49 protein-coding genes and 3 pseudogenes (1 of these 52 cut by a window edge) are annotated in these 57,671 nt (G+C 42.3%); 20 read left to right on the forward strand and 32 right to left on the reverse strand.

Features of this window, described 5'->3' with window-relative positions; all coding sequences use genetic code 11:
* Positions 1 to 224 precede the first annotated feature (224 nt).
* From Q0465_RS07660 to rimP, 9 genes are all read right to left on the reverse strand, one after another.
* Positions 225 to 1,403: a TolC family protein gene (locus Q0465_RS07660; protein WP_298614694.1), complete on the reverse strand. Its 1,179-nt coding sequence runs from the start codon at positions 1,401 to 1,403 to the stop codon at positions 225 to 227.
* A 269-nt stretch (positions 1,404 to 1,672) separates the two neighbouring features.
* A complete protein-coding gene (locus Q0465_RS07665) occupies positions 1,673 to 4,768 on the reverse strand; it encodes an efflux RND transporter permease subunit (protein ID WP_298614696.1) in 3,096 nt (1,031 codons plus the stop codon).
* 70 nt (positions 4,769 to 4,838) lie between these two features.
* A complete protein-coding gene (locus Q0465_RS07670; RefSeq protein ID WP_298614698.1) occupies positions 4,839 to 6,068 on the reverse strand; it encodes an efflux RND transporter periplasmic adaptor subunit in 1,230 nt (409 codons plus the stop codon).
* Positions 6,069 to 6,162: 94 nt separating this feature from the next.
* Positions 6,163 to 6,567, reverse strand: a complete 405-nt coding sequence (locus tag Q0465_RS07675; protein WP_298614700.1) for a DUF6769 family protein — start codon at positions 6,565 to 6,567, stop codon at positions 6,163 to 6,165.
* Between the two features lie 105 nt (positions 6,568 to 6,672).
* Positions 6,673 to 7,056: a methylglyoxal synthase gene (locus Q0465_RS07680; protein ID WP_298614702.1), complete on the reverse strand. Its 384-nt coding sequence runs from the start codon at positions 7,054 to 7,056 to the stop codon at positions 6,673 to 6,675.
* Positions 7,057 to 7,167: 111 nt separating this feature from the next.
* Positions 7,168 to 7,893: a DUF4396 domain-containing protein gene (locus tag Q0465_RS07685; protein WP_298614704.1), complete on the reverse strand. Its 726-nt coding sequence runs from the start codon at positions 7,891 to 7,893 to the stop codon at positions 7,168 to 7,170.
* A 212-nt stretch (positions 7,894 to 8,105) separates the two neighbouring features.
* Positions 8,106 to 10,898 (reverse strand): translation initiation factor IF-2, encoded by a 2,793-nt coding sequence (infB, locus tag Q0465_RS07690; RefSeq protein WP_298614707.1) that lies wholly within the window; start codon positions 10,896 to 10,898, stop codon positions 8,106 to 8,108.
* 38 nt (positions 10,899 to 10,936) lie between these two features.
* On the reverse strand, positions 10,937 to 12,178 hold the full coding sequence (nusA, locus tag Q0465_RS07695) for a transcription termination factor NusA (RefSeq protein WP_298614710.1): 1,242 nt from the start codon (positions 12,176 to 12,178) through the stop codon (positions 10,937 to 10,939).
* A 44-nt stretch (positions 12,179 to 12,222) separates the two neighbouring features.
* Entirely contained in the window at positions 12,223 to 12,687 is a 465-nt protein-coding gene (gene rimP, locus Q0465_RS07700; protein ID WP_298614712.1) for a ribosome assembly cofactor RimP, read from the reverse strand.
* Between the two features lie 499 nt (positions 12,688 to 13,186).
* Here rimP and lpxD point away from each other — a divergent pair, with 499 nt between their 5' ends.
* The 3 genes from lpxD to lpxA all read left to right on the forward strand — a co-directional run bounded on the left by lpxD (position 13,187) and on the right by lpxA (position 16,462).
* Positions 13,187 to 14,221 carry a UDP-3-O-(3-hydroxymyristoyl)glucosamine N-acyltransferase gene (gene lpxD / locus Q0465_RS07705; RefSeq protein ID WP_298614714.1) on the forward strand — a complete coding sequence of 345 codons (1,035 nt, stop codon included), beginning with the start codon at positions 13,187 to 13,189 and terminating at the stop codon, positions 14,219 to 14,221.
* Entirely contained in the window at positions 14,221 to 15,618 is a 1,398-nt protein-coding gene (locus Q0465_RS07710; RefSeq protein ID WP_298614716.1) for a bifunctional UDP-3-O-[3-hydroxymyristoyl] N-acetylglucosamine deacetylase/3-hydroxyacyl-ACP dehydratase, read from the forward strand. Before lpxD ends, Q0465_RS07710 begins: the two co-directional genes overlap by 1 nt.
* Positions 15,619 to 15,682: 64 nt before the next feature.
* Complete coding sequence (gene lpxA / locus Q0465_RS07715; RefSeq protein WP_298614718.1) at positions 15,683 to 16,462, forward strand: acyl-ACP--UDP-N-acetylglucosamine O-acyltransferase; 780 nt, start codon at positions 15,683 to 15,685, stop codon at positions 16,460 to 16,462.
* Positions 16,463 to 16,925: 463 nt separating this feature from the next.
* Here the strand turns inward: lpxA and pckA are convergent, their stop codons facing one another.
* Positions 16,926 to 18,533, reverse strand: coding sequence for a phosphoenolpyruvate carboxykinase (ATP) (gene pckA / locus Q0465_RS07720; RefSeq protein WP_298614720.1), 1,608 nt, complete (start codon positions 18,531 to 18,533; stop codon positions 16,926 to 16,928).
* A 152-nt stretch (positions 18,534 to 18,685) separates the two neighbouring features.
* On the reverse strand, positions 18,686 to 19,234 hold the full coding sequence (locus Q0465_RS07725) for a DNA alkylation repair protein (RefSeq protein ID WP_298614722.1): 549 nt from the start codon (positions 19,232 to 19,234) through the stop codon (positions 18,686 to 18,688).
* A gap of 189 nt (positions 19,235 to 19,423) precedes the next feature.
* Between Q0465_RS07725 and Q0465_RS07730 the strand changes: the two genes are divergently transcribed.
* On the forward strand, positions 19,424 to 21,730 hold the full coding sequence (locus Q0465_RS07730) for a DPP IV N-terminal domain-containing protein (RefSeq protein WP_298614725.1): 2,307 nt from the start codon (positions 19,424 to 19,426) through the stop codon (positions 21,728 to 21,730).
* A 206-nt stretch (positions 21,731 to 21,936) separates the two neighbouring features.
* Here Q0465_RS07730 and crcB read toward each other — a convergent pair whose 3' ends face one another.
* Positions 21,937 to 22,311, reverse strand: coding sequence for a fluoride efflux transporter CrcB (gene crcB, locus Q0465_RS07735; RefSeq protein WP_298614727.1), 375 nt, complete (start codon positions 22,309 to 22,311; stop codon positions 21,937 to 21,939).
* 147 nt (positions 22,312 to 22,458) lie between these two features.
* On the opposite strand from crcB, the gene Q0465_RS07740 reads away from it, so the two are divergent.
* Positions 22,459 to 22,947, forward strand: a complete 489-nt coding sequence (locus Q0465_RS07740) for a Dps family protein (RefSeq protein ID WP_298614729.1) — start codon at positions 22,459 to 22,461, stop codon at positions 22,945 to 22,947.
* Positions 22,948 to 23,209: 262 nt separating this feature from the next.
* On the opposite strand, the gene rlmD is transcribed toward Q0465_RS07740, so the two are convergent.
* Together rlmD and Q0465_RS07750 are read right to left on the reverse strand one after the other, a co-directional pair.
* Positions 23,210 to 24,622, reverse strand: a complete 1,413-nt coding sequence (gene rlmD, locus Q0465_RS07745) for a 23S rRNA (uracil(1939)-C(5))-methyltransferase RlmD (protein WP_298614731.1) — start codon at positions 24,620 to 24,622, stop codon at positions 23,210 to 23,212.
* A 32-nt stretch (positions 24,623 to 24,654) separates the two neighbouring features.
* The gene (locus tag Q0465_RS07750; RefSeq protein WP_298614733.1) at positions 24,655 to 25,347 is read right to left on the reverse strand and encodes an NAD-dependent deacylase; all 693 of its coding nucleotides are present in this window, start codon (positions 25,345 to 25,347) and stop codon (positions 24,655 to 24,657) included.
* A gap of 125 nt (positions 25,348 to 25,472) precedes the next feature.
* On the opposite strand from Q0465_RS07750, the gene Q0465_RS07755 reads away from it, so the two are divergent.
* Both Q0465_RS07755 and Q0465_RS07760 read left to right on the forward strand, forming a co-directional pair.
* On the forward strand, positions 25,473 to 25,634 hold the full coding sequence (locus tag Q0465_RS07755; RefSeq protein ID WP_298614735.1) for a hypothetical protein: 162 nt from the start codon (positions 25,473 to 25,475) through the stop codon (positions 25,632 to 25,634).
* Positions 25,635 to 25,977: 343 nt separating this feature from the next.
* Positions 25,978 to 28,455: a TonB-dependent receptor gene (locus Q0465_RS07760; RefSeq protein ID WP_298614737.1), complete on the forward strand. Its 2,478-nt coding sequence runs from the start codon at positions 25,978 to 25,980 to the stop codon at positions 28,453 to 28,455.
* A gap of 586 nt (positions 28,456 to 29,041) precedes the next feature.
* Here the strand turns inward: Q0465_RS07760 and Q0465_RS07765 are convergent.
* The 8 genes from Q0465_RS07765 to Q0465_RS07800 all read right to left on the reverse strand — a co-directional run bounded on the left by Q0465_RS07765 (position 29,042) and on the right by Q0465_RS07800 (position 39,622).
* The gene (locus tag Q0465_RS07765; RefSeq protein ID WP_298614739.1) at positions 29,042 to 32,182 is read right to left on the reverse strand and encodes an ATP-binding protein; all 3,141 of its coding nucleotides are present in this window, start codon (positions 32,180 to 32,182) and stop codon (positions 29,042 to 29,044) included.
* 872 nt (positions 32,183 to 33,054) lie between these two features.
* Positions 33,055 to 34,224, reverse strand: a complete 1,170-nt coding sequence (locus Q0465_RS07770; protein WP_298614741.1) for a MalY/PatB family protein — start codon at positions 34,222 to 34,224, stop codon at positions 33,055 to 33,057.
* An 11-nt stretch (positions 34,225 to 34,235) separates the two neighbouring features.
* The gene (locus Q0465_RS07775) at positions 34,236 to 35,102 is read right to left on the reverse strand and encodes a DUF3737 family protein (RefSeq protein ID WP_298614744.1); all 867 of its coding nucleotides are present in this window, start codon (positions 35,100 to 35,102) and stop codon (positions 34,236 to 34,238) included.
* Between the two features lie 20 nt (positions 35,103 to 35,122).
* A complete protein-coding gene (locus Q0465_RS07780; RefSeq protein ID WP_298614745.1) occupies positions 35,123 to 35,818 on the reverse strand; it encodes a flavodoxin family protein in 696 nt (231 codons plus the stop codon).
* A 12-nt stretch (positions 35,819 to 35,830) separates the two neighbouring features.
* Positions 35,831 to 36,283, reverse strand: a complete 453-nt coding sequence (locus tag Q0465_RS07785) for a cyclophilin-like fold protein (protein WP_298614748.1) — start codon at positions 36,281 to 36,283, stop codon at positions 35,831 to 35,833.
* A 121-nt stretch (positions 36,284 to 36,404) separates the two neighbouring features.
* On the reverse strand, positions 36,405 to 37,826 hold the full coding sequence (locus tag Q0465_RS07790) for an MATE family efflux transporter (RefSeq protein WP_298614751.1): 1,422 nt from the start codon (positions 37,824 to 37,826) through the stop codon (positions 36,405 to 36,407).
* The gene (locus Q0465_RS07795) at positions 37,823 to 39,076 is read right to left on the reverse strand and encodes a DUF418 domain-containing protein (protein ID WP_298614753.1); all 1,254 of its coding nucleotides are present in this window, start codon (positions 39,074 to 39,076) and stop codon (positions 37,823 to 37,825) included. The genes Q0465_RS07790 and Q0465_RS07795 overlap by 4 nt, the downstream gene beginning before the upstream one ends.
* Before the next feature lie 6 nt (positions 39,077 to 39,082).
* Complete coding sequence (locus tag Q0465_RS07800) at positions 39,083 to 39,622, reverse strand: flavodoxin family protein (protein ID WP_298614755.1); 540 nt, start codon at positions 39,620 to 39,622, stop codon at positions 39,083 to 39,085.
* A gap of 466 nt (positions 39,623 to 40,088) precedes the next feature.
* On the opposite strand from Q0465_RS07800, the gene Q0465_RS07805 reads away from it, so the two are divergent.
* The 6 genes and pseudogenes from Q0465_RS07805 (at position 40,089) to Q0465_RS07830 (ending at position 43,550) form a co-directional block, all read left to right on the forward strand.
* Entirely contained in the window at positions 40,089 to 40,895 is an 807-nt protein-coding gene (locus Q0465_RS07805; protein ID WP_298614756.1) for a KilA-N domain-containing protein, read from the forward strand.
* 12 nt (positions 40,896 to 40,907) lie between these two features.
* Positions 40,908 to 41,123 (forward strand): hypothetical protein, encoded by a 216-nt coding sequence (locus Q0465_RS07810; RefSeq protein ID WP_298614758.1) that lies wholly within the window; start codon positions 40,908 to 40,910, stop codon positions 41,121 to 41,123.
* A 420-nt stretch (positions 41,124 to 41,543) separates the two neighbouring features.
* Positions 41,544 to 42,194: a FadR/GntR family transcriptional regulator gene (locus Q0465_RS07815; RefSeq protein WP_298614760.1), complete on the forward strand. Its 651-nt coding sequence runs from the start codon at positions 41,544 to 41,546 to the stop codon at positions 42,192 to 42,194.
* A gap of 29 nt (positions 42,195 to 42,223) precedes the next feature.
* Entirely contained in the window at positions 42,224 to 42,622 is a 399-nt protein-coding gene (locus Q0465_RS07820) for an antibiotic biosynthesis monooxygenase (RefSeq protein WP_298614762.1), read from the forward strand.
* A gap of 172 nt (positions 42,623 to 42,794) precedes the next feature.
* Positions 42,795 to 42,932 (forward strand): annotated as a pseudogene (locus Q0465_RS07825) (Ada metal-binding domain-containing protein); the annotation flags it as partial.
* Positions 42,933 to 43,022: 90 nt separating this feature from the next.
* Positions 43,023 to 43,550, forward strand: a complete 528-nt coding sequence (locus tag Q0465_RS07830) for a methylated-DNA--[protein]-cysteine S-methyltransferase (protein ID WP_298614861.1) — start codon at positions 43,023 to 43,025, stop codon at positions 43,548 to 43,550.
* Positions 43,551 to 43,890: 340 nt separating this feature from the next.
* Here the strand turns inward: Q0465_RS07830 and Q0465_RS07835 are convergent, their stop codons facing one another.
* From Q0465_RS07835 to Q0465_RS07850, 4 genes are all read right to left on the reverse strand, one after another.
* Positions 43,891 to 45,480: an ATP-binding protein gene (locus Q0465_RS07835; protein WP_298614765.1), complete on the reverse strand. Its 1,590-nt coding sequence runs from the start codon at positions 45,478 to 45,480 to the stop codon at positions 43,891 to 43,893.
* 216 nt (positions 45,481 to 45,696) lie between these two features.
* A complete protein-coding gene (locus tag Q0465_RS07840) occupies positions 45,697 to 45,849 on the reverse strand; it encodes a hypothetical protein (protein ID WP_298614766.1) in 153 nt (50 codons plus the stop codon).
* Complete coding sequence (locus tag Q0465_RS07845; protein ID WP_298614768.1) at positions 45,846 to 46,142, reverse strand: aldo/keto reductase; 297 nt, start codon at positions 46,140 to 46,142, stop codon at positions 45,846 to 45,848. Before Q0465_RS07845 ends, Q0465_RS07840 begins: the two co-directional genes overlap by 4 nt.
* Positions 46,143 to 46,218: 76 nt before the next feature.
* The gene (locus tag Q0465_RS07850) at positions 46,219 to 47,244 is read right to left on the reverse strand and encodes a cyclophilin-like fold protein (protein WP_298614770.1); all 1,026 of its coding nucleotides are present in this window, start codon (positions 47,242 to 47,244) and stop codon (positions 46,219 to 46,221) included.
* A 307-nt stretch (positions 47,245 to 47,551) separates the two neighbouring features.
* On the opposite strand from Q0465_RS07850, the gene Q0465_RS07855 reads away from it, so the two are divergent.
* The gene (locus Q0465_RS07855; RefSeq protein WP_298614773.1) at positions 47,552 to 48,457 is read left to right on the forward strand and encodes an AraC family transcriptional regulator; all 906 of its coding nucleotides are present in this window, start codon (positions 47,552 to 47,554) and stop codon (positions 48,455 to 48,457) included.
* Positions 48,458 to 48,475: 18 nt separating this feature from the next.
* Positions 48,476 to 49,378, forward strand: a complete 903-nt coding sequence (locus Q0465_RS07860; protein WP_298614776.1) for an AraC family transcriptional regulator — start codon at positions 48,476 to 48,478, stop codon at positions 49,376 to 49,378.
* On the opposite strand, the gene Q0465_RS07865 is transcribed toward Q0465_RS07860, so the two are convergent.
* Positions 49,375 to 49,587: a hypothetical protein gene (locus Q0465_RS07865; RefSeq protein ID WP_298614779.1), complete on the reverse strand. Its 213-nt coding sequence runs from the start codon at positions 49,585 to 49,587 to the stop codon at positions 49,375 to 49,377. The genes Q0465_RS07860 and Q0465_RS07865 overlap by 4 nt on opposite strands.
* Before the next feature lie 457 nt (positions 49,588 to 50,044).
* On the opposite strand from Q0465_RS07865, the gene Q0465_RS07870 reads away from it, so the two are divergent.
* From Q0465_RS07870 to Q0465_RS07890, 5 genes are all read left to right on the forward strand, one after another.
* Positions 50,045 to 50,215, forward strand: coding sequence for a hypothetical protein (locus Q0465_RS07870; RefSeq protein WP_298614782.1), 171 nt, complete (start codon positions 50,045 to 50,047; stop codon positions 50,213 to 50,215).
* Complete coding sequence (locus tag Q0465_RS07875) at positions 50,203 to 50,553, forward strand: phage integrase SAM-like domain-containing protein (RefSeq protein ID WP_298614785.1); 351 nt, start codon at positions 50,203 to 50,205, stop codon at positions 50,551 to 50,553. Before Q0465_RS07870 ends, Q0465_RS07875 begins: the two co-directional genes overlap by 13 nt.
* Before the next feature lie 79 nt (positions 50,554 to 50,632).
* Positions 50,633 to 51,184, forward strand: a complete 552-nt coding sequence (locus tag Q0465_RS07880) for a site-specific integrase (RefSeq protein WP_298614863.1) — start codon at positions 50,633 to 50,635, stop codon at positions 51,182 to 51,184.
* A 105-nt stretch (positions 51,185 to 51,289) separates the two neighbouring features.
* On the forward strand, positions 51,290 to 54,265 hold the full coding sequence (locus Q0465_RS07885) for a DNA methyltransferase (RefSeq protein ID WP_298614788.1): 2,976 nt from the start codon (positions 51,290 to 51,292) through the stop codon (positions 54,263 to 54,265).
* The gene (locus Q0465_RS07890; protein ID WP_298614791.1) at positions 54,266 to 55,015 is read left to right on the forward strand and encodes a hypothetical protein; all 750 of its coding nucleotides are present in this window, start codon (positions 54,266 to 54,268) and stop codon (positions 55,013 to 55,015) included.
* A gap of 304 nt (positions 55,016 to 55,319) precedes the next feature.
* Here Q0465_RS07890 and Q0465_RS13685 read toward each other — a convergent pair.
* The 5 genes and pseudogenes from Q0465_RS13685 to Q0465_RS07910 all read right to left on the reverse strand — a co-directional run.
* Positions 55,320 to 55,597: pseudogene (locus Q0465_RS13685) on the reverse strand (DUF3876 domain-containing protein).
* A gap of 56 nt (positions 55,598 to 55,653) precedes the next feature.
* Positions 55,654 to 55,883: pseudogene (locus Q0465_RS07895) on the reverse strand (hypothetical protein).
* A 129-nt stretch (positions 55,884 to 56,012) separates the two neighbouring features.
* Entirely contained in the window at positions 56,013 to 56,402 is a 390-nt protein-coding gene (locus Q0465_RS07900; RefSeq protein ID WP_298614793.1) for an RteC domain-containing protein, read from the reverse strand.
* Positions 56,399 to 56,632 carry a hypothetical protein gene (locus Q0465_RS07905; protein WP_298614795.1) on the reverse strand — a complete coding sequence of 78 codons (234 nt, stop codon included), beginning with the start codon at positions 56,630 to 56,632 and terminating at the stop codon, positions 56,399 to 56,401. Before Q0465_RS07905 ends, Q0465_RS07900 begins: the two co-directional genes overlap by 4 nt.
* A 19-nt stretch (positions 56,633 to 56,651) precedes the next feature.
* Positions 56,652 to 57,671 carry the 3' portion of an MATE family efflux transporter gene (locus Q0465_RS07910; protein WP_298614798.1) on the reverse strand. The gene runs 300 nt beyond the window's last position, so the window shows 1,020 of its 1,320 coding nt (coding positions 301-1,320); the start codon falls outside the window, past its right edge; the stop codon is at positions 56,652 to 56,654.

Here is a 57,671-nt window from a genome sequence, read left to right on the forward strand (position 1 = left end):
GTGAAATAAAAATCTCTGTCGTTTCCGGATCAATGAAATAATTCTCCTGATTTGTTTCCGGATCAATTTCACTGCTGAATGAAACCGGAATCCCGGGTGAAATCTTTTACCGGAACTGGAGTTTCATTCAGCAGCGAAACATTTATTTGCTTTTAAACGGAACTGACGATCCGTAAGCTGAAAAAGTAAATTTTTAGATTAGCCTTTCTTATGTTTGTTTCTTTTTATAATTTATACTGAAGTAGTTGGCTGATTGTGTCGTAATAATCCCGTTCTACCGTCAGGTAATTTTCCTGACTGTCGTATAAAGTGGTTATTTCTGCAAAATAATCGATCATTGAAATTTGTCCGGCTGCAAGTGCTTTGTTTAGAAGTTCAACACTGTGTTGTCCGGACAGAATTGTCGCGTATTCTTTACAGGAAATGTCCAATGCTAAGGCCTTTTCATAAAGTTGTTGCAGGCCCGATTTCAGGTTTTGGGTATTGTCTTCTAAAAGGGCACTGGAATATTCGAATTGGGCTTTGGCTTTCCGGACGGTATTTTTGTTTTCGAAGAGGGGGATAGAAAGACCGATGACAAAACCGTTTAAGGTCTCATCACTGCCTCCGTTTCTTCGGTAACCCAAATCGAATTTAGGAAGTGACTGGGCCCGGCTCAGGCGAATTTCCCGTCCTGCAATTTCAGCTTGGCCGGTTAAATTTTTTAAATTCGGATCAATGGCCAGGTATTCAGCTTCTAGCTGCGGATAAGCAGGTAAAAGCCAGTTGGGATAGGTGGTATCCTGAAATTCAAGCGGCAGACCTCCGTTTAGGATCTGGAGCTGTTCGAGTTTGGCTTTTAAAGCAGTTTTATTGAGACGGGAACTGTTTTGGATGTTCAAAAGTTCCAAACGGATCTTGTTAATATCCAATTGATTTGCATCTCCTTCTTCCAGACGCTTTTGATATAAACCGGATAATCTTTGTACATTCTCTACTCTTTCATTCAGTAATTTTTGTTGTTTCCGTAAATAGATAATTTCCAGACAGGTTTGTTGAGCTGTGAGTAAAATTTGTTGGCGTCCTGTTGCATACTGTAAATCGTAAGTAGCTGATTTTAAGTGAGCCAGTTTATTTTTATGTGCATATACACTCGGAAAATCAAAAGATTGTACGACAGCCATCTCATTGATATTACCCTTTGTATTTTTATCTCCCCACAATTGATTGAATTCAATGGTCGGGTTAGCTAAATATTTTCCTGTATTAGCTTCCAGTTTCTGAGCCTCCATCAGATGACTTCCCGCCTTCAGGGTTTTATTGTTGAGGGCAATGCTTTCCAGTATCTGATTCAGATCTGATTGCGCACATACCGGATAAATATTCAGAACAAGTAACATACCTCCGTATAAATACTTTTTCATATAATTTCTTTTCATAATTGATAATTTTTGTGTTAATGAGACATTTTGCCCGAAAGGTTTCTTTTCCTGTTTGATTATTTTTGTATATTTTTAACTCTTGCTTCTTTCCCTTTTTTGATAAGCGAAGAATTGAAGTGAAATATACTGAATGCCGGTTTTAAGCAGGTTCTGTTGTAGGACCGGACCCCTGCCGGATAAATATCAAAAGAAGGAAGATGTCTTCATTTTTATAGTTTTAATCCATGTTTTTCTCTGTTTTTCTCCCTGTTTTATTCCCGGACGATTTCTTTTTTCCGGTTTAATAGCTGGTACACGACCGGTATAACAAAGCCATTCAGTAGGGTGGAACTGAGAAGTCCGCCTAAGATCACCTGTGCCATCGGACTTTGTATTTCATTGCCCGGTAAATTCCCTCCTACGGCAAGGGGAATCAGGGCGAGGGCAGAAGTCAGAGCCGTCATGAGGATCGGATTTAAACGGTCCAGGGACCCTTGAAGGATGCTTTCTTTTAGGGATAAACCTTCTGAACGTAACTGATTATAATGGGATACCAATAATATTCCATTCCGGGTTGCTATACCGAATAAAGAGATAAAACCGATAATAGCCGGAATACTGATGACCCCGGAAGTGATCCAGATACTGATAATCCCTCCGATGATAGCTAGCGGTAAATTCAGCATGATGATACCGGATAGAGAGAGATTCCGGAATTCATGGTACAGAATAAGGAAAATAATCAATAAAGAGATTAAAGAGGTTAGAAAGAGGATACGGGAAGCTGCCTGTTCGCTTTCAAACTGACCTCCGTATTCGATATGATATCCTTCCGGAAGGATTATCTTTTCTCCGATTTCTTTTTGAATATCATTGACGACACCTTTTAAATCCCTGCCGGCCACGTTGGCTGATACGACAATTTTCCGCTGTACATTTTCCCGGCTGATCGTATTGGGACCACTCAGCGGCAGGATTTCAGCTACATAGTGAAGGGGAATATTTTTGCCATTGGCATTCAGCATCAGATTTCCGATTGCTTCCATATTCTCCCGGTTGACATCGTTGATTTTAACCGTTAGATCGAATACTTTCCCCCCTTCATTGACTTGGGAGACAACTTGTCCGGAAAGAGCTACATTGATGAACTCCGAAAACTGCGGCAGTGTGATACCGTATTTTGCCAATATGTCCCGTTTGGGCGTGATTTGCAGCTGAGGACGTTCAATTTGTTGTTCCACATTTAAGTCGGCAACCCCGTCAATATTTTGAATCGCTTGTTTTATTTGAGTACCGATATTGAATAATTTATTCAGATCGTTCCCGAATAATTTAATGGCAATATTAGCTTTTGTTCCGGATAGCATGGCATCGATCCGGTGGGAAATCGGTTGTCCGATTTCTACATTTACTCCTTTCAATGTCCCCAGTTGCTGCCGCACATCTGCCAGAAACTCGTCCCGGTTTCTTTTATCCAGGACAAAAGGGGCTTCAATTTCGGAAACATTCACTCCTAAAGCATGTTCATCCAGTTCGGCTCTTCCTGTTTTCCGGGCAACGGTCTGAATTTCCGGGATATCCATCAATATTTTTTCAGTTATTGCTCCCATGCGGTCTGATTCTTCCAGTGAGATGCCCGGCATTGTACTGATATTGATCGTGAGAGAACCTTCGTTGAACGGCGGTAAGAAGCTCCGCCCCAGGCCCAACATAACGATCAGTGAAAAAATAAATAAGCCCCCTGTAATTCCCAGAATCGTTTTTTTGTGGGTTAGTGCTTTGGATAAGGCACTTTTGTACCCTTTTTTGAGTATACGGGATACATAAGGTTCCTTTTCGCTTTTTTTCAACGCTTTTTTGGTGGTCAGCATATAGCTGCTCATTACCGGAGTCAGGGTTAAAGCAACGATTGTGGAGGCAAAAAGAGCTACGATAAAAGCAATACCCAGTGGGATTAGCATACGTCCTTCCATGCCTGAAAGGAAGAAGAGCGGTAAGAAACAAGCAATGATAATGAGAGTCGAATTGAGTATCGGCATCCGTACTTCTTTGGAAGCTTCGAAAACAACTTCCAGTGTTGCCTTCCGTTGTTCCGCGGGAAGTAGGTGGTTTTCCCGTAGCCGTTTATAGACGTTTTCTACATCTACGATGGCATCGTCTACAAGCGATCCGATGGCAATAGCCAGTCCCCCCAGGCTCATCGTGTTAATGGTTAGTCCCAGAGCGTGCAATACGAGTATGGCAACCAGTAAAGATAGGGGCAGGGCCACCAGCGAGATAATGGTTGTCCGGAAGTTCATCAGGAAAAAGAACAGGACGATAATGACGAATATGGCTCCTTCAAATAGGGCTTTCTGTATATTATCGATGGAACTGCTGATAAAACGGGATTGACGGAAAATGTCGGTAGAAATATGTACATCTGCAGGTAGTGTCTTTTGCAGTTCCTGTAAAGATAGGTCTAATTTATCGGTCAATTCCAGGGTATTGGTAGAAGGTTGTTTCGTGACGGTTACCAATACGGCAGGTTTCCCTTTTTCAGAAGCTACTCCCAGTTTCGGCGTTTTAGCACCGATTTGTACGGTAGCTATGTCTGAAATGAGAATGGGTACATCGTTGACCGTTTTGACAACGGCTTTGCCCAATTCTTCCAAATGAGTTGTGGCCAGTATCCCCTGAATAATGTATTCGTTTCCATATTCGTATAGGATGCCTCCTGTCGAATTCTGGTTCATATTTTCAAGCACAGGCAGGATTTCATCCAGGGCGATGTTGTAGTGTTTCATACGGGCAGGATCAAGCAAAATTTGATATTCTTTGATATCTCCTCCGATTACTGCCACCTGAGCAACTCCTCCTGTGGAAAGGAGGCGGGGACGGATGGTCCAGTCCGCAATGGTCCGCAAGTCTTGAAGAGAGGTGGAATCGGCTGTCAGACTGATAATCATCATCTCTCCCAGAATGGAAGATTGGGGGCCCAGGGTGGGTTGGCCGACATTGGAAGGCAGGGCGTCTCCCAGAGTAGCTAATTTTTCGGATACAATTTGCCGGGCCGTATAGATATTTGTACCCCAGTCAAATTCCACCCATACTACCGAGAACCCTGTGGTAGAGGAGGAGCGGACACGACGGACGTCCGTAGCTCCGTTTACAGCTGTTTCTACCGGGAAAGTTACCAGACGTTCGACTTCTTCAGGTGCCATTCCCTGGGCTTCTGTCATAACTACTACTGTAGGGGCATTCAAATCCGGAAATACGTCTACTTCCATACGGGAAGCGGTATAGCTCCCCCAGAGAAGAAGCGTTACGGCTGCGATAATAATCAGTAGCCGGTTGTGTAAAGAATATTGTATGATTTTATTCAGCATAATTCATTCGATAAAAAGTATAGGTATAAAAATGAGATCGGTTTTCCGCTTTAAAAAGAGTTTTTCTCCGTTAATGTTCATGACTGTGGCCGTGGGGAATCGTTCCGGAAGCGGATGCCATCTTTACCTGATAAGCTCCTTTGGTCACTACTCTTTCTCCCGGATGCAGGCCTTTTAAAATCTGCACTTGTTTCCCATCGTTCATTCCCAAACTGACTTCCTGCTTGCGATAGCCTTCTTCGTCCAGTTGCACGTAGACGTAAAACAAACCCATTTCATTGGTCAGGGCGGAAAGCGGTAGGGTAATTGCATCCTCTATGGGAGCCGAAATGAGGTAGATTTCGGCGAACGAACCGGGAATGACTTCTCCTTTGTTATCAAATTCAAAGCTGACGGGGATATGGAAGGCATCATTGGCAGAAGCTTTACCGATGGAAAGTAATTTCCCGTTTAAATCGGATAAAACATATACTTTGTTATCGTAAGGCGTTTTAAAATTAGCACTCCGGATGCTGTTTAACCTGTTGTAGTATTTTTCGGATACTTCAGCTTTTAAAATCAGTTTTTTATTTTGGGATACGGTGGCAAGGGGTTGTCCTATAGTGATATACTCTCCTTCTTTCACCAGAATATTTTTCAAATGTCCGTTTAGAGGAGAGGTAACTCCTATACCATTGACCGTTTGTTTATCGGAAATGGCTTCGAAAGCAATTTTTGCATTTTCGTAATCCAGGCGACTTGCTTCATATTCCCGTTGGGATATAATTTTGTCTTTTACCAAAGACCGGGCCCGTTCGTATTCGGATTTTGCTTTTTCATAGTTGGCTTTTACCTTCGAATAATAATCTCCTTCTCCCAAATGTTTGGAAGAAATGTGGAAAAGGGTTTGATTTTTATTTACAGCGGTTCCTTCTGTGATTTTGCGATTGTATGTAACAATACCGTTTGCTGTGGCTACGATTACGGATTCATCTCCCGGGGCCGGCAGGATCTGGCCGCTGGTTTTGATTACGCCGTGAAAGGTGGCCGGTTGTATTTCTTTCACTTCAAATTCCGTTTTTGCAGCCTGGGCTTTTGTGAAAATGATTTCGTCCGCATGCTTGTCCTTGTCTGAAAGGTTGTGGTCGTGATCGTGTTCTTCCCCTTCTGCTTCATGGTCGTGATCTTCCGCTTCATGATCGTGGCGTGCGTGCTCTTCTGCACTTTCTTGCCGGTGATCTTTTGCGGAATGGGGGGTATGGTTCTTACAGCCGTATAAAAATAAGGATAAGGAAATAAGGAAAAATAAAATTGTTCTCATATTCAATAATGTTAAGTAAATAGATCGGTAATAAACATCCTTCCGCCTGTATTCGGACGGACGGAGATTCGGCCAAGGCCGGATCAGGATTTACTTAACAAACGGGAGGGGCCCGGCTGGTTTTTGAGGAAGTAAAAAAGAGCAGAGGCAGGACTTCGTCGGGAGCTTCCGGAAAAGGACAGACTTCTGTTTTAAAAATACTCAGATAAATATTTTCAGCTATAATTCCCCAAATATGGAAAGAAGGCAGACTGTTCCCTTCGTCCATTTGCTGGCGGGAAGATTCTGTCGGTTGTGTTTGTAATAATTGTGTGACGCAACCTGCATTATGGGTATGCGGAACGGAAGAGCTTCTCTCTTCCGTATGTGCTGAAATATTACAATGCTGTGTGCTGAAACAGATAAAATTATCGTGATGGTGGTGAGGGAAAACAACGAATACCAGCAGAATGGAGCAAGCCAGATAAAGGGGTAATATGTTGGTTAATTTTTTCCTCATGTCTTCCAAAGAATATGCAAATATAACTAATCCTGGAATATATGCAAAGGTTTCCATTTGAAATCAATGTTACAGAGCCTGAAGGCTTTGTAACAGTTTGCCGTTTTACTGGGGTGAATGACAGTCTAAAAAACCCTGAATCATCATTTCGGCAGTAGCGGGGTTGGTTGCTATGGGGATGTTGTGTACATCGCAAACCCGCATTAGCATTTGTACATCCGGTTCGTGCGGGTGTTTTCCCAGGGGATCACGGAAAAAGATTACCATCTGTACTTTGTGCTCTGCTACCAGGGCAGCAATCTGCGCGTCTCCTCCCAGAGGGCCGGATAATAGCCTTTCTACTTCTAAACCTGCGTCCTGGGCGTGCTTACCGGTTGTTCCGGTGGCTACGATTTCCGTTCCTACAGATTTCAGAAAATCCATATGCCTGTTCAGGAAAGCGACCATTTCTGCTTTTTTCCCATCGTGGGCAATAACAGCAATTTTCATAATTCGAATAAGTTTTATGGTTTATAAATCAGGAAACGAAAGTACGAAAAAAATCAGTATAGTAAAACGGTTGACAAGAAAACAAACTGTAGATAAAGGGAAAATATAAGCTTACATACCGTGCTTAATGCCTTTTCTGATGAGGAACCGGTTTACCGGAAAGGAGGTCAGAAAACCGGCGCACATGGCAATTTGCATCATAAACCAGTATTCAAAAGTAGTTTTCTGAAAAGGAGCGGCTGAAAAAATGCCGAACATGACGATTGCCATCCAGCCGTACATTCCGGCTTGCCAGGCCGTCAAAGAAAGAAAATCAGCTTTTAGGGCTTTTTGTATGGTTTGTTTTACAGAGAGAGGTTCCATGGAACGGATAGCAGCGTATTGGAAAAATATGCCGAAGAAAAGAGCGAGTATATAATCGAGTACCCATTGCCCGGCCAGTGTACTTCCTCCTATAAAAATAGGGATAAAAAAAGTGAATCCTTCTCCGACAAGATCAGCCAGTGTACAACCGGCTCCGCAATGGAGAGTAGAAAGCGTAACCTGTTGCCAGTCCGGATGTGAATGATCCGGCATCTGCATCGGAGTCGTTCCGGCTTGACTATCTGTATGCCTGTTGCTTTTCATCGGGCCGTCCATCTGCATTACAGCTTGAGTCCTGCCTAAACGATAATAAGCCCAAAGTACCAGCCAGCTTCCCCAAAGCCCGGAGAGAGGCCATACGGCTTCCATAATTTTCATCGGTTGCCTGTGCTTCCGGATGTCAAGATAAATAATAAGGGCTATAATGATACCGGAAATAACAAAAAACAGAGAAATGAGTTTGAATAGTATCATCTTTTTTGTTTTTGTAACGGGATCGGAAGGAAAAAGTTCGGGAGAAAAACTTTGTGAAGGGCGCTGAGAGGATAAATACGGACAAAAAACGAGCGTCCGGAAAAACGGCATGGAATAAAGGTATTTTGTAACCTGGCTTCTCTTGGGAAGCATCGGTTCCTGACTCCAATAACAGTTTTCCCGGACGCTGCTTTTTAGCTTTTCTATAAAATTTAAAGTGTTTTCTTCACTTCTACTTCTTCATAAGCTTCAACCATATCACCGATCCGGAGGTCGTTGTAGTTCGCAATATTCAGGCCGCATTCAAAACCTTTGGAGACTTCTTTTACGTCGTCTTTAAAGCGTTTTAGAGAACCTAATTCGCCGGAATAGACAACAATTCCATCCCGGATTACCCGTATTTTAGAAGAACGGGAAATCTTGCCTTCCCGGACGACACAGCCCGCAATGGTACCGACTTTCGAAATTTTGAATGTTTCCAGTACTTCCACCGTAGCTACGATCTCTTCTTTAATTTCCGGAGATAACATACCTTCCATGGCTGCTTTTATCTCTTCTATAGCGGTGTAAATAATAGAATACAGGCGGATATCGATCTGCTCTTTTTCTGCCAGTTTACGGGCTCCCATAGAAGGACGTACCTGGAAACCGACGATAATAGCATTGGAAGCTGCTGCCAGCATGACGTCGCCTTCTGAAATCTGACCTACAGCTTTGTGTATGACGTTTACCTGGATTTCATCCGTAGAAAGCTTAATCAACGAATCGGATAAAGCTTCAATTGAACCGTCTACATCGCCTTTGACAATGATATTGAGTTCCTGGAAGTTTCCGATGGCAATGCGTCTTCCGATTTCATCCAATGTAATGTGTTTCTGGGTCCTTAAACCTTGTTCCCGTTGTAATTGTTCCCGTTTATTGGCCAGCAAACGGGCTTCTTTTTCGTTGCTCATTACATTGAATTTATCGCCTGCCTGAGGAGCTCCGTTTAATCCCAGAATCAGGGCAGGCTCAGAAGGCCCGGCTTTTTCCAGTTTTATACCCCTTTCATTGAACATGGCTTTCACGTGTCCGTAATACTGACCCGCTAAAACGACATCTCCCACTTTTAAAGTACCGGATTGTACCAGTACAGTGGCGACATATCCTCTTCCTTTATCCAGGGAAGACTCAATAATAGAGCCGATAGCCTTTTTATGCGGATTGGCTTTCAGGTCCAGCAATTCTGCTTCAAGTAACACTTTTTCCAACAATTCGTCTATGTGTAATCCTTTTTTAGCTGCAATTTCCTGACATTGGTATTTTCCTCCCCATTCTTCTACCAGATAATTCATATTGGCGAGTTCTTCCCGGATTTTATCGGGATTTGCTCCGGGTTTATCGATTTTATTGATGGCAAAAACAATCGGTACACCGGCTGCGCTGGCATGGTTGATTGCTTCTATCGTCTGCGGCATGACATTATCGTCTGCAGCAATGATGATGATCGCAATGTCCGTTACCTGTGCACCGCGGGCTCGCATGGCGGTAAAGGCTTCATGTCCGGGAGTATCCAGGAAAGTTACGGCCCGTCCATCCGCCAGTTTTACATTGTATGCCCCGATATGTTGGGTGATCCCTCCTGCTTCTCCGGCGATGACGTTTGTATTACGAATGTGGTCCAGTAAAGAAGTCTTTCCATGGTCCACATGTCCCATTACAGTAACAATAGGCGGACGGGGCAACAAATTCTCTTCCGAATCGGTCTCATCTTCTATGGCTTCCTGAATATCCACGCTTACAAATTCCACTGAAAATCCGAATTCATCTGCTACTAAATTGATGGTTTCGGCGTCCAGACGTTGATTGATGGAAACAAAGAGCCCTAAACTCATACAAGCTGAAATAATATCCGTTACCGGAGTATTCATCATGGTCGCCAATTCTGCAACTGTGACAAATTCGGTCAATTTCAGGATATTTTTCTCTTTCTCTTCCTGTTCTATCTCCGCTTGCATTTTTTGTTGTACGGCATCCCGTTTGTCCCGACGGTGTTTAGATGTCGTGGACTTCCCTTTATTTCCCAGGCGGGCGAAAGTATCCTTTATTTGTTTTTCAACATCTTCATCTGTTATCTCAGACTTTTCCTGTTTCCGCTTCTTCAGCTTTTTCAGTTTTTTCTTATTTTCTTCAATTTTAGCATTTTTGTCTACAGGAGCGACTTGTACTTTTTCCTCCGGACGGTGTATTCTTTTCCGCTTTTTCCGTACATCCGATTCATCTTCTACGGTATCTTTCGGTTCGGTATCGTTGTTTTCTTTTACAGGTAAAGCAGGCCGGTTATTTTTTCTGAATTCTTTCCGGTCTCTTTCTTTTTCCTGTTTGCTTTTCTTTGGCGGACGGGTACGTTGATTGATGGAATCCAGGTCAATAGAACCCACCACTTTTACATCCTTTACGGCCGGCTGGACAATTTTAAATGTTTTTTCCGTTTCTTTTTTTTCTTCCTGGGCGGCAGGAGGAGTGAGTATCTCTGCCTTCTTTACAGGTTCTTCCGGAAGTTTGGATTGCGGAAGAGGGGTTTGTTTTTCTTCTTCCACTTCTTTTACTTTTTCTTTTTCCTTTATGGGTTGGGGTTGAGCCTGAGGTTGTACTTCTTTAACCGCTTTATTGGGATGATTCAGGTCAATACGGTCAATGACCTTGATATTAATGTTATTTTCCAGTTTAACTTCGTCTTTTACAGAAATAAATTCGTCCTCCTCATTTTTTTCCTGTATGTTTCCCATATTGTCTATCGACACGGTTTCTTTCTTCTTTCTGGTATTTTTTAAATCCACCATAGTGGATTCTTTTTTTACCTCACTATCAGAAGAAAATTCTTTGGCCACCAGGGCGTAATCTTCTTCAGAGAGTTTGGCGTTGGGGTCAGAAGAGATCTTAATCCCTTTTTGATGCAGGAATTCTACAATGGTAGAAAGTCCTACGTTAAATTCTCTGGCTATTTTACTTAATCTTACTGGCATATAGAGATTTTAATTTTTACAGTTTGTTGCTTTCCGGTTTATTCAAATTCTGCTTTTAAGATGCTCAAAACTTCCCGGATCGTTTCAATTTCGAGATCTGTTCTCTTTTCAAGTTCTGTTTCACTTAATTCAAGAACACTTTTTGCCGTATCGCATCCTACCCGTTTTAATTCGTCTATGATCCACGGTTCGATTTCGTCTTCGAATTCATCCAGATTTACATCTTCTTCTGTCTCCGATGCAGCGAATTCTCTATAGACATCAATTTCATACCCTGTTAACTGACTGGCTAATTTGATATTTAAACCGCCTTTACCAATAGCAAGGGATACTTCTTCGGGATTCAGGTATACGTTTGCCTTTTTATTTTTCTCATCAATTTCAATATTCTTAATCTTAGCCGGATTCAGTGCCCGGGTGATATAGAGCTGAATATTATTGGTATAATTGATGACATCTATATTTTCATTGCGTAATTCCCGGACAATCCCATGAATGCGGGAGCCTTTCATTCCAACGCAAGCTCCTACCGGGTCAATCCGGTCGTCATAGGATTCCACAGCTACTTTTGCCCTTTCTCCGGGAGCCCTTACTACATTTTTAATAGTGATAAGTCCGTCGAAAATTTCAGGTACTTCGTTTTCAAACAATCTTTCCAGAAAAACCGGAGAAGTCCTCGAAAGAATAATATAAGGATTGGCATTTCTCATTTCTACCCGGATGACCACGGCTTTAATGGTATCTCCTTTCTTGAAAAAATCTGTCGGAATCTGTTCCTGTTTCGGAAGTATCAGTTCATTGCCTTCGTCGTCTAATACCAACATTTCCTTTTTCCATACCTGATATACTTCTCCTAAAATAATCTGACCTACCCGGTCTTTATAATTGTTGTAAACATTGTCTTTTTCCAATTCCAGAATCCGGGCGGATAAATTCTGACGTAAAGCCAATACGGAACGCCTCCCGAAATCCTTCAATTTTACTTCATCCGTCACTTCTTCTCCAATTTCGTAATCTGCGTCGATTTTTTTAGCTTCACTTAAAGCAATTTCTGTGTTGGGGTTCTGTAAATTACTGTCTTCGACTACGGTTCTGTTTCTCCAGATTTCTAAATCCCCTTTATCAATATTGATGATGATATCAAAGTTTTCGTCCGTGCCATATCTTTTCAAAAGCATATTCCTGAAAATATCTTCCAGTACGCTCATCAATGTTGCCCTATCGATATTTTTGAATTCTTTAAATTCAGCAAATGATTCAACTAAATTAATATTTTCCATTTGAACTTTTCAGTTTTATATTTTTACCTAATTTCTTTATCATCTTAAAAGCTTACAATATCTTTTATTTCCTTAATGTCCTCTGTCTGAATTTGTTTTTTTACTTTTACGGTTTCCTTTTTCTTTTTGCCTTCTATAGAACGCTTTTCTTCACATTCCAGTATAATTTCCGAGGGCGTATAAGATTGCAATATTCCTTCTATACGGGAAGAATCTGTCAATTTTACGCTTACCTTTTTGCCAATGTTCTTTATATATTGGCCCGGCACTTTGAATGGATAACCGATTCCTGCGCTGGATACAGTCAATTCAAAATCTTCTTCTTCCCGGTTTAAACAAGTTTCCAATTCCCGGCTTATTCGGCTACAGGTACTGATGTCTACCCCTTGGGGAGAATCAATAAACAGTTCTATCACATTGTTTTTCGAGAGGTGGAGATCTACGAAAAATAAATCCGTTCCTTCCAGTAAATTTTCTACAATATTTTTAATTTCTTCTGCCGTTTTCATGTTTCCTTTCCTTTATGGCCGATGCACACGGGTCCGAATAAGTTCATAAGAAAAGGGGACGCCTTCGTCCCCTCCCTTAGTATTACTAATTCGGTCACAAAGATAATACTAAATATTGAAAAACAAAATATTAACTCCCTAAAAAAGGATTTTTGTGATACTATTTTTTGAAAAAGCTCAAAAGTAAGAAAATAGAAACCGGTAGAAACGTTTTAAATGGAAAGTGGAACATGATTATTTTTTCTTTTGGAACAGGAAAACAGTTGATTGTTTTTGAATTTTACTTTCTTGAATTTTTCTTGAATTCCTTTTTGCTTCGGAAGAATTTTGGCAGGAGATGGCCTTTTATTAATGATTGTTTTAAGAAGATCGGAAAAAAAGATAAATTATTGAAAAATAATTCATTATAGTTGGAGGGTTCAGATAAAAAAGAAACATATTTGTAATAAACTTATTGAGTTACGAATAAAATTTGTAAGTTTGCCGAAATTTTAATTTTATGGAATTTAAAGCAAAAGATATTGCGGTTTTACTGAATGGTGTTGTGGAAGGAAATCCGGAAGTAACGGTGAATAATGTTTCAAAAATTGAAGAAGGGAAACCGCATACATTGGCTTTTTTAGCTAATCCGAAATACGAACATTTTATATATACGACAGAAGCGTCTGTCGTTTTAGTTAACCGGGATTTTATACCGGTAAAGCCTCTATCCTGTACATTGATTCGGGTGGATTCGGCTTATGACGCGATAGCTATATTGTTAAAAATGTATGAGAATATGCGTCCGCAGCCGGTTGGAATTGAACAGCCTTCATATATTTCTGAAAACGCCGTTATAGGAGAGAAACCTTATATCGGCGCTTTTGCATATATAGGGAAAAATGTAAAAATCGGAAACAATGTCAGGATTTATCCCCATGTCTATATCGGAGATGGCGTAAGTATCGGGGACAATACGGTTTTATACATGGGAGTAAAGGTCTATTACGGTTGTATTATCGGTAGAAATTGCACTATTCATGCCGGGAGTGTTATCGGAGCTGACGGATTTGGATTTGCACCTTCGACGGATGGTTACCATAAGATTTCTCAAATTGGAAATGTCGTCATTGAGGATAATGTAGAGATTGGGGCGAACGTGTGTATCGACCGGGCTACGATGGGGTCTACCCGGATTAAGACGGGCGTAAAGCTCGATAACCTGATTCAGATAGCACACAATGTTATTGTCGGGGAAAATACGGTGATTGCTGCGCAAACCGGAATAGCCGGGACGGCGAAAGTCGGCAGTAATTGTATGTTGGGAGGACAAGTCGGAATAGCCGGGCATCTGGAGGTTGGAAATGGAGTGCGGGTAGCAGCGCAGACTGGTATTATCAGTTCTGTAACTGACGGAGTAGTCATTATGGGGGCGCCGGCTTTTGAGGCAGGCAGGTATCAGAAATGTTACGTTCTGTTCAAAAAATTACCTGAATTGTATGGACAACTACGGGAGATGGAAAAAGATATTCAAACATTAAAGTCAAAACAATAATGTCAGTAAAGCAAAATACATTAAAAGCAGCATTTTCTTTAAGGGGAAAAGGTTTGCATACCGGAAGAGAGGTATGTGTTACATTTAAACCGGCTGGGGAAAATTGTGGTTACAGGATCATCAGAACAGATTTGGAGGGGAGACCGGTGATACCAGCCTTAGCAGCCTATGTGCAGTTTGTGGACCGGGCTAGTTGCCTTGAAAAAGAAGGCGTGAAGATTTTCACAATGGAACATGCCATGGCAGCTCTTTATGGTTGTGGAGTAGATAATTGTGATATAGAAGTAGATGGAGAAGAATTTCCCATATTGGACGGAAGTTCCCGTTTTTATGTGGAATCTATTGAAAAGGTGGGCTTGCAGGAGCAGGAAGCAGACCGCCGCTATTTCGAGGTAACTGAAAAGATGGAATTTGCTTGTGAAGCTACTCAAAGTAAGATCACTTTATTGCCGGATTCGACATACAGTATAAATTTGGTGGTAGCTTATGATTCGCCTTATCTGTCCATGCAATATGCTACTTATGATTCTCATACAGATTTTGTAAAGGAGATTGCACCTTGCCGTACCTTTGTTTTTTTACGGGAAGTGGAAGCTCTTTTTGCCAATAATCTGATAAAGGGAGGAGATTTGCAGAATGCTATCGTAATTGTCGATAAAGAAATTTCCGAGGAAGAAGTCAGACGCCTTTCTGCTCAGTTCGGGTACGAGGGGATTGAAGTAAAGCAGGGCATACTGAATAATCTGGATTTGTATTTTGATAATGAGCCAGCTCGTCATAAATTGTTGGATGTGATCGGAGATTTGGCTTTGTGTAGACGTTTTATAAAGGGAAAGATTATAGCAGAACGTCCGGGACATAAAGTAAATGCCGCTATGGCGCAGAAAATTTATAAAGCGGTAATGAATGCTGAAAAAGAAGATGCTTATCCGGCAGATGTGGATATTATGGCAGAGCCTTTAATGGATATTAATAAGATCCGTACTTTATTACCGCATCGTCCTCCTTTTCTGTTGATTGATAAAATTTATAAGGTAACTCATAATATGGTGGTAGGGTGTAAAAATGTTACCATGAATGAACCTTTTTTTGTCGGACATTTCCCGGAGGAACCGGTTATGCCGGGGGTACTTATCGTCGAAGCGATGTCTCAGTGCGGAGGCATCCTGGTATTGAATCAGGTGCCCGATCCTGAAAATTATTCTACTTATTTTATGAAAATAGACGGAGTTAAATTCCGGAAAAAAGTGGTACCCGGAGATACTCTTGTATTTAAATTAATCACATTGGCACCGGTAAAACGGGGAATTGTGACAATGAAAGGATATGCTTATGTGGGGAAAAAATTGGTTTGTGAAGGAGAATTTATGGCTCAGGTCGCAAAAACCAAGAACTAATATTATATTTGCAGGCTAAAGTAATAAATAGCAGACTAAATAGTAATCATTAAATAATAAACGAATGAAACAACCGTTAGCTTACGTTCATCCGGAAGCTCAGATTGCAGACAATGTGGTGATTGAACCTTTTGTGACTATAGATAAGAATGTTGTAATCGAAGAGGGTACACGTATCGGTTCGAATGTTACAATTCTGGAAGGAGCCCATATCGGTAAGAATTGTAAAATATTTCCGGGAGCTGTGATCGCAGCTGTCCCCCAAGATTTAAAATTCAGAGGAGAAAAATCCATTGTACGTATAGGTGATAACACCACTATCAGGGAATGTGTGACCGTGAACCGGGGTACTGCTGCCAAAGGTATTACCCAGGTTGGGAATAATTGCCTGATTATGGCTTATGCACATATTGCTCATGATTGTACTATAGGCGATAATTGTATTATTACAAATGCCTGTCAATTGGCAGGAGAAGTGGTCATAGACGAATATGCTATTTTGGGAGGAATGACAGCTGTACATCAGTTTGTGCATATCGGAAAGCATGTTATGATACAGGGAGGATCGCTTATTGGAAAAGATGTGCCGCCTTATGTCAAAGCCGGACGTCTGCCTTTGTCGTATGCCGGCGTTAACTCTATCGGATTGCGCCGCCGGGAGTTTACAAATGAAAAAATCAATGAAATTCAGGATATTTACCGTATTCTTTATCAATCCGGTCTGAATAATTCCGATGCTGTAGAGAGAATTGAAGCGGAAATGCCTGCTTCCAAAGAAAGGGATGAAATTATCATGTTTGTACGAAATAGCAAACGGGGAATTATGAAAGGATATCTCGGATAGAAAAAAAAGCATTTATAAAAACGTCAGAATGGAAATTCTGACGTTTTTTTATGTTTAAATGTTCAAGTGCTTAAATGTTTATTTGTTCAGGAGTTTAAACGGGAAGAAATTCAAGTGTTTAAAGGTAAAAATGTAAAAAGGTCCGGGTGTTTGGAGGGAGGGAGGGGGAGATGATACTTTTGACGGATTGCCGGTTACCCTACCGGTCTGCTGATTCATGAATGTAGTTTGGTTAGAGGATTATCCTGAACTTTGGAAGCTGAAAATAAATCTTTTTTCATTTTTGTTCCGCCAGAAAAACTTTCTCTCCTTGTTTTTTTACTTTTCTACTTTTCCACATTTAAACAATTTTGCCTTTTCACTTTTTCATACTTCAACAATTAAACATTTTTACATTTAAACCTAAAAAAGGCATCTGTTTCCAGACGCCTTTTTTAATATTTCAGCCGAAACTGTTTGAAGATTATAATTTCGGACCTGCCTCAACCAATGCTTTCCCAATTTCGTTGCCTTCGAACTTCTTGAAGTTTTTGATAAAACGTTCTGAAAGATCTTTGGCTTTTTCTTCCCATTTGCAAGCACATTCGTAGGTGTCGCGAGGATCCAATATTTTCGGATCAACACCCGGAAGTTCTGTCGGTACGAGGAAGTTAAAATAAGGAATGGTTTTGGTCGGTGCTTTATCAATGGAACCGTTCAATATGGCGTCGATAATACCACGGGTATCTTTGATAGAGATACGTTTACCGCTACCGTTCCAGCCTGTATTTACCAGGTAAGCTTTGGCTCCGGATTTTTCCATTTTCTTTACCAGTTCTTCTGCATATTTGGTTGGATGCAATGACAAGAATGCTGCACCGAAACAAGCAGAGAAGGTAGGAGTCGGTTCTGTAATACCGCGTTCAGTACCTGCCAGTTTAGCTGTAAATCCGGACAGGAAGTAATATTTCGTCTGTTCAGAAGTCAGGATAGATACAGGAGGCAATACCCCGAAAGCATCAGCAGACAGGAAAATTACCTGTTGAGCAGCCGGACCTTTGGAAACCGGTTTTACGATATTTTTGATGTGGTAGATCGGGTAAGAAACACGGGTATTTTCAGTAACGGATTTATCATTGAAATCGATCTTACCGTTTGCATCTACAGTTACATTTTCCAGCAATGCGTCCCGCTTGATTGCGTTGTAAATATCCGGTTCAGCTTCTTTACTCAAATTGATAACTTTAGCATAGCAACCGCCTTCGTAGTTAAATACTCCTTCGTCATCCCAGCCGTGTTCGTCATCACCGATCAGCAGCCGTTTCGGGTCTGTGGACAATGTCGTTTTACCAGTGCCGGATAAACCGAAGAAAATAGCTGTATTCTTGCCTTCCATATCGGTGTTGGCTGAACAGTGCATAGAAGCAATCCCTTTTAACGGATTCAGGTAATTCATAATAGAGAAGATACCTTTCTTCATTTCCCCTCCATACCAGGTATTCAGGATAACCTGTTCTTTTGTCTTCAGGTTGAATACGGTTGCCGTTTCTGAATTCAGACCCAATTCTTTGAAGTTTTCCACTTTTGCTTTGGCTGCGTTGAAGGAAACAAAATCCGGTTCACCATAGTTTTCCAGTTCTTCAGCTGTCGGACGGATAAACATATTGGTTACGAAATGAGCCTGCCAGGCTACTTCCATGATAAAACGTACTTTCAGACGGGTATTTTCATTTGCTCCGCAGAATGTATCAACTACGTATAATTTTTTATTGGAAAGTTGCTTTACAGCCAGATCTTTCAATACAGACCAGGTCGCTTCAGAAGTCGGTTTGTTGTCATTTTTGTATTCTTCGGAAGTCCACCATACAGAGTCTTCACTGGCTTCATTTTTAACAAAGAATTTATCTTTAGGAGAACGTCCGGTGTAAATTCCGGTCATTACATTGACAGCTCCTAATTCTGTTACTTGTCCTTTTTCGTAACCCGTCAACGAAGGATCGGTTTCGGCTTTGAACAATTCATCATAAGAAGGATTGTGGAAGATTTCTTTTACTCCGGTAATCCCATAAATGCTTAAATCTAATTTTGCCATAATTGCAATTTATATTAAATGATTAATTAATACTTTTTTTCCGTAATAACCGTACAAATGTAACAAAGATTTCTCATTTGCTGGAGGCAAATCTAAATTAAAAGGGCTGGTTTAACATTAATTAATATTAACAGTTCGCCGGTTTAACTCTTTTAACGGTACCGTTGGGCGACTAATTGAACATATTTATCTTTATAGTTGTTGGATATCATGCTGTTAAAGAATTCCTTTGAAATTACAGTCCGGGATTTATTTAAAATCAGATGTCTGGCGCATGCCGTAAGAACAGCGATTTGCATAAAAGGATTTGGAGAATTTATCCATTTCGTGGCAATTTCTGACAGATTTTCAAAATCGTATAAGAAAAATGACCCGAAATATTCTGCAATTTCAAAATTGCAACAACTCTGTATTAATTGTGTAATTTTTTCTTTATTTATTTTTTTAGGAAGTAGCAGACAGGCTACTATTTGTTCTTCCCGTCTTTGTGTATTCCATAGCAAACAGGCTATTTGTTCGTTAGGAAAATAGCCGGAAGCCAGTTTTTTCAAAGATACGAAACTGGCCCCGACTTGGTTGCCGGGATTGATACCCAAATGCTTTAAACTATCGATGCTTCCCCAGTTTTGGAGCCGGCGGATTCTTTTTTGTATTTCCCGGAAAGTTTTCAGGGTGTCGGAGGATAATACGGCATATTCCATAAAGACAATATTTCAAAAATGCTGGTATTTGTTTAAAAACTGCTAATTTTTGTTTGCAAAAATAATGATTTTACGTTGTTTTTGTCTATAATTGTACGCTAAGTTGTGAAAAGACAGGGAATAGGATAAAAACTATTCGTCAAATCAGTATGTAGTAGAAAAATAGAGTTTAAATAATTGGATTAAAAGATGCGTACTTGGAAATTAATCGTAAGTTTTGCAATTTGCTGTTCTATCGGAAGTGTACAGGCACAGCAGGCTAATTTTGTACAGGCTGAAAAATTCAGACAAATAGATGCGGAAGTGGGTTCTTTAAAGGTCATACCTCATTTTTTAAAAGACAGTGATAAGTTTTGGTATACCTATAAAACAGGAGAAGGGACAAAATATTATTTTGTGGATCCGGCTAAAAAAGAAAAAAGGTTTTTATTCGAAAATGAGTATCTGGCGGAAGAACTGACGAAAATGACTAGCGAACCTTACAATTACCGACAGTTACCGGTCAAAGACCTTCAATTTAAAGAAGATGAGAAAACCCTTCAGTTTAAAACGGGAGATTTTAATTATGAGTACGACATTTATACGCAGAAGCTGGTCCGGAAAGACTCTGTAAAAAAAGAGAAAGAAAACGAATGGATGTCATTTTCTCCCGACAGTACCTATATTGTCTTTGCCCGGAAGCATAATCTGTATGTGATGAAGAAGGGGGATAAGGATTCGGTGGAGATCCAGTTGACTACCGACGGCCAGCCTTTCTTTTCTTATGCATACGATCAGCGGGATACCAGTAATAAAAGGCAATGGGCGCGTGCCGGTTGGTTTGAAGATTCAAAAAAATTATATGTAATACGTTCGGATGAACGGAAGGTGAAAGATTTATGGGTGATCGATGTATTGGCAGAACGGCCTAAACTGGAAGAATACCGTTATGCTATGGCTGGGGATAAAGAAGTGCCTCAATATGATTTGACTGTGATTGATATTGCTACGAGAAAGCAAATTAAAATCCAGACTGAAAAATGGAAGGACCAGTCTTTGCGGGTTGTACAGGCCGGTAAGGAATCCGACCGCATTTATTTTGAGCGGCGTCGCCGGACCTGTGATGAACTTGATGTTTGTAAAGCCAGTACAGAAACAGGGGAATCTCAGGTATTGATTAATGAAAAATCCAAACCTTATTTTAACGATCAGATGTATCAGCTCTCTTTTTTGAACGAAGGGAAAGATATTATCTGGTGGTCAGAACGTACCGGTTGGGGGCATTTTTATCATTATGATGCTGAAGGGAATTTGAAAAATCCCATTACTTCAGGAAGATGGGTAGCCGGGAAGGTGGTCGGTATCGACACCCTGGGGCGTACTCTTTATTTTGAGGGATATGGACGGGAAAAGGATAGAAATCCTTATTATTCTTTTATATACAAGGCTGATATAGATGCTAACGGGGTAACTTTACTTACGGCTGAAGATGCTAACCATAAAACAGCTATGCCCAAATCCTGCCGTTATATTGTAGACAATTATTCCCGGGTAGATTTGGAGCCCCGTTCTGTTTTAAGGGATAATAAAGGAAAAGTGATAGTGGAGTTGGCTCGTCCGGATTTAAAAAGGTTGTATGAAATGGGTTGGAAAATGCCGGAACGTTTTACGGTAAAGGCAAAGGATGGAGTGACGGATTTATACGGGGTCCTGTGGAAACCGGCGGATTTTGATTCGACCCGTCGCTATCCTGTTATTTCTTATGTTTATCCCGGACCTCAGACAGAAGCCCAGATTTTGGATTTCAGTCCTTCAGGGGTATATAATAATGCCCTCGCCCAGGTAGGATTTATTGTTGTCAATTTCGGGCACAGGGGGGGAAGTCCGCAAAGGGATAAGTGGTATCATACGTATGGATACGATAATCTCAGGGATTATGCGTTGGCAGATGATAAATATGGTATAGAACAACTGGCCGACCGTTATCCTTTTATTGATATAAAGAAAGTCGGCATTTTCGGTCATTCCGGAGGAGGTTTTATGTCGACGGCAGCCCTTTGTACTTATCCTGATTTTTATACGGCGGCTGTTTCTTCCGCGGGAAATCATGATAATAACATTTATAATAAATGGTGGGGAGAAACCCATCATGGGGTAAAGGAAATAAAAAAGACGGTGAAAGATAGTGTGGCAGGAGAAAAGGAAGAAATCGGTTTCCGGACAAAAGTACCTACTAACCAGGAATTGGCGAAGAATTTTAAGGGGTATCTTTTATTGGTTACCGGGGATTTTGATAATAATGTGCATCCCGGGAATACATTCCGTATGGCGGATGCGTTGATCCGGGCCGGAAAGAATTTTGATCTGGTGGTATTGCCCGGACAAAGACACGGATTCCGCGGTGTACAACGGGATTTTTATCAAAGAAAGATGTGGTTTCATTTTGCGAAATATTTATTGGGAGATAGCCGGGCGGATGCTTATTACCAGATTGATGGTTTTAACCGGAGAAATTGACCCTGTAATAGAGGATTGTTTCCTGACCGGTCCCTTTTTCCGGTGGATGGCATTCTGTTGGACGGGAAGCTGTTTGTCAATTTGCTGATATGCGAAAAAGGAGCTGATTATAAACTAAACGGAGATTCCGCTTTCCTCTGTCAGCTAAGGGGTAATCAGCTTCCGGAAGAAGCGTTTGTCTATTCCTTCCAAGAGAAAGGCCGGTTTTACTTTTTTCCCAGCAGGTAGCCACCCCAGGTAGCGGTTAAACCGAGGAATATGCTGAGGAGAATATTGAAAGAAAAAAGCAGGTAAGCCTTAGCTGTGAGTAATTCCAGATTATCCAGTGAGAACGTGGAAAAAGTGGTAAAGCTGCCGCAAAATCCTACAGCAAATAAGAGCCGGTGATGAGTTGTAAACTGAGAGGAAGAGGGGAGAAGTCCGCTTAGGAAGCCGATGATAAAACAGCCGATAAGGTTAACCGTGAAAGTTCCGAAGGGAAACATTCCCGGGAAAAGCTGTTTGACCCAACCGGACAACAGGTAGCGGGCAATTCCCCCGAACATGGAACCTAGTCCGACGAGCAGGATATTGATCAGCATAGTTGATGATTTTAAACACAGGTAAATTTAATTAAAAATTATATTATCTTTTCTTTCTCTTTTCATTTCTATGGGTTTTTGCAACAAAAGCTGTCCGGATTCGTTTATAGTCATAATCAAAAGTGTTTAATTATTAAATAAATTATTATGGCAGCAAATATTGGATTGGAACCGAAGGCTGTAAAAGCCAGTAAGACGGTTTTAAATAATTTGTTGGCAGACCATTTTGTGCTGTTGACAAAAACCTGGAATTACCATTGGAATGTGAAGGGAGTAAGTTTTCATTCTTATCACATTTTTATGGAAGAACTGTATAACGGATTAATTGAAGATATTGACGATATAGCTGAACGGATCCGTTCGTTGGATGAACGTCCGATCGGATCTTTACAAGGTTACCTGGAGCACAATCGGATTAAAGAACATTGCGATTCAGAGCCTTTGCCCGAAGCAAAAGAAATGTTAGCTATTTTGAGTCAGGACAATGATACCTTGATCCGGGAAATCCGTAAGGATATTGAGCAGTTGGAAAAGGAGGAGGAAACAGATGATGCCGGAACGACTAATTTCCTGGAAGATATGATTGAGAAAAAAGAGAAGACGGCTTGGATGATCCGGGCCTATTTAGAAAAATAAAGGTGTAGAAAGATTATCCTTTTTGTAAAATGAAGAAGGGCCGGGTGTTTGTTTTCCGATAAGGCAATTGATAGGAATGGTATTTCAGACGGACAGGCAGCTGCTAAATGGGACCCCCGTTTTGATTTGCGGAGGTCATTCAGAGGTTTACATTCATTGCCCCGAAAATTCTGCAGAAATTCTGTAAGGAAATACCCGGATTGTTGTCCGAAAACACATATTTCGGCTCCTCTCGTTTTATTAATTTTTTTGGACACAGGATTTACTCCTCTTTTCTTTTTTCGAGTAAAACGATGTTTTCTACGTGGTGGGTGTGAGGGAACATGTCAACAGGTTGTACGGCTTTTACTTCATAATAAGGAGCCATTATTTGTATATCCCGGGCTTGTGTTGCAGAATTGCAGCTGACGTATACAATCCGTACGGGGTCTGCCTGGAGGATAGTACGGATTACGTCCGGGTGCATACCGGCCCGGGGAGGATCGGTAATTACGACATCCGGCCGGCCGTGACGGGCAATAAATTCTGCATTCAGGACATCTTTCATGTCTCCCGCATAAAACGTTGTATTGGAAATCTGATTAAGGGCAGAATTGATTTTTGCGTCTTCAATGGCTTCCGGGATATATTCAATACCGATAACCCGGGCAGCCTGTTGTGCGACAAAATTGGCAATCGTCCCCGTCCCCGTATATAAATCATATACAACTTCTTTTCCTGTCAGTCCTGACAGTTCGCGAGTACGTTTATAGAGCTGATAAGCTTGTGCAGAGTTGGTTTGATAAAAAGATTTCGGTCCGATTTTAAACTTTAACCCTTCCATTTCTTCAAAAATGTGATCTTTCCCGCTATAACAGATAATTTCCTGGTCGGTTAAAGTATCATTGGCTTTTCCGTTGATAACGTACATCAGGGAGGTGATCTGGGGAAATTCCCGGATTAAGGCATTTAATAAATTCTCCCTTTTTTCCCGTTCTTCGTAAAAGAAAGCTAAAATGACCATGATTTCTCCAGTGGAAGCTGTACGGATGATTAAATTCCGCAGTAATCCGTTTTGGTTACGTAAGTCGAAAAATGAAAGGCCGTTTTCCAATGCATATTGCCGGATAAAATTCCGGATTTCATTGGAAGGGTATCCCTGTAAATGACAATTTTCTATGTCTACGACTTTATCAAATAGGCCGGGGACATGGAATCCTATCGCAGGAGTACGCTCAATCGAAATATCTTCTCCGATTTCTTCCCGGGTCAGAAAACGTTTGTTACTGAAAGTAAATTCCAGTTTGTTGCGGTATTCCCGGGTTTTTTCAGAACCGATAATGGGATAAATGTTTTGTAATTGTACTTTCCCGATCCGTTGTAAATTATCAATTATTTCCTGTTGTTTAAATTCGGTTTGTTTTTCATAGGGTAAATTCTGCCATTTACATCCTCCGCAGACTCCAAAATGTGAACAGAATGGCGGGGTTCTCCATTCCGATAACTTATGGGTTTTTACGATAAAACCTTCGAGGAAGCTTTTGCGTTTCCGGGTTACTTGTACGTCTACAATATCGCCTGGGACAGTATTGGGGACAAATAAGACTTTTTCATCTATATAAGCAATGGATTTGCCTTCTGCTGCAATTTTCCGGATTTCTACGTTTTCCAGTAATGGTTTTTTCCCTCTTCCCATGAAACAATGATAAAATTTTAATATTGTGGTATTCAGAACGTTTCAGCTAATAAAATTCTCTGTAATTCAGCGACGCCCTCAGAAGCTCCTTTTTCAATTAAATGAAATTTATAATTCCTTGCTTGTTGCGGTATTTTAGGGTCGATTACGAAAATAGGAATATTTTCCGGAGCATAATTCAAAAGGCTGGCTGCTGGATAGACAGCAAGAGAAGTCCCGATAATAACAAATACATCTGCTTGTTTTACAAGTTGTATGGCAGGTTCGATATGGGGGACGGCTTCTCCGAAAAATACTACGTGCGGGCGTAAAAGAGAACCGTCTTCACCCCGACTGCCCGGTTTTAATTCCCAGCCTTCCAGGTCGTATATCAGATCCGGGTTTTTGCTGCTTCTTACTTTTTTTAGTTCCCCATGCAAATGCAATACTTTACTGCTACCGGCTCTTTCGTGTAAATCGTCAATATTCTGAGTAATAATTCGGATATCGAAGTATTTTTCCAGTTCTGCCAATCCCGTATGTCCTTTATTGGGCTGTGCGGCATAGAGCTGTTTTCTTCTTTCGTTGTAGAATTGATTTACCAATTCCGGATTTCTTTCCAATGCTTCCGGGGTACAGACATCTTCGATTCGGTAGTTTTCCCATAAACCATCGCTGTCCCGGAAAGTCTTAATACCACTTTCTGCACTCATGCCGGCTCCGGTTAAAATAATCAGTTTCATCATAATTCTTACCTTTAGACCCTACAAAATTAGTAAAAATAAAGGATATTCCTAGGAGGATAGTGAAATTGAAAGGGTGACATAACTTCTCTCTTCTTTTTACGTAAAATGTTGGGAAAAAGAATTTTATGAGGAAAATTGTCCATATCGGAGCCAGTGGATTTGCCGGGTCAGCTCTGTTGAAAGAAGCATGGGAAAGAGGATATAGACGAAGGATAGGGACGGAGGGCCATTATCCGGTATTCCGGGAAAATACAAAAGGCATACCGTTTGGAAAGGATCCGGGATAACGTAAACCAAAAAAAGAGGTCAAACGATTGATGGCAGGTACGGAAGCTGTTATCCGCGCTTATAATTCGTGCTGGAAAGAGACGAATGTTTATGAAGATATTTTAAAAGGATAACCGGAATAAGAATTGCTTGTGATTTAATTTAATCTCTGAAGAATAGGTTATCTTTGCCGTTTCAGATAAAGGAATACTGCTGGAAAGCATTAAGAAAAAATTAACCGAATTTTAATAAAAGAAAACTCCTGAAGAACTAAACCTTTGGAGATAAAAAGAGTCATAGGAATGGTTCTGTTGAAATGTAGGAGAATCTCCCGAAAGGGAAGATAATAAGTAAAAGAGTAAAATGAGAAATTTAGTTTTAGTTGTTTTGTTTTTATCCTTAGCGATGCCTGGTTTTGCTGTATCGGGGCAATTGGAAACGGTTAAAGGAAAAGTAATCGATGCCAGGACAAGAGAAGCGATGCAGTTTGTAAATGTGAGTGTCAGAAAAGACGGGTCTACAGTGCCTTTAACAGGAGCTGTGACAGATAATCAGGGCGTTTTTCAATTGGGTAAATTAGAAGCGGGCGACTATGTACTTAGTATCTCTTTTATCGGTTACCGGACGTTTGAGAAGAACTTTACCATTGCTTCTCCCGATCAGAATGTCAATTTCCGGATTATTCCTTTGGAGGAAGATTCTCAGATGCTGGGAGAAGTAAAAGTGACGGGTCAACGCTCGCAGATGAAGTTTGAGATCGATAAAAAAGTTTTTAATGTAGATGAGAATATTTCTTCTACCGGAGGGACGGCAAGCGATGTACTGAGTAATATCCCTTCTGTAGATGTTGACAATGACGGAGAAGTTTCTCTGAGGGGAAGTTCCAGTGTGACGGTATGGATTAATGGAAAAGCTTCCGGTTTGTCTGCCGACAACCGGGCTCAGATCTTGGAGCAGATGCCGGCGGAAAGTATTGAACGCATTGAAGTAATTACGAACCCTTCTGCAAAATACAGCCCGGAAGGAACTTCCGGTATCATCAATATCGTTTTAAAAGAAAACCGGAAAGCCGGTTATTACGGAAGTGTACAAGCAGGGGTGGACACCCGGGGGGGATGGAATACGAGCGGAAATATAAATTACAATAGCGGCAAAGTGGATGCTTATTTTAATCTGGGATACCGGAAGAGAATATCAGATGGAGGCGGTATTTCAAATCGGACAAACCTGGACGAAACAGGTAATCCGGTGTCTTATTTGAATCAGACGTCGGATAATGACGGACATGGGGGACCGGTATTTCTGAGGGCAGGGGGCACTTACCACCTCACCTCCCGGGATCATTTAAATCTGGCCGCTTTCGGGATATTTGGGAACCGGAAACAGAAAGGACTGATCGATTACGAAAGTAATATACCGGGTTCATTTATAACCAGTCTGAGGGCTTCGGATTCTGAAAACAAAATGCGGGGGGGAAACCTGGAGTTAGGATATAAACATGATTTCAGTAAAACGAGTAATCTGGATATAACAGCTTCCTGGAATCCCTGGAATATGGACGGGAATAGTATTTATTCCCAGACTTCCCTTTATGAAAATGACCGGGAAGTTCGTTCCTATCAACGTCAGGAAAGCGATGTACGGTCGACTAGCTGGGAATTGCAGGCTGATTATGTGAATGCTTTTAGTGAAAGCAATAAACTGGAAGCGGGTTATAAAGCCACATTTTCTCATCAGAACAGTCCTGTAGAAACGTATTCCGGAGAGACAGCAGAAGAGGCTGGTCCGGATAAAGCACTATTCAACCGTTTTTATTATGATCAGGATATTCAGGCAGCTTATGTCAATTATGCGGGCCGGATCAATAAGTTCGGATTTCAGGCGGGTATACGGGGAGAATATTCTCATACCAATACCAAATCGCTTGGGTATGAACAGAAAAAAGAAGATGTTCCGGCTTATAAAGATGATTATTTCAGTCTTTTCCCAAGTGTGTTTTTGTCCTATGAGTTGCCGGCCGGGCATGAATTGCAGGTCAATTATACACGTAGGATTTCCCGTCCTTGGGGACATCAGCTGAATCCTTTTGTTAATATTACCGATTCAACGAATATTTCTTTTGGAAATCCCCGTCTGGATCCGGAATTTTCCAATGCTTTTGAAATTAATTATATCAAAAACTGGGATAACCATACGTTATCGGTATCTGCTTATTACCGCAATACGAATGATGTAATACAGCGAATTCGTTATCTGGAAGGGGAAGTAATGAAATCCACTTTTGAGAACGTCTCCAAGTCTCAATCCGCCGGAGCAGAGTTTGTGGCTAAAAATAATTTCTCACGGATACTGGACCTGACGACTACAATAAATCTTTATTACAATAAATTGGATGGCTTTTCCTACCTTCCCCTGGGAGCTGATAAACCGGTTACCGGAGAAACCAATGAAGATTTTTCCTGGAATGCAAAGATGATTGCCAATTTTTCACTTCCGGCTTCTTTTTCCTTACAATTGACGGGAAGTTATGATTCTAAACAGTTGATTGCTCAGGGATACCGGAAAGCGAATTACCGTTTGGATGCCGGAATCCGGAAAGCTTTCTTAGACCGGAAGTTGAGTTTGAGCATCAGTGGGCGGGATATCCTGGATTCCCGGAAATGGAAGACGGAAACTTCCGGAGACGGTTTCAGGCAGTATGCAGAAAATTGGCGTACCGGACGCACTGTTAATTTTACGCTGACATATAGCTTCGGAAATATGAAACTTTCCCGGAATCGGAATCAGCAACGAACACGGGAAGATAGCAATATGATGAATCAGATGGAGGATAGTTTTTAATCGCCTCTGGCGGACGGACCTCGTTTTAGGTGATTCTGAATTTGTCTCTGACACTTTTCAACAGAGAGTTTCAGGTAAATAGTAAGCAGGCCGGAAGTGCATGACTTTGAAATAAGGGTATAAAATATTGTGTTTTGTTCTCTGTTTTTGGAGGATTTTAGCGGAAGAACCTTTGTTAAAACAATTAAATAAAGGAGAAAGTAAGGTAAAGGTGTGAAAATAATCCTTCTCTTTGCCTAAGAGAGAAAATTTCGCGTATTTATTTGAATAACACATTTTTATATGGATTGGGAAAGTTGTTCGTAACGATTTGGTGACAACTTAGCTGCAGGGGACTCTGTGTTTTGTAAATCATCAAATAGCCTATGTGAATGTAATATTGGGGACTTAAAATCAAAAATACATTATTGATATTTAATTTTCTGTTTCAACGCATTTTTGCTGTAATTTTAGATTCTTTTTCTCTGTTTCCTCCTTTAATCAATAGTAAATTACAAAATTAGAAGCTGATAATTTACCCTTAGTGTATAAATATACCATCTGAATTTGACGAATAAAAGAATATATTCCCGACAATCTGGCCTGCTTACAGCAGTATCAACTTTTTGCTGAGTAATTCGACGATCTTCGATCGCAGTATAGTAGGGTTAATCGGTTTGGCAGTGTATCCGTCGAATCCTTTGCTGAGAATCCGCTGTTCGTCCGAGGCATAGGCATAGGCTGTAACCGCGAGGATAGGAACGTCGGCCGAAATCTTGCGGATTTCCTCCGTTGCTTCATATCCGTCCATAACAGGCATATTTACATCCATCAACACGATATGCGGATTATGGGTCTTAAATAATTCCACGGCTTCCTCTCCGTTCCACGCGTGAAGGATATGGTAATCCTTTCTGAGGATCGTTTCGAAGAGTTTGAAGTTGCTGACGTTGTCTTCAGCGATAAGAATCGTTACTTGGTCTTTTGTTACCGCTTGAAGCGTATATTCCTTAATCTGTTTTTTATCGAGTTTGACTGGCTCATTGCAGACCGTGAACCAGAAAGTTGATCCTTTGCTCGGCTCGGATTCCACGCCAATTTCGCCTCCCATTCGGTTTACGATGGTTTTGCAAATTGATAAACCGAGTCCTGTTCCCTGTGCGAAATTGTCCAATTTGACAAAACGCATGAAAATATCGGCCTGTTTGTCCGGTGCGATACCGCATCCTGTATCCGTTACGTAAAAACGAAGCAGACCGTTTTTCTCCGACGTATAGCCGACCGTGATACTCCCTTTCTTGGTAAATTTAATTGAATTGGTTATCAGATTGATCAGTACCTGATTCAGTCGGTTATGGTCTGTGAGAATGGAACATTCGGGCAGCCGGTCCTTGAAGGTGATTGAGAGCCCCTTGGATTCGGCCCGTAGTTGCAACGATCTGACGGTTTCCTCAATCAATGCGTTTACATCAACGGGGGTCTTTGTAAATTCCAGCGTGCCGGCTTCAATTTTCGACAGGTCGAGTATGTCTCCGATAAGCTGAAGCAGCAATTCGTTATTATTCTCGATGATTTTAACATATTCTTCCCGTTCTTCCGTATGATCTGCCGAATTGAGCAGTCCTGAAAATCCGACGATAGCATTCAGAGGTGTGCGTATTTCATGGCTCATGTTGGCGAGGAACGCAGATTTAAGACGGTTCGATTCTTCGGCCTTGTCGCGCGCATCGATCAGCTCCTGTTCCATCCTTTTCCGTTGGGTGATCACCAGAGAAGAACCGACCAAAGTAAGCGGCTTACCGTCGGCATCACGCTTTTCTACTGTAGCTTTCGCTTCAACCCAATCGAGCTTGTATCCGGTCTCATCGTGTGTTACGACCCGGTATTCCTCGCACACTTTGTCCATACGGCCTTCGATCAGATCACTATAAGCCCGTTCTACCCGCTTGCGGTCTTCCTTATGAATTTTGGAAAAATACTGTGTGTCCGGAACCGATAATTTTTCTGCATCCACTTGATGGCCCGCATCGCTCAGTTCAATCGGGCGGTTTACGTCGCAAAGAATCTTGTGCTCGCGTAAATTCCAGTTCCAGGGTACAATATTGGCAACATCGAGTGCCATTGCCAGTTTGTGATTTATATTGTCGAGTTTCTGCTGGGCGTTATGCAATTCCGTCACATCGACATAATATACATCTACATACCCTTCTTGTGTAGCAGGGGTTATCACGATGTTCTGAAAGAAGTCCTGTTTGGAAAAATATTGGGTATAGGTGACAGCTCTCTTTTCTGAGTCCGCCATATCTGCCAAACGCAGTGCAAGGTGCAGATCCGCGCCGAAAATATCGTTTGCCCGGTAATCATCCGGTTTTACCTCACCAACGAAATTCGCAGTAAAGCGGTTATTTGTCAGGTGGATTTCCATATCGGCAATCTCTCCGGAAGCATCGCGTAGCAGTTTTGCCTTCATGTAACTGACGGGCATATTGTCAAAGAGGTTCGCTAATTCACGGCTTATTGCCATTTGCTGTTGCTGTGCTTCATTGAGGATTTTCAGCGTCCGGATGCGTTGGTACAGGAATATAAAAATTATCAGTACTGTTACCAGAATAGCTATAATTAAGCCTTTATACTGTTGGTAGAAAGACTGTGGCCTGTCAACGAAGAGACTGCCCGGAGGGCATTTATCCACAGAGATTCCCTTTAGCAACAGCGAAGGGTAATTGAAGGTAGGAATGGCTTCCGAGGGTATGAAAAAAGGAATTTCCCGGGGGGAAGTATTTGCTAGGACTGATAAAACAGTCTGTTTTAAATGGTTTTCGAAAATGCTGTTGTCGTAAAAACAACCTCCGACCATACCACTGTTATCCATAACGGCATTTTTCAGGGCGAAGACCGGTACATCAAGGTTGGCGATTACACGAAATGAATTTGCATTGAGTACGGGAATTCCGGCTATATCCGATTTTTGGAACCACGAGGAAAAAAGTACTCCGGTCGAAGTAGTATCGGTCTTTCTCAGTAAAGTCATCAATTCCTCCAAAGATATATCTGCAGCTGACAGGAAACGGTATGTAAGTTCCGGATATTCCTGCTTTATCATGCGCCTTGTGTCGTAATCCAATTGTTGGTTTACATAACGTCCGTCTCCGATAAGCAACACCTCTTTCAATCCGGGAATCATTCGTTTTAGCAGTTCCACATTTTCCCGTGGAAACATTTTTGTCTGCAAGACTGTCATGTTGTAACTGTCTGCGAGTGCGGTGAGTGGCACGCGTTCTTCCTCAGGTATCGCATGCCGGTTGATATAATACGAATCGGGGCCGAAAAAATCCTCTTCCGCACAGAGAATTAACGGTATATCACCCCAATGGGCGCGGATCTTGTCTCTCAGCGGTAAGACAGCGTTTCCGAGCAATAGCACGCTTTTCGGAGCCCTCTCTGCATATTTACCGAAAAGCGAGTCTGTCACCATATTGAATTCTGCGGTATCGTTTATAAACAGCATATTGAGATGTTCTACGAAAACGGCTACATCGCGCTTGACAGAGACCCATCTCTGGATGGGTTCTATCAGGGCATTGCTCCATGGGGCATCCGCAATATAAGTATTGATGACCAACAGATAATCGTTTTGGAGATTAAACGTCTGATCGTCCTGGGCTTGAATCGTCCTGACGAACATAATACTCACAATCAGAAATAAAATCCGCAGACGCAGGGCGGAGTTTCGTAATATGAATCTCATTAATTAATGTTTTGAATACAGCAGCATTACAAAAATATAAATAATTCCATAATCCAGTTTGCTTTTATCTGAAATTTAATCTTTTGAATCTTCAACGGCAATATTAATTTATTTTAATTGTTAAGAATGATATTTACAGTGATATTAATGCGCATTATATCAAGACGGGCTTGGAAGATGACTGCTTTTGTCAGAGTAAAACTTTTAAATACGCTTGTAACGTAAGGAGAGTAAAATTTATTGAAAAACGGCTTTACCGTCTCTCCTTGCAGCAGACTTACGTATCTTGTATTATCTTTTCATTGGATAAGAAACTTTCGTGTATCTGTCTGAATGACAGTGTGAAGTTGAGAGAAAGAAAGTTGCCGGTAACGATTGGGCAACTGTGTAACTGCGTTGAGCTGCTGCGCTTTGCATCTCGTCGAACAACTCTATGCAAGTGTAGTAATTTTCTTGGAAATAGCAAAATCGACAATTGAGTTTATGCAAAATGCGGACAGAATTTTCTATCCGCATTATTTAATCAGCGTCGCCGCTCCTGCTCTTTTTCATCGTCGCGTTGCATCCGCAGGTTCAGGCCCTCGCGCATTTTTTCGAGGAAATGGGTGGTTGTCGCCCTTGCGTCGCTCGATGTCCTCTCCACCAATTCGATAACTACTCCCGTCTAACGTTGTTTGCTCGTAAAGAGCTTCGACGGACAAGAAGCGCCGTAATGTCCCACTCCGCGTCGATATATCCTATGACGATATGCAAAAACCGAATTGGGGGCGCAACTTTCCGGCATTTCCTCTTTCGGGATATATTCGCATAAGACATGCAGGCAGATACGTACATAACGCGGAATGCGGAAAACGGCTTTGCGGTCGTTCTCTTCATTGCAGAAGGAGCAGAGCGTGTTGTCGAAACCGCTCCAGCCCGTCTAACAGTCTTGCACGGGGACAGGCAATATTCCAACGCATGAATCCTTCACCTTCCACTCCGTACATCGATCCTGCATTCAGGTGTAGCGCGGCTTCTTCAATCAACACTTTCTCCAATTCTTCCGAAGTTCTTTTCAGTTTACGACAGTCCATCCATACCAGATAAGTACCTTCCAACCTCGTAATCAGAAAATCCGGCAAATATTCCCGGCAGAAATCCCGCATACGGATATAATTTTCATACAGGTATTCCAGCAGTTGCCTTAACCATTCCTCTCCCTCGTTATATGCTGCTATCGTGGCTATGACACCAAAAGGATTCACATCGCACACCTCGTTAATGTTGATAGCCTTATCTATCTTTCTACGCATTTCTTCGTCTGCACAGACCATGTTGGCAATCTGCAAACCTGCAATATTGAAGGCTTTACTCGGTGAAATGCAAGTTACAGAATGTTGTAAAAACCCGTCCGACAATGATGCGAAAGGCGTATAGATATATCCGGGAAATACCAACTCGCCATGTATTTCATCCGACACGACCGTTACACCATGCCGTAAGCAAATATCTCCGACACGCATCAGCTCTTCTCTCGTCCATACACGTCCCGCAGGATTGTGAGGATTACAGAGCAGCATCACTTTAGCCTTTTCATCAGCCGCCTTTTGTTCCAAATCGTCGTAATCTATTCTGTATGTATCGCCCGTTTTCAACAGAGGGCTGCTTACGATTTCACATCCGTTATTGCGGATGGACGAAAAGAAACAGTTATACACAGGGGTTTGTACCAACACTTTGTCGCCCGGTGTGGTTAATGCTTTAATGATTGCCGATACGGCTGGTACTACCCCAGAGGTATAAATAATCCATTCACGGTCAATTGTCCAATTGTGACGACGTGCGAACCAGTCCGTAACAGCTTCGTAGTAACTGTCGGGTACACGGGTATAGCCGAAGATACCATGCTCCACCCGGCGGCGCAGGGTATCGACGATTGCGGGGGCTGTATGGAAATCCATATCAGCCACCCACATCGGCAATACTTCCTCGTTCTTTGCGCTGTCCCATTTATAAGAATCGGTCCCTCGCCGTGAAATTAGTTTATCAAAGTTGTATTTCATGCCTTTTCGCTTTAATCACTGAAACAGGTACACTCATCCCTGAGACGAATTTCGCAATCGGCAGGAGCCTTGATGTTCTCGTCAATCGTCACCGAACCGAACTCGTCCGCTACAATACGTCCCGACATCGGATTCTTGATATTCGTAATCGTCCCACGTATATCGGCTTGCAACGTACTGTATTCGAATGCCCGGTCGCATTTGGGATCGAAGGTACAGTTTTCCAGCACAAGGTCGTGTGCATAGCAGAGGGGCTGCTCGCCGGTGATGTGACAGTTCACCAGACGCAGGTTATGAGAGTGCCAGCCGAGGTACTCGCCGTTGAGCTCGGAATCGTAGATGGTGACATTCTCCACCTCCCAGAAAGCATCCTTTGTCGTAATCCTGGCGTTATGAATCTCCACATTCTTTACATACTGGAATACATACTTGCTGTCGCTTTCCAGCCCATCCACATAGATGTCGTTGCTGAACATGAAAGGATAGGTACCTCCGTGTAATTTGAGATTCTTGATGCGGATACCGTTGCAACGCCAGAATACCTCATCGGCATCGTTCATCGTTACGTTCTCGATGTCGATTTCGCTCATCTCACGGAACATTTTCGGTGCATCAATTATCGTGTCGGTCATCTTCAGGTGGTCGCAATACCACAAAGCCGAGCGACCTCCGACATCGAAATAACAACGGTCTATTTTGAAGCCATGTACATGCCAGAAAGGATAATTACCCTCAAAGCGACACTCGGACGCTTCTATGTTGCTACACTCTTTGATAGCCGATTCACCGGTCCGGATAATCACATTCTCCAAACGGAGATCGTGGGACCCGAACAAAGGACGTTCACCTCCAAATTCTTTGTTTTTAATCTGTTGCATATTATTTATCAAATAAATTATTATAAATTCAATCCCATTTGGTACACATTATCAAGATGTTCAGGCGCAATGTTGCGTGCCGTCTTCTCACATCCTGTACAACCTCCGGCAAGGTAAGTTCCTGCCTCTTGTCCTCCCAATACACCACTGATGATATGGAAATAGCCCAAAGCCTGATTAAAGGTGGCCTCACCGTCATCCCCGGCTGTCATCAGCAGTACCGTGTTTTTGACCGGATATTTGTCTTCTACCGATATGGCATACAAGCGTTCGATAAAGGCTTTCAGACGTGAGGTTATTGTCCAGAAATAGAGGGGCGAAGCCATGACCACCGTATCGCACGCCGCAAACAGTGGATAAATCTGCTGCATACCGTCCTGCACGACACAACGGTGGCCGTTCCTTTGACAGGCCCCGCATCCACGGCATCCTTCCAGCCTTATGCTACCCAAATAGGCTTTTGTCACGGTATGATTTTTTTCTACTAACCCTTTGATATAAGCATCCATCAGCCGGTCCGTATTTCCGTGTCTTGTTCCGGCACTCATCAGTACGAGTACGTTCCTTCCTGCTCCCTGATGTACTGTTTCAATGGCAGGAGGCAAAAAATCATCTTTCATTTCTTGTTCTTTTTTGTATCTGAATGCGGCAGCCCCTCCAAGCATTAATCCTCCGATTGTCAGCAAACTGTTCTTTATGAAATTTCTTCTTTCCATCTGCAGACATTATTATTGTGGAGAGAAAGTAACTTTCACATTGCCACGGCCAAGTGTAGCGGCCAATCCATCGGGATCGGCTATTTCCCCTAAACGGGTATAGCTGTAACCCGATGAAAAGGTTTCATAGAAAAGAACAACCGTATTCGTTCCCCACAAAAGCAGGTCACCTGCGTGAATAGTGCCCGGACGAAATGGATTGGCCGGCAGGTTACCGCTTAGGTTGTAATACTTCTCGTTTCCGTTCATTTCAGTCATGGTGACTGTCACGGGAAGCAAAGCTGCAAAAGCCCTTGCCGTCGAGTTGTCTTCCAGTGTAGCCGTATAGTGGGTATCACCTATGCTGATTCTGATTTCGCTATTCATAGAAACATCATTTCGATTGCTTTGATGGGTTTGCGCCGGACTTTCCGTCAGACCGAAGAGAGAGAGGAAAGCAGCGGTTAAAACGATTATCTGTCTCATAACGGATGTAATTTTAATGATTACTATTTCTTATTTTGTTCATATTGCAAAGTTACAAGAGATTGTAAAGCGGCTCAGTAGACGAATTACAGGTTGTATAACCCCAATTACAGAAGTCATCTCATACTTTTTTCATCCATCGTTCCCACTTCAGACGGACAAGGAAGATCACACCCCGGAAACACAATTCGACACACATGGCAATCCATACCCCTTTCAACCCCAATGCCGGAGCGAGCAACGCGGCCAATGACAGACGGACTGCCCAGATGCTGAAAAAATTCATCAGACACGGCATAAGGGTATCAGCCGCCCCGATAAAGACACCGTATGCGACAATCGAGGCTGCAAACATCGGCTCGGCAAACGCCTCGATACGCAGGGCCATCACGCTCAATTGCCGGATTTCCTCAACGGGAGTCATCAAACCGATAATCTGGGGTGCGAATAAATACATGACTACACCCATTAACCCCATGATACCCATGCCCATGAATACCGTAATGCGGGCGAAACTACGAGTCAATCTCCAACGTCCGGCACCGAAACTTTGTCCGACCAATGTCGTGGCGGCATCGGCAATCCCGTAACCGGGCATATAGCAAAGGCTTTCAGCCGTAATAGCAAACGAATTGGCTGCGATGGCGAAGACTCCCAGCGGAGCCACAATAACCGTCGTCATAATTTGCGCGCCACAAATAACGATATGCTCCATACCCATCGGGAAGCCGATACGAAAAGCCTTTTTCAAAGTCGTTGTTTGCGGCCGGAAACAGCCTGGTTCTCCGGTCAGCTTCAATTCATCGGAACGATTCCAAAGATACCACAGCAATATTCCGGCAATTACCGCTTCGGCGGCGACCGTACCCAATGCCGCGCCGCCCACGCCCAGTCCTGCGCCCGGCACAGTAAAGGAGACGCCCGCTACATTCCATTCGCGTGAAGGAAAAATCAGAAAGAAATTGAATGCGACATCCAGTATGCACATCGCCACGCCCGCCACACTCGGCACGTGCATATTGCCGCTGCACCGCAACATGCCGCCTGCAAGGAAATTCATCTGCAAGGCAGGCAGAAAGAGTGAGAAGATACAAAAATAAAGCGTCGCTTCATGACGAATGGAAATATCACCTCCCAGCCAATCGGGTAGCGCACCGCTGATTGCCGCACCGAGTGCTGCCAACAACAAGCTGAAAACAAGTGTGGCCGTCAGCGACTGCCGCAACACCGCACGTGCGCCCCGCATATCGCCTGCGCCGATTTTATGCGCTACCTGTACGGAGAATCCCGTAGCGGCAGCCACGCACAGCCCCCAGAAAAGCCAGGTCGTCGTTGAAACCAACCCGATGGAAGCGGACGCTTCGGCACCAAGACTTCCCACCATCGCCGCATCGATATATTGCATGACAATGGAGGATAATTGCGCGATGACAGCCGGAATACTGAGTTGCACTGTCAGACGTAACTGTTGTTTCAGTGTCATTGGCTTACCCTCACGGATCAGCGCCAGCAGACCTTCTGTTTTCCCTGCCTGCACCATCATTCGTTCCGTTCTTTGACGAGTCTGAATACTTTCCCGTAAGTCAGCATCCGCCATATCCATTCCAATGGCCCGAATTGGCAATGATGCAGCCACATACCGCTGAACAATGCTTCCACAATCCATACTCCGGCAGCAATCAGAACAACATAAGCCAGTCCCACACCGGCTCCGAAACCGAACCCTATTCCGTAGAAGAGCAACATACCGAATACGGATTGCTTGATATAATTGGTAAGTGCCATACGCCCCGGTATTGAGAAAAAACGAAAAACCTTCCACTGCGGACAATGGAGAAAGCAAAGACAGATGCCGGCCACGTATGCGAAACCCAGCGGGAACACGCTGACAAAATAGAGTACGGCGTGTGTGCCCGATCCCCACGGACGGCTATTCATCGCGCTCCACGCATAGAGAAATGACAACGGCAGCCCGATGATGAATCCGTAACGTACTATACGCTTTAGTTGTGGCTTACGGCTTTCCAAATCAGTATAAAAGCGATTGCGCCCGATATAAAAACCCAAAAGGAACAATCCCATGACCTTGAAGTAACGGTTTCCGTCGATAAACTCCTGCACACGTACCAACGCACCTTGAATCAGAAACTCGAATGTTCCGCCGTAATGTTCCGCATCACGCAACCAAAAAGCGAAATTCTCGTCCGTAATACCATATTTAGCACAATAGAACTGTTGAAGTTCCACGACCGGTGCTGACGGGTAAATGCCAAAGAACTCCACGATAAAGTCCACTGCCACGGGAATTGCCAACAAAGCGAAAGTCCATCTCAACAACGCCCGGTTCGATGCGTTGCGGAATAGTGGCAGTAGCATACCCAGCAATGCGTATAACATCAGTATATCACCACTCCAGAGAAACATCAGGTGCAGAAAACCGATCAACAGCAAAACAAACATCCGCCGGTAGAAAATACGGAATCCATCGGCACCTTTTCTCATTGCATTGGCGATGATAATTGAGAAGCCAATGCCGAACAGCAGCGAGAATATCGTGTAAAATTTGCCGTCGATGAAGATGTATTGCAAGTAATGTACGATGCAGTCGATTCCGGCTGTAGACATTGCATCCGCCGCTTTGGCCGGAAGAAAGGAATACAAAGAAAACTCCGGAAAGTTGGCCAGTGCAATACCCAATAAAGCCAATCCGCGCAGGATGTCGAGTATGGCATACCGTTCGGTCGGCTTTACGGGAATAGCCGTATTTTCAGCAATGAGATCCTTCCTTTTCATAATATCCTATATACTTCGTCCCATCCCGTATGCTTCTTGCAAAACTGGCTTTCCTTTTATTTCTCCCGGATGCCAGACGCCTCCGCAAAACAGTGTGCCTTTTATTGTCGGGTACTCCAGACAATCGAGAAACCCTTTGAAATTGGCTACGATACGTTCCATTATCGCCGGATTTTCCTCTGCTGCGGTGGCAATGAAATAAAATTCCTTGTTTTTCATTTTCGTATAAGGACCGCAACAACGGTCGATCAGAGTTTTCATCTGCGCACTCATCGCATAAAAATAAACGGGAGTAGCCATTACGATTACATCGGCTTTCAGCATCTTGCCGATAATTTCAGCAGCATCGTCTTTTTGCGGACAGGGCTTGTGGTATTGACTGCATGCACTGCATCCCAAACAAGGATGTATTGTCTTATCCCGGAGAAATACTTTCTCCGCCTCGTTATTACTCTCCGCTGCTCCACGCATGAATTCATCGCAAAGCCTGTCGGAATTTCCTCCGCGACGCGGACTGGATGATAAAATCAAAACTTTCTTTGCCACATTCTTTTATTTTTGTTTTTCATTGGCAAAGTTCGGGCAAAGGAACTATTTCCCTTGTAGACAAATTACAGATGTTCTTACCTGTTATGACCTCAATTACAGAAACAAACGTATTTCTTTATACATCAAGGCATACGGTGGCAGAAAATCTCTTCTATACATAACCATCTTATTTTAGATTTTCATTGGTCTAACTTAAGCGATTGAGGAATAAACTTTTAGCGGAATATTTGAGAAATAGAGGTAACGATTTAGTAACCGGTTTAGTAACAGTCTGAATTTTAGTGGATTACTATGCTATGCTGTCAAATAACTCTTTATGCTTATAAAGAGTGAATAATTATCTGAAAGAACAATGCTTGTTATCGTAAAATCTGCATCCATCTTTGTAAATAGTCCATTAAAAAGGATATAATCTCGCAAATTATAGTGACCTTTATGGTTGAAACTCAATGCATCGATTACAATGGCAAAAATTACCGTTCAAAATACAGATATCAGCGTTGTCAAGTACAATGAAGAAGACTACATCAGCCTTACAGACATGGCACGAAGCCAACTGCAGGAGCATATCATCTTCCGTTGGCTTAGCCTTAAAAGCACTATTGAATATCTTGGCGAATGGGAAATGCTGTATAACCCTGATTTTAATTGTACCGAATTCGGTACAATTAAAAATGCGGCAGGAAGCAACAATTTCGTGCTTTCGGTGAAAACGTGGATAGAACGAACCAATGCAATCGGCATCCGTTCTAAGGCTGGTCGCTACGGTGGCACCTATGCACATCGGGATATAGCATATCATTTTGGTATGTGGATTTCTCCTAAATTCCAATTACTTCTGGTTAAGGAATACCAGCGGCTAAAGACTGAAGAACAAAGGTTGCTCGGTTGGTCAGCAAAACGTGAATTGTCGAAAATCAATTACCGCATACACACTGATGCCATAAAGCAAAACCTTATTCCGGCAGAAGTCACACCGGCACAATCAAGTATTATTTATGCCAATGAAGCTGACGTGCTGAACGTGGCGATGTTTGGTATGACAGCAAAACAATGGAGAGAAGCCAATCCCGAACTGAAAGGTAATATTCGGGATTATGCTACTATCAACGAACTTATCTGCTTGTCGAATATGGAGAACCTGAATGCCGTGTTCATCGAACAGAATATGACACAAAGAGAGCGTCTTGTTAAGCTAAACCAAATAGCCATTCATCAAATGAGTATATTGGAAAGTGGTGATAATAGCAGTCGTAAGTTACTAAAATGAGCATAAAGTATTATGGGACAAAGCAAGGAGTACGGGTACACGGACAGAAATGAAAGCAGATTACTTTCGGAAATGTTATTGGGGGAATTATGGCAATTGTTCCCTATTGTCCTGACTAGGCACAACGCTTCCTGGACAGATTGGTACAACGAAGAGGCGGAACTGCTCTATGGAAACAATATGAACACAATCGGGATACGTACATCTCTCGTAAAGGTGATTTCATAAAGTATTATACAGAAAGAGGGAAAAGGCTATTTGCTGGTAAATACCGTAATACGTGTGAAAAAAATTAATAAAGGATATGAGCACAGATTATAAAGTCGGTAATTTTGTTTATGATGCAGATATTTATGATGGGTTAAATATTTCTATACATTCAAGGGACAAAGGCAATAATATTCCTGGAAAAGAATGAGAAAATCCCCCAAATATATTCCACAAAAATTGACATTATCAATATAGCTAACGTAAGTGTCAAGATGTTGTAATCAATAGTCTATCAAATAATCAAGTTTTTTGTTTGCGTTTTGCGGTGTAAAACATCAATATCTCAAAATATTATCACCGAATATTTTGCCTGTCAGATAAAAATATATACTTTTGTAAATCATCTGATGATATGATGAATAAAACAGAGGTAGATATATGATTATACAAAAGAAGTCTTTGGCGGATATGGTTGCCGAGCAGTTGAGACAACAAATCACGGAAGGTGTCTATGGAATTGGAGATAAGCTCCCAACCGAACCGGAGTTGATGAAAACTTTCAGAGTCGGAAGGTCGAGCATCCGTGAAGCGGTAAAATTGTTGGTAAATATGGGTGTTGTCCAAGTCCGGCAAGGTTCGGGGACATTTGTCGCCGAACCGTCTGATAATGATGATGGCAGCATAAAAATGAGAAATGCCGACCGGACGGAACTCGATGAAGTGAGGAAAATATTGGATATTGCAATCGTGGAGAAAGCCGTGGCCCGGAGAACGGAAAAAGATATAGAACGAATGCAGTCCTCTCTTGAAGCAAGAAAAACGAATGCGAAAAACGGCTTGTTGAAAGAATGTATCGAAGCCGACCTGAATTTTCACATCGCCATTGCCGATGCCACTCGCAACCGGATACTGGCAGACATTTACCGTTCTGCTTCCGCTCATCTGCTTTCCGAATTCAATCGCATTTATGACAGTACGGATTGCTTCGTCAATTCACAAACTTCTCACGAGAAGTTATTGAGATACATCATCGCAGGTGATTTGAAAAACGCCCGGAAAATGGCAGCAAAGATTGTAGAAGAACCATAGGACGGAAACAACTAAAAACATAGAGACAAATGATAAAGAATACAGAAAACGGCAACGAAAAAGTGGTCGTTCTTTTTGAAGTAACGTCTACGGCAGAGGGCAAGGTACGTTATCTTGAACTTGCCGCCCGATTAAAACCGTTGCTTTCGGATGCGAAGGGTTTTATTCGTTCCGAACGGTTCGGCAGTCTGAATGAAGAAGGCAAGCTGCTGTCGCTGAATGTATGGGAGAACGAAGAAGCCGTCAAAAAGTGGCGCAATGAACTTCACCACCGCATGAATCAATCGGAAGGGCGTGAAAGACTTTTTGAAAGTTACCGAATCACCGTTGCGTCTGTCGTAAGGGAATACGATGATTCCAACCGGAATGAGGCTCCGGCGGACTCCAATAAATATTTCCGCAATAAGCAAGCTGATGACCGACTGTAATATTTTTGTTTATAATGAGACAGAGGTGTCTTATTTAAAAACAGGCAACTGTTCGACCGATATAAAAAGCGGTTCTCGCCTTATGCTTCGATAGCCAGCCTTTACTTCTGGGCTGTGGCCGGAGGCGCGATAGAGGGAATGAAAGATTATGCACCGACCAACAACAAGTACGATGAAAACAGAAGAAAAGATAAAAGCGGTAAGAAATAGAGACGCGAATTATCGCGGTAAATTCTTCGTTGCCGTCAGAACAACGAAAATCGTCTGCACACCGGATTGTCCGGCAAAGCCTCTGGAAAGGAACATCGTGTTTTACGACACGCTTGAGGAAGCCTTACAAGCCGGATACAGACCATGTAAAGTATGTATGAAAGAATATTATAACCATAAAAGGAACAATATGGAAACTATAAAGATTACACGGTATCAATCGCCCGTGGGCGATATGCTTGTCGGTTCTTACGGCGATAAGCTATGTATTTGTGACTGGGCGGTGGAGAAACGCCGCGCGACGATAGACCGCCGCATACAGCGGCATCTGAATGCGAAGTATGAAGAGGGAACTTCCGGCACCATCGAACGGGCGATCGGGGAACTCGAAGAATATTTTGCCGGACGCCGTAAGACATTCGACATTCCCGTTGTCTTTACCGGTTCGGAATTTCAGTGCACCGTATGGGAAGAACTGATGAAAATACCATACGGAACGACCCTGTCTTATGGCGAACTTGCCCGCCGCATCCATAACCCAAAGGCTGTGCGTGCAGTCGCATCGGCAAATGCCACCAATCCCATCTCTATCTTTGTGCCCTGCCACCGGGTAATCGGCAGTAATCATAAACTCACGGGCTACGGCGGTGGCCTCGATGCCAAAAGGGGGCTATTGGAGTTGGAGTGTTCTAAAACGGTGGGAACCGGGTTATGGTAGATCCAATTCCGGTTACAAAACCGACGGAAAGTGCCGTTCACGCGAAACGATGAGCGGCACTTTTTTATTCTCTTTCAATGAAATAAAACAGCTATCGTTTCACCCCGCCCGCCGACACCCGCGGCGGTTCGTACGTCGTCAAGGGAGGCAGCTGGGACTCTGAGCGGGACGGTTGCCGCAGTGAGATATCGAACAACGGTTTGATCTGACATTATGAGTAAACCGATGAAACAAAGGGACGGAGGCATTGTTTCACCGGAAGCCACGTGTCGCTTTGGGGTGGGGTTATTTCGTGGCGAGGTCGGCGGCAGGTTTTAAATCAAAGGACCCGTCGCTGACTTCATCCCTCTGCGACGATCCAGCGGTCGATGTTGCGCTCCGTGGCGCTGAACCCGACGCCGACTTTGACGATACGGCGGCCGGCGGCGGTGTAGGGGATCAGATAACCACGGTCGTCGATCTGTGCGAGGGCTTCCTCGGCCGTACCGCCCAGCTTGAACTCGAAGACGTATACCGTGTCGGCGGTCTTCACCACGGCATCGGCGCGGCCGCGGGCGCTGTGGACCTCAGCTTCGCTGAACTGTCCCATCAGTTTGAAGATAAGGTAGAAAATTACCTGGTAGTGGCGCTCCGTGCGGTCGTTCAGCTCGTACGGGATGTCGGCAAAGAAAGCCCTCATCCGCGTGAGGAAGGCATCGACGTCGCCGCTTTCCAGTTCACGGATGAATTTTCCAATGTAGAACGTCGTTTCGGTTTGTGGTATGGGTGTGTAAAACGGCGTGATAAAATTGAGGAAGCCGTAGCGCACCTCGTCGTTCGGGTAACCGAGCGTATATTCCTGGAACCGTTCGTCGTAATCCTTGACCGTGAGGTATCCGCTCTGGTAGATCATCGGGACGGGATTGCGGCGGTCGGCGCGGTCGTCGGTGAGCATGGCGGCGGGCACCTGCACGCCGTCCAATACCCGCAGGTCGTAGTCCGTTTCGCGGAGCATATCGGCCAGGAACGTGGGCGTGCCCGTCGAAAACCAGTAGTTATCGTACTGCCGTTTGGCCATCACGCTCAGCACGCTGAACGGGTTGAAGACCCCCGGCAGGTGTCCGCGGCTGAAATGGTAGCCGTCGTACAAGCGGGTGAGCCGCGCGAGGGTTGCCGCGCGGGCCTGTCCGTTCGTTTCGCCCAGCAGTTGCAGCTCCGGTGCAAACGTAGCCTCGATTTCCTCGCGGGTCAGTCCGCAGAGCATGGCATAGTCGGCATCGAAACTGATGTCGTTCAGCTGGTTGAGGTTGCTGAAAATACCCATCTGCGCAAACTTCGTTACCCCCGTGATGAACACGAATCGCAGCCATGGGTCGGCACTTTTCAGCACGGTATAGAAGGCGGTGAGCGTTTCGCGGAAATCCTTCTGCAAGTCGGGATTGTCGAAACTGCGCAGCAGCGGTTTGTCATATTCGTCGATGAGTACCACTACGCCGCGGCCTGTCCGGGCATAGGCCGCCTTGATCACCTCCATAAAACGGGTGGAATAGGAATTCCCTTTCCCGCTGCTTCCGTAGCGTTCTTCCCACTCGCTTAGCTGATACTCCAACATTTTCACAAGGCTGTCGTAGCTGTCGTAGCGTTCGGCATTCAGATCGAGGTGGATCACGGCGTGCGGCGCCCATTCCGTCTCCAGTTGCTCGATGGCGAGACCACGGAACAGGTCGCGTTTGCCGAGGAAATAGGCTTCGAGCGTCGAGAGCAGCAGGCTCTTGCCGAACCGCCGGGGGCGGCTCAGGAAATAGGGCGTCGGCGTATTCGCTAGGCGGTAGACCAGCGCGGTTTTGTCGACATATACGAAGCCTTCGCGGCGCAGTTTTTCGAAACTCTGGATGCCGATCGGCATTTTGCGCGGGAGCCCGGGGAACGGTTGTTTTACGGTTAAGTCCATGGCGGAAATTTTTTTTTGCTGTAGCAAAGATAATGCAAACCGAGAGCAGAATAAAATGAACAAGTTCATTTTTTATGCCGAGGTGCAGCTTATCTTATGCAAAGATACGGAAATATAACGAAATATGGTGACGGCGGAGGGTGAAACAATGCCCCCGTCCCTTTGTTCCACCGGAAGGGACGTGTACGTTTCGCAAGAGGGACACGTCCCCTTGGTTTACCACGCATAAGCCTCCGGAGCTTCCCCGCCCGGGCCGGGCCATATCCCGTCAAGCCGGGCGATGACCTCATCCGGTAACTTGACCCCGACTGCCCGCAAATTACCCTTCAGTTGTTCCACCGTTCGCGGACCAATTACGGGAGCCGTCACACCCGATTATTCAACAGCCACGCAAGAGCTACCCCGGCTGGTTCCCGTCCCATTTCACGGCACAACTGTTCATAGGCTTCCAGACGGGGACGCAAGCCCTCCATCTGCGACTTCACGGCGGAAGTACGTTCGCTTTGCACCTCCTTCTGCAATATTCCGCCAAGCACTCCTCCGGCAAGCGGACTCCACGGCAAAACACCCAGCCCCAGATGACGGCAGGCGGGAATCCATCTGATTACCTGTTTTTGATCTATGACTTTATGCTGCTTATGCAGAGCCGCTGTTAACGACACAGACCTGCATGGCACATGCCGGGCCAACGAACAGCACGATTACCAGCAGTCTGATTTTTGTTTCCTGTGTTTGTCGTCAATTCCTTTCAAATTTCACAACCACCTCATCGCTGTAAGCACTCAGTGCGCTGATGCCGTCCCCGTCGATATGCCCGATTCGGACCAGGTCACGGCTCTGCGGCCAGTTCTTGCAGAAAATAGCCACATTGCCCCAGGGCACATAAATCGTGATGTCGCCCGCAACCGGTGCGCAACCGCGCGTCACGCCTTCAATGGTCAATGCCGGCGAGGGGTAAAAAATCTTCTCCGTCGTGTTATTGAAATCCGCTAAAGTCACTTCCAAAGGCAGGCGCGCGAGGAAATCCCGCCCGGCTGCATGGTCTTCCATCGTGGCGGTAACCGTACGGCCGCCAACCGTCATTTTTGCTTTCATAGATGTATTATTATCGTTATTACTATTTTCTTCACGGCTTGCGCCCAACTGTCCGAGCCACGCTGCCACACGGCTTTCCACCTGCGTGAGCGACGTCAGCAACAGCGTATTGCTTTCGACGGCTGCCTCCGCACACAGTGCCTTCGCCTCATTCACCGATGTGGAAATACCGCTGCCCCCGCTCGTGGCGAACAGGGCAATACGCTTGCCCGTCAGTTTTGAGGCATGATTGTGCAGGAACGCCTGCATCGTCGTAGCCATCGAACCGTGCCAGACCGGATACCCCACAAACACCAGGTCATACCCCTCGAAGCTCTCCACAGAAGTCCTGACGGCGGGACAATTCCCTTCCCGTATCGCGGCCAGTTCCGCGCGGGCACGGCCGAGCATCGCATCGTAATCGCTCTCGTATGCCGTCTGCGGCTCCACTTCCAGCATATCGCAGTCCAGCACTGTCCGGATCTGCTGGGCTACACGCTCCGTATTGCCACTGCGCGAAGCAAACACGATAAGATACTTCGCGTTCTTCCCCGGATCGGGATTATCGCCGCCGGACGGATTCCCGGGTTGTTCGGGAGGCGTCAGAAGATTGTCGGGTTCGTCTCCTCCGCAGGCCGGGAAGGACAGCACCGTCGACAGTAAAAATGATAAGAACCAGAATCGTTTCATAACCAAAATCTTTATTGTTATTTATTCCCTTTCCGGGATGTTGCAAAATTCGGCATTTCCATGCCGGCTGCCGGTAGATAAATTACAGATTATACGATGCGTATATGACCTCGATTACAGATTTTGCACTTCTGTCCCAGCCTGTTTGCTGATTTGAGGGTATCATCTGTAACCGGGGTTATAAACCGCCTGCAATATCAGTAATAAAGGTTATAGAAGCCGGTGAATTACTTCCTAACTTTGTAGCGGTAAACTTCGGGCAATTTAATATACCTTATATATTTGTCTGAATTAAATAATTGCATATATGGATAAAATAATAAATCTGGACAGTGTAGATTTGTATAATAATTTATATGGGCTCGAAACCCTTAACCCACTGGTCAGCGTCATCGATCTGAACAAGGCTACCCGGCGGGTGGACTACACCCGTTGGAATTATGGCGTTTACGCGCTATACCTGAAAATCGAGAAGCTCTGTGACATCAAATACGGCAGGCAAACGTACGACTACCAGGAGGGAACCATCGTTTGCTTTGCACCCGGACAAACTGCCGACATTATTCCAAGCGGCGATCAGATACAAATAAACTCTTACGGCATTCTTTTCCATCCCGACTTGTTGCGGGGGACCTCGCTCGGAAAGACGATCAGGAAATATACCTTCTTTTCGTACGAAGTAAACGAAGCCCTGCATCTGTCTGAAGAAGAACGGAATATCGTACTTACCTCTCTGAAGATCATCCGGACGGAACTGGAACATGGCGTGGACAAACACAGTAAAACATTGCTCGTAAACCATATCGAACTGCTCCTCAACTATTGTATGCGTTTCTATGAGCGCCAGTTCGCTACCCGCACCAAAGCAAACCGTGACGTACTGGTGCGTTTTGAACGCCTGCTCGATGAATATTTCGAAGGAGCACATGCTGAAGAAGATGGATTGCCCACGGTGAAATATTGCGCCGGCAAGCTCTGCCTTTCACCCAACTACTTCGGTGACATGTTCAAGAAAGAAACCGGACAAACGCCACAGGAATACATTCAGGAGAAAGTCATCGAAAGAGCGAAAGAACGCATCTCCGATACAGAAGATACCGTCAGCCAGATAGCCTATTCGCTGGGCTTCCAGTATCCGCAGCATTTCTGCCGCCTGTTCAAGAAACGGGTGGGATGTACTCCCAATGAATATCGTACACAAAATGTCATGTAATTAAACACGGAGAAAGACATGAAGCAAGAGAAAACATTGGATCTCAAAACCGTGTATGAATGCAACCGTTGTCTGGGTGGCAAAACGCTGCATCCACAGGCAAGCCTTATCAATCTGGAGAATCCGCCGCTGGAACAGGATGCCGTGAAATTCGAATTTTATGCCATCCTGCTCATTGAGGATTGTCCGGACGGTTGCTGCTGCTGCGGACGGAGGTATTACGACTATTCAAATGCTACGATGGTATTTCTCACGCCGGGTGAAATATTCCGCATGAGCGGGAACAATACCCTGCCCGGCAAAGGTTATCTCCTGGCGTTCCATCCCGACCTGCTATTCCGCACGTCGCTGAAAAATCATATCAAAAATTATACCTTCTTCCGTTACTATAAAGAAGAAGCCCTGCACCTCTCGCAACGCGAAACGGAAAAAGTGACCTGCTGCCTGTGGAACGTCGAGGAAGAACTGCACCATCCGATTGACACACACAGCAGCACCATCCTTTCCCGCCACATCGAACTTTTGCTGGACTATTGTACCCGCTACTACGAACGGCAGTTTATCACCCGCGAGAACAAAAACAAGGCCATACTGGAGAAGATGGAACGTTTGCTCAACGACTACATCGCTTCCGGCAAGCTGCAAAACGGCGAACTACCCACACCGGAACCTCTTGCCAAAGAACTCGGTCTTTCTCCGTCTTATTTCAACGACCTGCTGAAATTTGAAACAGGCAAGACGCTGGAGGAATATTTCCAGTTCAAACGTCTGGACGTTGCCAAAAGAATGCTGTTGAAAGCCGGCACAACACCTGCTGCCGTTGCCCGGCAGTTAGGTTATCCCAACGTACAGCATTTCAGCCTTATTTTCAAGAAAATAACAGGTATTGCACCCTGTGATTACAGATATTCACAAAATTAAATTTTCATTCCTTTACCCAGCATTTTGGATTCTTCCGATACGCCCGACCTTATGACAAGAACATGATTGCGGACAAAATCGTCGCTCATATCGGGATTGACGGTTTCCGGCTGTTGTTCGCGTTGTCCGTTTTGCTGTACGCCGTCGGTCTGTTCCTGTCCTGCCTTTGGTTTAGGTGGCGCGAGCGTAAGCTGGATCTTACGCTCCAACACCGCCACTTCCGTTTCAAAGGCTTTATGTTATTCTTTCTTTTATGCTGCAGCTTCGGTATACTCTGCTGTTATTGACCGTTATTTATTTTTCAATCGCCCGACTACGGAGGGTCGATTGTTCCCCGTCAGGGCAAGGCTTTCGGGAGTAACTCAAAAGGTATCGAGTTACGCAGAAAACAAGCAGTGTAAAAGGAAAAAGAGAGAAAATATGGGTAATTGATTGACTGATAGAAATGTATGTCTTTTAGTGTCTTTGGATGCCGAGTAGCGAAATAGCAAGAAAAAGCGGATTAGAGCAGACTTTACGCTTCTAAACCGTTACCCGTTTCATTAAGCGAAAAACAGAGCAAAACAATGACATTATACGTCTGGTTATAGCGTTGTTTGTCTGTGGTTTACATTGTTCAGATAACTCATTTTGAAAGTAATTTTACGAACTTAAAATGTGAGCGTTATGAACAACGAACTAAAAGTATCCTTCTACCTCAAACGAGAAGGAAGCACGGAAAGAACAGAAACAAACCCCAATGCCGTTTACCCGATTGTGGGTAAAATCATCATCGGTAACTCTATTGCACAATTCGGCTCAAAGCTGAAAATAGAAGAACGGCTTTGGAGTGTATAAAGCGGACAGGAAAAGTAACCGCTATCGAAGTGAAGAACGCCTTTCAAGGAATTGCCACCGCACAGAAAACGTTGCTTGTCTTGTTCGGTGAAATGATGGAAGATTTCAAAGGGAGAATAGGCATAGCCCGAGCACAATCCACCCACAAACAATATGAAGTCCTTTATAAACAGCTTAAACAATTCCTTCTGGAAGAATACCATGTAGGGGATATTCCCCTTGCCGAGTTTGATTTACCTTTCATCGAAGCATTGAATTTCTTTTTCCGTATAAAACGTAAGATGAAGCCGAGAACTGTTAAGGCTCGGATTGTCTTGTTAAACAAGGTAATACGTTAGCGTTGCATCGGAGAATTATTACCCGTGCGCCTTTTGAGAGTTTTGAATTGGACAAGACCGAGCTTAAAACAAATCACTCATCAATGACGAACTGAATTTGTTAATGAAAACTCCCCCTAAATCAGGTACACAACGGTTTATCCATGATATGTTTCTGTTTTCGACATTCACGGGGCTTGCCTATGCGGACTTGAAGAACTTACGGTATGATAATATTGTACGGAAAGAAGATGGCAAACAGTGGATTGTCTTAAATCGCCCAAAGACTGGAACTGCTTCCTACATTCCCCTATTTGATATTCCATTGCGTCTTATCGAGAAATACCGGAATACAGCTATTGCCGGTCTTGATGGAAAGGTCTTTAGGCTATGCACAATAGAGAATGCTGATATTCAGTTGAGAAAGATAGCCAAGGCAGCCAATATTGATAAACGGCTGACCTATCACATGGTAAGGCATAACTATGCAACCCTCTGTCTTTCAATGGGTGTTCCTATAGAAACGATTAGCCAAACACTGGGACATCGAAGTATTTCCACTACTCAAATCTATGCGGATATAACCCGTACTAAAATCAATGAGGATATGACAAACCTTGCCGAACGGATTAAGGGGAAATATAAATTGTGAATTTGTAATCCTCTTAAAATCAAATAATATAGATGAGGTATTTTCTGAAAAATTTCTGCAGAAGGAAAATTATATCTATATTTGTATATAGAACACATTTGTGATATGATGAATAGTAAGACATTTTTTGAGCATATAAATTTCGATTTCAATGAAGAGTTGAAACCGATAGAGATTACGTTTGATCGTAATTCGTCTATTTCTCAAAAAGTTGCAGGGAAAATATTTAGATATACTCCATCTAATGAAAAAACGCAATGCGTTTTTACATTAGTTGACGTAGCAGACCTAAATGGAGATGAAGTATTTGAAATAAGAAAATATATTTGGAACGAAAATAAGAGTGATTTATTGTTTGTTCGAAATCAAGATAAATTAGATTTATTATACTCGTTTTCTGATCCACTAAAACCACCTGTTAAAATAGATTCATTTACAGGGAATGAGGAAGATAATGTATTATTAGAAAAGATTGCTAAATTTAATTTTGACACAGGACTTTTCTGGGAAGCCTATCAACATGTTCAACAAGATATTAAAAATAAAAGATTAACGGTTGATCGTGGTCTAGTAAAGACTTTAAGAATTTTAAGAAAAAAGCTACAAGATATATACACTTCAGTCATTTCAGAAGGCAAAAAACGTGATGAAATAATTCAAGCATTAATTGACCGAACGTTATTTATTAAATTTCTTGAAGATAAGCACATTATAAATTCGTTTTTTTATAGTCACTATTTTTCAAACAATGACACTTATATTCAATTGCTAAAATCTCAAAGAAAAAATGATATAAATAAATTATTTGATATAATCAATCATATATTTAATAATTCTCTTTTTGAAAACCCACATATTCCAACGGAACATTTACTCGATCCTGCTTTAAGTTTGATTGCGGATGCTTTGGAAAGGAAAAATTTTGAAAATGGACAGCTCTCGTTATTTGGATATAGCTTTGATATTATCCCTGCGGAATTTATCGGACATGTTTATGAAATGTTCTTTGACGAAAATCAGTCAGAAGAAGGTATTTTTTATACTCCAGAAGGATTAGCTAAATTAATTGTTGATGAAACCATAGACAAAACTGGTAAAATTTTAGATCCTTCGTGTGGTTCTGGAATGTTTCTGGTCGTTGGATTGCGAAAATTATTAGCTAATGAAAATTTACTTTTAAATGTTTCAGTAGAAGATATTGTTAAAAGAAATAAGGTATTAGTAGACTATATATATGGCATAGAGAAACAAGAGAATGCAAGGCGATTAGCTATTTTATCTTTATATCTGGAACTTTTGGATGGAATAAAGCCGGATGAATTAAAGAATTTTATAAAAACTAAGATAGAAACCGAAGAAAATTTTAAAATATTCCCATTTGATTTTACTTCGAATATAGTACATGGCAATGCTTTAGATGTATCATTAATAAATGGCAATAATACTTTTGAGTATATAATAGGGAATCCGCCATTCTTAACAATTCGAGAAGGAGAAGAAGAGGAATCTTTTTGGGAAAATCATAAAGACATAGTAAGTAATAAACAACTGTCCCAATGTTTTTTTATAAAGATACAAGAATGGTGTAGTCATGGAACAAAGTTGGGATTTGTTTCAAATTTATCAAATTTCAATAGTGATTCATCTACTAAGTTTCAACAGTTTTTCTTCAACAAATATGGGATATTAAAATTCTACAATTTGTCAGAGGTGAAAAATATATTGTTTGAAAATGCAAAAGAAAGTACAGCCGTTATTCTTTTCTCAGGTAAAACAGAGCAGGATAATGTGTTTAATTTTTTAACCCCCAAACTAACTGATTTTTCGAAACTATTTAAAATAGTCTTATTAAGAGATAATGACTTAATAGAGCTCAAGCAATCAGAGTTAATAAATCAAGATATATTCCTAAAAGATTATTTTGTGGGTGATGAACAAGATCTAAAGCTTACAGCAAAAATCTACTCTCAATGTGATCCATTATCTCAATTTTTAGTTGAAGATTCAGATAGTATGACTGGGGTGGCCATTAATAATGGTATACAAATTCTTGGAAGTGGAAATCAACCTATTGGTTGGAGAACATATTCAAAAGAAGAAAAAAAGCAATATAAAGAAAATCTTATAGCACAATATAGCAAAGAAGAAAAAGACAATGATTATTGTATTCCTTTTTTGGAATGTTCCAATATAGAACCTTTTCAAGTCGTGGGGAAATACCAATTCTATCAATCTAATATTGAAAAATATAAAGATGTATTTGAACGGGTGCGTACCAATGATGAGTATATTGGCAAAAGGATATTGTTCCCTCGTACTGGTATAAGGTTAAGAGCTATATATACTAACACTCCTACTTATTATTGTTTTGATATATATTCCATACAGCTACAGGATCCAAAACTATATCCCTTGTTTACGGCGATTTTTAATTCAGATCTTATTAATTATTATTTAATGATAAGGCATCGAAAAAGAGTTTCAGATTCATTCCCTAAAACAACAATGAATGACATCATTAAATTGCCTATTCCTATTCTGTATGACGAAGAGCTACAAAAAAAGATTTCTTTAATATCGACAAAATTATCAGAGGGAGTACTATCTTTTGATTCTTGTAAGGATATGTTAAATCAACTAATATTTGATCTGTACGGCTTAAGTAAGTTTGAACGGCAAAAAGTATGTGATTTCTTTCTAAAGACAAGAAAACTAAAGATTAATGAAATTGATGAATATATATCTTTATTTATCGACACTATAAAACCCCATATTAGTGAAACTGTTAGCATTAAAGGCACTAAATACATTGATAATAAATTAACGTCTAGTTTTGTCGGTGTTAAGATAGAGTTTGAATCGAAAAAAGGAAAACGAACTATTTCTATCGATCAAGTAGTTAATTACCACTTAAATAAATTAGTAAAAGAAATAGGCAATGCTAATATCTATACGATTAAAGATAGGATATATGCCAAAAACAGTTTATTCTTTGTTCGGGAAAATAATATAAAAAATTGGTCTAAGTCAAAAGCATTTGAAGATGCGAGAGTTTTTTTAACTAATTTATTGGAACAATAGATGGGAGTAACTTTTGTACACATAGATGATACTCATCAAGCAGACTTAGGTTCTTTAGAATTAATTGCTAAGATTGCAAAGAATAACACCCTGCGGAATAAAGATGAATTTTGGACGAATTTAATATTGGATTATATCACATCCCTATATAATAGTATTTCACAAGAAGAAAAACATATTCTAAAGACTAAAAATGAACGAACGGTAAAAGAGTTTATTCGTAAAAAATTAGAATCTAATTACACTTTTACAGAAACCCATCTTTTAACCGTTGAACTGGAACCGCAGAATAGACATTCTGCATTGTTGGGATTTTATGATATTAAAATAAGGAGTAGTCTTTGGAATCATTACTTTTCATTTGAGTGTAAATGTCTTGAAGATAAACTATTTTCGATTCTCGAGTATGTCTACAATCCCAATAAGATGAAGAAGAATAGAAAATATGAAGATGGGGGTGTCTACAGATTTCTTGTCAATAAATATTCCACTGATAAAAATTTTGGAGGAATGATAGGTTTTGTACAAGACGGAGATTGTAGCAATATAAAACAGGCTATTTTTGAACAGATAAAAAAATTGAAATTAAACTCAAATACTCATTGTTTTGGTGAATTAAGTGGAGAAGGGCTTTTAGAAACAGAATTTCCATATTATTTTCAGTCTACTCATACTCGGTATGACATTTCAGAAAATAGAAAATGTGAACCAATAAAGATTCATCATTTTCTATATGACTTTACTAGATAAAGCCTTTTGAGTATTTGTTAGAAGATATATCTATTTTAGACTCCGAAGTTCTGACTCCTTGTACAGAATCTTTCCTTTCAACCAGGATAAATGTTATTTCCCCCGTATCCCTCCAATTTGGGAGGGTACGGGAAGAAATACGTAAAAGTTGGCAGACCTCTCGATTAGTGAGGTACTTTCCTCCGTTCAGGTTTGGAGTACGGTTCTGTAGGGCTTGTTGAATGGTATTTAAAAGGTCATTTAAAGCCGTAAAGAACAATCCGATTTGCGGAGATTTGTTGTCGGGTATATCATTCATTGCTTTTTAGTTTCTCATGTAATCGCCCAATGTGGCGATGGTTGGCATATCTAATCTTTGGTAATAGGTAATCGAAGCTCGTTTACCATTGAGGTACGCAAAATAACCCTGTTCATCCTCCTGGATCTCATAAGTCGATGGGGCTTGCCTGTTTGGTGGTTTCATTCATAATAGATAATACTTAACTGGTAACTCTCACCGTTTCGGTGAACCATTATGGTAGGATTTCGGTTGATACTCTTCCGGTTCCCTCTTGCTTCATTTAGCGAAATGAGCCGAGCCATAGAGTGAGGCGGTTTCTGCTAAATGGGGAGTGGCGGCACTTCATCAGAGGGTAACATTACTCGCCTTGTTTTGCTTCGGTTTGCTTATCAAGTTGATTTCCCTTTTTGAACCGTTCATGGGTCTTACTATCGGTATTTTCTTGAATAAATGTCCGGATGTCGGCTGCACGATAATAGGTCTTATGGCTTATCGTAAAGTAAGGAAGTTTACCACTTGCCCGATTTCGGAGAGTTTCTTTGATAGCCGTTCCATCCACTTGTCGAAGTTTTCGTTGTCTATATACATTTTGCTTCATTATTAAATTCAACATTAAGATTACCAATCGATTGATAAAGCAACGTTCGGAAAAGGGATGCAAACAAGTTAGGGGTGTAGATATACTACACCCCTATTAATTCTTGATAAGTCACTGATTTATAGATAGCCTTTCTTCTTACTTTCTTCGGTTATGGCTTTGCGAAGCATATCTAAAAACTCGGTTCGTTTATTGGCTTTACGGCAAATTACATTCCCGTGTTTTTTGTGGATGTCACCCAATTTGATATTGAAAAGATATTCAAAAGCTCGTCCGATTTCGGTTAGTGGTGATTCTGTTCCGTTGTGGGTAACTACTCGTTTAGATAAGAACAGTCCACTCACCATTTCCATAATTTCAATAAGATGAGTTTTGTCAGCAAGATATAGTGGTGATTGCCATAAGGTTTCTATCTTAGTGAAATATCGTGGGAACTCCATTTGTTTATGGATTAACTCCAGTTCTTTTTGAACGAAAGATAATACCTTATCTGAATAAACAATTTTCAACACATCTTTTTTGCTCCATAAGAAACCTCCAAAGATTTAACTGTTTCAATTTCTATATGAATCAAATTGAGAGTGCGAATGCGCTTCATATTATCTGTTTCAGAATCTAAATAGAAGATTAATCTTTCCACAAACTCTCTATATGTATCTTTGATTTGCGGTTCAATGTCATTTTCTGTATCAGAAGCTGATAAGAACTTGAATAGCCTTGTTTCCAGAATATCCCACATAGATAAATCATTGTCAGGATTAGACACTCTTATTAAACCATCTGCCTTTTTTCATATATACATACGACATCAGTAATAACATCAACACGTATATTTGCTCGGAAGTCCAATATACTGCAAGTGGAATATTCGGAGAACGGGACAAAGCAAATAGATACGACAGATAGATAATAATATTAATTATCTGAAACACAAATACTACTTTCGTATTACCTGTGCCTATTACTGTATTGCAATATGTATAAGCCGGCACAGAGATAATAAACGTAGAAAGCATTACACAGAATGGGTAAAATGCTTTCTGAACAACTATTTCATCGTTAGTGAACAGCCCTAAAAGAGTTCCCGAAAAAGCAAAAGATAACAGAATCAATGGAATACCTATTACGTAAGTTAGCAATATGATGCGACGGGAAAGTGGCATTACATCTGAAATTTGATTTCCTCCGATAAGGTTACTAACCAACGAAATAGCAGTAGTCGCAAATGAATTGACAATCACAAAAAAGAGCATTGAGATACTTCTTATTACGTTTGCTGCTGCAAGTTCGTATTCTCCTAAATGTTCAATTGCTACAAAGAATAAAAACCAAGGAGCGATGCAAAAAAATGAACGTACCATCGTCCAAACAGAAATGTTTAAGAGATGAAGCGATAACCCTAAATCAAAACTGGCACGTAATCCATACCGTTTCCTGTCTACTCGCTTCCACATATATAGAATCAAGAATAATAATCCGACAAACTCTGCAAGTGATGAACCTATAGCAGCCCCGCTAATACCTAATTTAGGAAAACCTGCATTTCCAAATATTAACAAGTAGTTAAACATAACATTGCAGATTACCATAATGATAGAGTTCGCTGTAAGAATTTTGGTATGGGTCGTTCCAACGAAGAAAGCCCGAATTGCCAATAAAGGAAATGCAAACAGATAACTATAATCTCGCCATTCCATATATTTCATGGTAGCTTGATAGACATTATCGGACGAAATTGTCATGCGAAGTAATACCGAAGAAAACAGTTTGGATAGTAT

This window comes from uncultured Odoribacter sp., from assembly GCF_937966165.1.
GTDB lineage: Bacteria > Bacteroidota > Bacteroidia > Bacteroidales > Marinifilaceae > Culturomica.

What these genes read in the sequence shown, in the direction of transcription:
- Q0465_RS07885 (WP_298614788.1), top strand. Translation starts at nt 51,290, where the DNA reads ATGATGAATAGTAAGACATTTTTTGAGCATATAAATTTCGATTTCAAT.
- Q0465_RS07805 (WP_298614756.1), top strand. Translation starts at nt 40,089, where the DNA reads ATGGCAAAAATTACCGTTCAAAATACAGATATCAGCGTTGTCAAGTAC.
- Q0465_RS07835 (WP_298614765.1), bottom strand. Translation starts at nt 45,480, where the DNA reads ATGGACTTAACCGTAAAACAACCGTTCCCCGGGCTCCCGCGCAAAATG.
- Q0465_RS07685 (WP_298614704.1), bottom strand. Translation starts at nt 7,893, where the DNA reads ATGATACTATTCAAACTCATTTCTCTGTTTTTTGTTATTTCCGGTATC.
- Q0465_RS07860 (WP_298614776.1), top strand. Translation starts at nt 48,476, where the DNA reads ATGAAGCAAGAGAAAACATTGGATCTCAAAACCGTGTATGAATGCAAC.
- Q0465_RS07770 (WP_298614741.1), bottom strand. Translation starts at nt 34,224, where the DNA reads ATGAAATACAACTTTGATAAACTAATTTCACGGCGAGGGACCGATTCT.
- Q0465_RS07810 (WP_298614758.1), top strand. Translation starts at nt 40,908, where the DNA reads ATGGGACAAAGCAAGGAGTACGGGTACACGGACAGAAATGAAAGCAGA.
- Q0465_RS07830 (WP_298614861.1), top strand. Translation starts at nt 43,023, where the DNA reads ATGGAAACTATAAAGATTACACGGTATCAATCGCCCGTGGGCGATATG.
- nusA (WP_298614710.1), bottom strand. Translation starts at nt 12,178, where the DNA reads ATGGAAAATATTAATTTAGTTGAATCATTTGCTGAATTTAAAGAATTC.
- Q0465_RS07870 (WP_298614782.1), top strand. Translation starts at nt 50,045, where the DNA reads ATGAACAACGAACTAAAAGTATCCTTCTACCTCAAACGAGAAGGAAGC.
- Q0465_RS07680 (WP_298614702.1), bottom strand. Translation starts at nt 7,056, where the DNA reads ATGAAAATTGCTGTTATTGCCCACGATGGGAAAAAAGCAGAAATGGTC.
- Q0465_RS07790 (WP_298614751.1), bottom strand. Translation starts at nt 37,826, where the DNA reads ATGATGGTGCAGGCAGGGAAAACAGAAGGTCTGCTGGCGCTGATCCGT.
- Q0465_RS07775 (WP_298614744.1), bottom strand. Translation starts at nt 35,102, where the DNA reads ATGCAACAGATTAAAAACAAAGAATTTGGAGGTGAACGTCCTTTGTTC.
- lpxA (WP_298614718.1), top strand. Translation starts at nt 15,683, where the DNA reads ATGAAACAACCGTTAGCTTACGTTCATCCGGAAGCTCAGATTGCAGAC.
- Q0465_RS07890 (WP_298614791.1), top strand. Translation starts at nt 54,266, where the DNA reads ATGGGAGTAACTTTTGTACACATAGATGATACTCATCAAGCAGACTTA.
- Q0465_RS07785 (WP_298614748.1), bottom strand. Translation starts at nt 36,283, where the DNA reads ATGAGACAGATAATCGTTTTAACCGCTGCTTTCCTCTCTCTCTTCGGT.
- lpxD (WP_298614714.1), top strand. Translation starts at nt 13,187, where the DNA reads ATGGAATTTAAAGCAAAAGATATTGCGGTTTTACTGAATGGTGTTGTG.
- Q0465_RS07755 (WP_298614735.1), top strand. Translation starts at nt 25,473, where the DNA reads ATGAGGAAAATTGTCCATATCGGAGCCAGTGGATTTGCCGGGTCAGCT.
- crcB (WP_298614727.1), bottom strand. Translation starts at nt 22,311, where the DNA reads ATGCTGATCAATATCCTGCTCGTCGGACTAGGTTCCATGTTCGGGGGA.
- Q0465_RS07795 (WP_298614753.1), bottom strand. Translation starts at nt 39,076, where the DNA reads ATGAAAAGGAAGGATCTCATTGCTGAAAATACGGCTATTCCCGTAAAG.
- Q0465_RS07710 (WP_298614716.1), top strand. Translation starts at nt 14,221, where the DNA reads ATGTCAGTAAAGCAAAATACATTAAAAGCAGCATTTTCTTTAAGGGGA.
- Q0465_RS07660 (WP_298614694.1), bottom strand. Translation starts at nt 1,403, where the DNA reads ATGAAAAAGTATTTATACGGAGGTATGTTACTTGTTCTGAATATTTAT.
- Q0465_RS07730 (WP_298614725.1), top strand. Translation starts at nt 19,424, where the DNA reads ATGCGTACTTGGAAATTAATCGTAAGTTTTGCAATTTGCTGTTCTATC.
- Q0465_RS07820 (WP_298614762.1), top strand. Translation starts at nt 42,224, where the DNA reads ATGATAAAGAATACAGAAAACGGCAACGAAAAAGTGGTCGTTCTTTTT.
- Q0465_RS07815 (WP_298614760.1), top strand. Translation starts at nt 41,544, where the DNA reads ATGATTATACAAAAGAAGTCTTTGGCGGATATGGTTGCCGAGCAGTTG.
- Q0465_RS07760 (WP_298614737.1), top strand. Translation starts at nt 25,978, where the DNA reads ATGAGAAATTTAGTTTTAGTTGTTTTGTTTTTATCCTTAGCGATGCCT.
- Q0465_RS07750 (WP_298614733.1), bottom strand. Translation starts at nt 25,347, where the DNA reads ATGATGAAACTGATTATTTTAACCGGAGCCGGCATGAGTGCAGAAAGT.
- Q0465_RS07780 (WP_298614745.1), bottom strand. Translation starts at nt 35,818, where the DNA reads ATGGAAAGAAGAAATTTCATAAAGAACAGTTTGCTGACAATCGGAGGA.
- Q0465_RS07855 (WP_298614773.1), top strand. Translation starts at nt 47,552, where the DNA reads ATGGATAAAATAATAAATCTGGACAGTGTAGATTTGTATAATAATTTA.
- Q0465_RS07905 (WP_298614795.1), bottom strand. Translation starts at nt 56,632, where the DNA reads ATGTGGGATATTCTGGAAACAAGGCTATTCAAGTTCTTATCAGCTTCT.
- Q0465_RS07675 (WP_298614700.1), bottom strand. Translation starts at nt 6,567, where the DNA reads ATGAGGAAAAAATTAACCAACATATTACCCCTTTATCTGGCTTGCTCC.
- Q0465_RS07670 (WP_298614698.1), bottom strand. Translation starts at nt 6,068, where the DNA reads ATGAGAACAATTTTATTTTTCCTTATTTCCTTATCCTTATTTTTATAC.
- Q0465_RS07665 (WP_298614696.1), bottom strand. Translation starts at nt 4,768, where the DNA reads ATGCTGAATAAAATCATACAATATTCTTTACACAACCGGCTACTGATT.
- Q0465_RS07740 (WP_298614729.1), top strand. Translation starts at nt 22,459, where the DNA reads ATGGCAGCAAATATTGGATTGGAACCGAAGGCTGTAAAAGCCAGTAAG.
- pckA (WP_298614720.1), bottom strand. Translation starts at nt 18,533, where the DNA reads ATGGCAAAATTAGATTTAAGCATTTATGGGATTACCGGAGTAAAAGAA.
- Q0465_RS07765 (WP_298614739.1), bottom strand. Translation starts at nt 32,182, where the DNA reads ATGAGATTCATATTACGAAACTCCGCCCTGCGTCTGCGGATTTTATTT.
- Q0465_RS07850 (WP_298614770.1), bottom strand. Translation starts at nt 47,244, where the DNA reads ATGAAACGATTCTGGTTCTTATCATTTTTACTGTCGACGGTGCTGTCC.
- infB (WP_298614707.1), bottom strand. Translation starts at nt 10,898, where the DNA reads ATGCCAGTAAGATTAAGTAAAATAGCCAGAGAATTTAACGTAGGACTT.
- rlmD (WP_298614731.1), bottom strand. Translation starts at nt 24,622, where the DNA reads ATGGGAAGAGGGAAAAAACCATTACTGGAAAACGTAGAAATCCGGAAA.
- rimP (WP_298614712.1), bottom strand. Translation starts at nt 12,687, where the DNA reads ATGAAAACGGCAGAAGAAATTAAAAATATTGTAGAAAATTTACTGGAA.
- Q0465_RS07725 (WP_298614722.1), bottom strand. Translation starts at nt 19,234, where the DNA reads ATGGAATATGCCGTATTATCCTCCGACACCCTGAAAACTTTCCGGGAA.